The organism is Streptomyces azureus, assembly GCF_001270025.1.
Classification (GTDB): Bacteria; Actinomycetota; Actinomycetes; order Streptomycetales; family Streptomycetaceae; genus Streptomyces; species Streptomyces azureus.
In genome coordinates this window covers 1-57,671 of sequence record NZ_DF968254.1, presented here as the reverse complement: position 1 = coordinate 57,671, position 57,671 = coordinate 1, and the positions used below count along the sequence as shown (strand labels likewise).

General features: G+C 70.9%; 42 protein-coding genes, 5 pseudogenes and 1 riboswitch (1 of these 48 running past the window's edge). Of the genes and pseudogenes, 14 read left to right on the top strand and 33 right to left on the bottom strand.

Translation table 11 applies throughout. The features are described from left to right. A pseudogene (locus tag AOQ53_RS40950) lies at positions 1-66 on the bottom strand (sigma factor-like helix-turn-helix DNA-binding protein) (its annotated part extends 78 nt beyond the left edge of the window); the annotation flags it as partial. On the opposite strand from AOQ53_RS40950, the pseudogene AOQ53_RS40945 reads away from it, so the two are divergent. Beyond that, a pseudogene (locus tag AOQ53_RS40945) lies at positions 62-332 on the top strand (dihydrolipoyl dehydrogenase); the annotation flags it as partial. The pseudogenes AOQ53_RS40950 and AOQ53_RS40945 overlap by 5 nt on opposite strands. Positions 333-361: 29 nt before the next feature. Here the strand turns inward: AOQ53_RS40945 and AOQ53_RS14355 are convergent. The 4 genes from AOQ53_RS14355 to AOQ53_RS14340 all read right to left on the bottom strand — a co-directional run bounded on the left by AOQ53_RS14355 (position 362) and on the right by AOQ53_RS14340 (position 5,754). Next, positions 362-1,012, bottom strand: coding sequence for a thymidine kinase (locus AOQ53_RS14355; RefSeq protein ID WP_059417432.1), 651 nt, complete (start codon positions 1,010-1,012; stop codon positions 362-364). A gap of 57 nt (positions 1,013-1,069) precedes the next feature. Beyond that, complete coding sequence (locus AOQ53_RS14350) at positions 1,070-2,266, bottom strand: alkaline phosphatase family protein (protein ID WP_059417431.1); 1,197 nt, start codon at positions 2,264-2,266, stop codon at positions 1,070-1,072. Further along, positions 2,266-2,853, bottom strand: a complete 588-nt coding sequence (locus tag AOQ53_RS14345; RefSeq protein WP_099054597.1) for a DUF5998 family protein — start codon at positions 2,851-2,853, stop codon at positions 2,266-2,268. Before AOQ53_RS14345 ends, AOQ53_RS14350 begins: the two co-directional genes overlap by 1 nt. A gap of 75 nt (positions 2,854-2,928) precedes the next feature. Continuing rightward, on the bottom strand, positions 2,929-5,754 hold the full coding sequence (locus tag AOQ53_RS14340) for a bifunctional acetate--CoA ligase family protein/GNAT family N-acetyltransferase (RefSeq protein ID WP_059417429.1): 2,826 nt from the start codon (positions 5,752-5,754) through the stop codon (positions 2,929-2,931). A gap of 177 nt (positions 5,755-5,931) precedes the next feature. Here AOQ53_RS14340 and AOQ53_RS14335 point away from each other — a divergent pair, with 177 nt between their 5' ends. After that, on the top strand, positions 5,932-6,213 hold the full coding sequence (locus AOQ53_RS14335) for an HPr family phosphocarrier protein (protein WP_003993478.1): 282 nt from the start codon (positions 5,932-5,934) through the stop codon (positions 6,211-6,213). A 172-nt stretch (positions 6,214-6,385) separates the two neighbouring features. Here AOQ53_RS14335 and AOQ53_RS14330 read toward each other — a convergent pair whose 3' ends face one another. From AOQ53_RS14330 to AOQ53_RS14315, 4 genes are all read right to left on the bottom strand, one after another. Continuing rightward, positions 6,386-7,081 carry a GntR family transcriptional regulator gene (locus AOQ53_RS14330; RefSeq protein ID WP_059417428.1) on the bottom strand — a complete coding sequence of 232 codons (696 nt, stop codon included), beginning with the start codon at positions 7,079-7,081 and terminating at the stop codon, positions 6,386-6,388. A gap of 187 nt (positions 7,082-7,268) precedes the next feature. After that, positions 7,269-8,054: a M23 family metallopeptidase gene (locus tag AOQ53_RS14325; RefSeq protein ID WP_059417427.1), complete on the bottom strand. Its 786-nt coding sequence runs from the start codon at positions 8,052-8,054 to the stop codon at positions 7,269-7,271. A 13-nt stretch (positions 8,055-8,067) separates the two neighbouring features. Beyond that, positions 8,068-8,231: riboswitch (cyclic di-AMP (ydaO/yuaA leader) on the bottom strand. A 190-nt stretch (positions 8,232-8,421) separates the two neighbouring features. Beyond that, positions 8,422-9,810: a M16 family metallopeptidase gene (locus AOQ53_RS14320; RefSeq protein WP_059417426.1), complete on the bottom strand. Its 1,389-nt coding sequence runs from the start codon at positions 9,808-9,810 to the stop codon at positions 8,422-8,424. Continuing rightward, positions 9,807-11,201, bottom strand: a complete 1,395-nt coding sequence (locus AOQ53_RS14315) for a M16 family metallopeptidase (protein WP_059417425.1) — start codon at positions 11,199-11,201, stop codon at positions 9,807-9,809. Before AOQ53_RS14315 ends, AOQ53_RS14320 begins: the two co-directional genes overlap by 4 nt. A 459-nt stretch (positions 11,202-11,660) precedes the next feature. Here AOQ53_RS14315 and AOQ53_RS14310 point away from each other — a divergent pair, with 459 nt between their 5' ends. Next, positions 11,661-14,117 carry a DNA gyrase/topoisomerase IV subunit A gene (locus AOQ53_RS14310; RefSeq protein WP_059417424.1) on the top strand — a complete coding sequence of 819 codons (2,457 nt, stop codon included), beginning with the start codon at positions 11,661-11,663 and terminating at the stop codon, positions 14,115-14,117. 18 nt (positions 14,118-14,135) lie between these two features. On the opposite strand, the gene AOQ53_RS14305 is transcribed toward AOQ53_RS14310, so the two are convergent. Beyond that, complete coding sequence (locus AOQ53_RS14305; protein WP_059417423.1) at positions 14,136-15,194, bottom strand: CobW family GTP-binding protein; 1,059 nt, start codon at positions 15,192-15,194, stop codon at positions 14,136-14,138. A gap of 317 nt (positions 15,195-15,511) precedes the next feature. Between AOQ53_RS14305 and AOQ53_RS14300 the strand changes: the two genes are divergently transcribed. Both AOQ53_RS14300 and AOQ53_RS14295 read left to right on the top strand, forming a co-directional pair. Beyond that, positions 15,512-16,069: a DUF6082 family protein gene (locus AOQ53_RS14300; RefSeq protein ID WP_059417422.1), complete on the top strand. Its 558-nt coding sequence runs from the start codon at positions 15,512-15,514 to the stop codon at positions 16,067-16,069. Between the two features lie 263 nt (positions 16,070-16,332). Then, positions 16,333-16,572, top strand: coding sequence for a hypothetical protein (locus AOQ53_RS14295; RefSeq protein ID WP_174523284.1), 240 nt, complete (start codon positions 16,333-16,335; stop codon positions 16,570-16,572). 183 nt (positions 16,573-16,755) lie between these two features. On the opposite strand, the gene AOQ53_RS14290 is transcribed toward AOQ53_RS14295, so the two are convergent. After that, on the bottom strand, positions 16,756-17,916 hold the full coding sequence (locus AOQ53_RS14290; protein ID WP_059417421.1) for a citrate synthase: 1,161 nt from the start codon (positions 17,914-17,916) through the stop codon (positions 16,756-16,758). A gap of 116 nt (positions 17,917-18,032) precedes the next feature. Here AOQ53_RS14290 and AOQ53_RS14285 point away from each other — a divergent pair, with 116 nt between their 5' ends. The 4 genes from AOQ53_RS14285 to AOQ53_RS14270 all read left to right on the top strand — a co-directional run bounded on the left by AOQ53_RS14285 (position 18,033) and on the right by AOQ53_RS14270 (position 22,744). Then, on the top strand, positions 18,033-19,292 hold the full coding sequence (locus AOQ53_RS14285) for a citrate synthase (RefSeq protein WP_059417420.1): 1,260 nt from the start codon (positions 18,033-18,035) through the stop codon (positions 19,290-19,292). A 52-nt stretch (positions 19,293-19,344) separates the two neighbouring features. Further along, positions 19,345-20,289: a sucrase ferredoxin gene (locus tag AOQ53_RS14280; RefSeq protein WP_059417419.1), complete on the top strand. Its 945-nt coding sequence runs from the start codon at positions 19,345-19,347 to the stop codon at positions 20,287-20,289. A 104-nt stretch (positions 20,290-20,393) separates the two neighbouring features. Beyond that, positions 20,394-22,064: a sensor histidine kinase gene (locus tag AOQ53_RS14275; protein WP_059417418.1), complete on the top strand. Its 1,671-nt coding sequence runs from the start codon at positions 20,394-20,396 to the stop codon at positions 22,062-22,064. Beyond that, positions 22,064-22,744: a response regulator gene (locus AOQ53_RS14270; RefSeq protein ID WP_059417417.1), complete on the top strand. Its 681-nt coding sequence runs from the start codon at positions 22,064-22,066 to the stop codon at positions 22,742-22,744. The genes AOQ53_RS14275 and AOQ53_RS14270 overlap by 1 nt, the downstream gene beginning before the upstream one ends. Positions 22,745-22,895: 151 nt before the next feature. On the opposite strand, the gene AOQ53_RS14265 is transcribed toward AOQ53_RS14270, so the two are convergent. From AOQ53_RS14265 to AOQ53_RS14255, 4 genes and pseudogenes are all read right to left on the bottom strand, one after another. Beyond that, positions 22,896-24,488 (bottom strand): solute symporter family protein, encoded by a 1,593-nt coding sequence (locus AOQ53_RS14265; protein ID WP_059417416.1) that lies wholly within the window; start codon positions 24,486-24,488, stop codon positions 22,896-22,898. Next, complete coding sequence (locus tag AOQ53_RS14260; protein ID WP_059417415.1) at positions 24,485-25,045, bottom strand: DUF485 domain-containing protein; 561 nt, start codon at positions 25,043-25,045, stop codon at positions 24,485-24,487. The genes AOQ53_RS14265 and AOQ53_RS14260 overlap by 4 nt, the downstream gene beginning before the upstream one ends. A gap of 69 nt (positions 25,046-25,114) precedes the next feature. Next, positions 25,115-25,234: pseudogene (locus AOQ53_RS46170) on the bottom strand (DNA-binding response regulator); the annotation flags it as partial. Positions 25,235-25,331: 97 nt separating this feature from the next. Then, positions 25,332-27,455, bottom strand: a complete 2,124-nt coding sequence (locus AOQ53_RS14255) for a DNA gyrase/topoisomerase IV subunit B (RefSeq protein ID WP_059417414.1) — start codon at positions 27,453-27,455, stop codon at positions 25,332-25,334. 441 nt (positions 27,456-27,896) lie between these two features. On the opposite strand from AOQ53_RS14255, the gene AOQ53_RS14250 reads away from it, so the two are divergent. Next, positions 27,897-28,130 (top strand): DUF7455 domain-containing protein, encoded by a 234-nt coding sequence (locus AOQ53_RS14250; protein WP_059417413.1) that lies wholly within the window; start codon positions 27,897-27,899, stop codon positions 28,128-28,130. 167 nt (positions 28,131-28,297) lie between these two features. Here AOQ53_RS14250 and AOQ53_RS14245 read toward each other — a convergent pair whose 3' ends face one another. The 7 genes from AOQ53_RS14245 to AOQ53_RS14215 form a co-directional block, all read right to left on the bottom strand. Continuing rightward, positions 28,298-29,134: a S1 family peptidase gene (locus AOQ53_RS14245; protein ID WP_059417412.1), complete on the bottom strand. Its 837-nt coding sequence runs from the start codon at positions 29,132-29,134 to the stop codon at positions 28,298-28,300. 136 nt (positions 29,135-29,270) lie between these two features. Next, complete coding sequence (locus AOQ53_RS14240) at positions 29,271-30,803, bottom strand: RNA polymerase sigma factor (protein WP_059417488.1); 1,533 nt, start codon at positions 30,801-30,803, stop codon at positions 29,271-29,273. A 426-nt stretch (positions 30,804-31,229) separates the two neighbouring features. Continuing rightward, on the bottom strand, positions 31,230-32,117 hold the full coding sequence (locus AOQ53_RS14235; protein ID WP_078945307.1) for a FadR/GntR family transcriptional regulator: 888 nt from the start codon (positions 32,115-32,117) through the stop codon (positions 31,230-31,232). A 161-nt stretch (positions 32,118-32,278) separates the two neighbouring features. Then, positions 32,279-34,516, bottom strand: coding sequence for an ABC transporter ATP-binding protein (locus AOQ53_RS14230; protein ID WP_059417410.1), 2,238 nt, complete (start codon positions 34,514-34,516; stop codon positions 32,279-32,281). Between the two features lie 111 nt (positions 34,517-34,627). Next, positions 34,628-35,386 carry an NUDIX hydrolase gene (locus AOQ53_RS14225; protein ID WP_010034909.1) on the bottom strand — a complete coding sequence of 253 codons (759 nt, stop codon included), beginning with the start codon at positions 35,384-35,386 and terminating at the stop codon, positions 34,628-34,630. A gap of 130 nt (positions 35,387-35,516) precedes the next feature. Beyond that, on the bottom strand, positions 35,517-37,385 hold the full coding sequence (locus AOQ53_RS14220; protein ID WP_059417409.1) for a glycogen debranching N-terminal domain-containing protein: 1,869 nt from the start codon (positions 37,383-37,385) through the stop codon (positions 35,517-35,519). A gap of 692 nt (positions 37,386-38,077) precedes the next feature. After that, complete coding sequence (locus AOQ53_RS14215; RefSeq protein ID WP_059417408.1) at positions 38,078-40,021, bottom strand: DUF4192 domain-containing protein; 1,944 nt, start codon at positions 40,019-40,021, stop codon at positions 38,078-38,080. A 142-nt stretch (positions 40,022-40,163) separates the two neighbouring features. Here AOQ53_RS14215 and AOQ53_RS14210 point away from each other — a divergent pair, with 142 nt between their 5' ends. After that, entirely contained in the window at positions 40,164-42,329 is a 2,166-nt protein-coding gene (locus AOQ53_RS14210) for a RecQ family ATP-dependent DNA helicase (protein WP_059417407.1), read from the top strand. A 358-nt stretch (positions 42,330-42,687) separates the two neighbouring features. Further along, positions 42,688-43,302 (top strand): hypothetical protein, encoded by a 615-nt coding sequence (locus tag AOQ53_RS14205; protein ID WP_059417406.1) that lies wholly within the window; start codon positions 42,688-42,690, stop codon positions 43,300-43,302. A gap of 239 nt (positions 43,303-43,541) precedes the next feature. Here the strand turns inward: AOQ53_RS14205 and AOQ53_RS40000 are convergent, their stop codons facing one another. The 6 genes and pseudogenes from AOQ53_RS40000 to AOQ53_RS14175 all read right to left on the bottom strand — a co-directional run bounded on the left by AOQ53_RS40000 (position 43,542) and on the right by AOQ53_RS14175 (position 48,252). Next, a complete protein-coding gene (locus AOQ53_RS40000) occupies positions 43,542-44,171 on the bottom strand; it encodes a hypothetical protein (RefSeq protein WP_063888891.1) in 630 nt (209 codons plus the stop codon). Between the two features lie 68 nt (positions 44,172-44,239). After that, on the bottom strand, positions 44,240-44,941 hold the full coding sequence (locus AOQ53_RS14195; protein WP_059417404.1) for a ribonuclease HII: 702 nt from the start codon (positions 44,939-44,941) through the stop codon (positions 44,240-44,242). Positions 44,942-45,023: 82 nt separating this feature from the next. Beyond that, positions 45,024-45,347 (bottom strand): annotated as a pseudogene (locus AOQ53_RS14190) (TetR-like C-terminal domain-containing protein); the annotation flags it as partial. 567 nt (positions 45,348-45,914) lie between these two features. After that, the gene (locus AOQ53_RS14185) at positions 45,915-46,823 is read right to left on the bottom strand and encodes an ADP-ribosylglycohydrolase family protein (protein ID WP_059417403.1); all 909 of its coding nucleotides are present in this window, start codon (positions 46,821-46,823) and stop codon (positions 45,915-45,917) included. 12 nt (positions 46,824-46,835) lie between these two features. After that, complete coding sequence (locus tag AOQ53_RS14180) at positions 46,836-47,495, bottom strand: histidine phosphatase family protein (RefSeq protein ID WP_059417402.1); 660 nt, start codon at positions 47,493-47,495, stop codon at positions 46,836-46,838. A 151-nt stretch (positions 47,496-47,646) separates the two neighbouring features. Then, positions 47,647-48,252, bottom strand: a complete 606-nt coding sequence (locus AOQ53_RS14175; RefSeq protein WP_059417401.1) for a YdbC family protein — start codon at positions 48,250-48,252, stop codon at positions 47,647-47,649. A gap of 154 nt (positions 48,253-48,406) precedes the next feature. Between AOQ53_RS14175 and AOQ53_RS14170 the strand changes: the two genes are divergently transcribed. Continuing rightward, positions 48,407-48,940: a TerD family protein gene (locus AOQ53_RS14170; protein ID WP_059417400.1), complete on the top strand. Its 534-nt coding sequence runs from the start codon at positions 48,407-48,409 to the stop codon at positions 48,938-48,940. A 232-nt stretch (positions 48,941-49,172) separates the two neighbouring features. On the opposite strand, the gene AOQ53_RS14165 is transcribed toward AOQ53_RS14170, so the two are convergent. Together AOQ53_RS14165 and nrdR are read right to left on the bottom strand one after the other, a co-directional pair. Beyond that, positions 49,173-52,052 carry a vitamin B12-dependent ribonucleotide reductase gene (locus AOQ53_RS14165; protein ID WP_059417399.1) on the bottom strand — a complete coding sequence of 960 codons (2,880 nt, stop codon included), beginning with the start codon at positions 52,050-52,052 and terminating at the stop codon, positions 49,173-49,175. A 164-nt stretch (positions 52,053-52,216) separates the two neighbouring features. Further along, on the bottom strand, positions 52,217-52,777 hold the full coding sequence (nrdR, locus tag AOQ53_RS14160; protein WP_059417487.1) for a transcriptional regulator NrdR: 561 nt from the start codon (positions 52,775-52,777) through the stop codon (positions 52,217-52,219). Positions 52,778-53,398: 621 nt separating this feature from the next. Here nrdR and lexA point away from each other — a divergent pair. Next, positions 53,399-54,178, top strand: coding sequence for a transcriptional repressor LexA (lexA, locus tag AOQ53_RS14155; protein ID WP_030845416.1), 780 nt, complete (start codon positions 53,399-53,401; stop codon positions 54,176-54,178). Between the two features lie 152 nt (positions 54,179-54,330). Here the strand turns inward: lexA and AOQ53_RS14150 are convergent, their stop codons facing one another. The 3 genes and pseudogenes from AOQ53_RS14150 to AOQ53_RS14145 form a co-directional block, all read right to left on the bottom strand. Further along, positions 54,331-56,307, bottom strand: a complete 1,977-nt coding sequence (locus AOQ53_RS14150) for an ATP-dependent DNA helicase (protein ID WP_059417398.1) — start codon at positions 56,305-56,307, stop codon at positions 54,331-54,333. Positions 56,308-56,695: 388 nt separating this feature from the next. Next, on the bottom strand, positions 56,696-56,893 hold the full coding sequence (locus AOQ53_RS40935; protein ID WP_408055164.1) for a GNAT family N-acetyltransferase: 198 nt from the start codon (positions 56,891-56,893) through the stop codon (positions 56,696-56,698). 35 nt (positions 56,894-56,928) lie between these two features. Then, a pseudogene (locus AOQ53_RS14145) lies at positions 56,929-57,671 on the bottom strand (IucA/IucC family protein); the annotation flags it as partial.

Genomic DNA, 57,671 nt, shown 5'->3' with positions numbered 1-57,671 from the left:
TATGCCCATCGCCTCGGCTATTTCCGCTTCCTTGAGATTCATCCAGTGTCTGAGAATCAGGGCCTCGAACCCCTTCACGGCCAACGGCAAGGCCCACGGTCTCGGCCACCCCGACGGTTTCGTCAAGGTCATCAGCGACGGCCGGCACGGAAAGCTGCTGGGCGCGCGTCTGATCGCCCGAGGTGACGGAACTGCTTCCCGAGCTGACTCTGGCTCAGCAGTGGGACCTGACCGTGCATGAGGTCGCCCGCAACATCCATGCGCACCCCACGCTGGGGGAAGCGGTGAAGGAGGCGATCCACGGCCTCGCCGGCCACATGATCAACATGTAGAGAACACGTGGCGCTCCGGCCGGCGGCACTCAGGCGGAGACGACGGGCAGGACATCCGGCGAGAGCACGCCTGCCCGGGCGGAGGCGCTCGTCATACGGCGACGATGGTGACGTCGGCACAACACCTCGTAGCCGACCTCCGCGGCGGGACCGCTCACGTCACCGACGACGACCTGCTCCCCTTCCACCACCATCTCGCCACCGACCGTGCGCGCATTGTGCGTGGCACGCGCCCCGCACCAGCACATCGCCTCCACCTGGAGCGTCTCGATCCGGTCCGCCAGCTCGATCAACCTCCGGGAGCCCGGGAAGAGGTTGGTGCGGAAGTCGGTGGTGATACCGAAGGCGAAGACGTCAAGATTCAGATCGTCCACGACCCGAGCCAGCTGGTCGATCTGCTCCGGCGCGAGGAACTGCGCCTCGTCCACGATCAAGTAGTCGACCTTGCCGCCCTGCGACACCTGGTCGACGACATAGCCGTACAGATCCATTTCCGGCGCCGCCTCCACCGAGTCGGTCACCAGGCCGAGTCGGGAAGAGAGTTTCCCCTCCCCCGCGCGGTCGTCCCGGGTGAAGATCAGAGCCCGCAGCCCCCTCGCCGACCGGTTGTGCGCGATCTGGAGCGCCAGCGTCGACTTCCCACAGTCCATGGTTCCGGAGAAGAAGACCAGCTCAGGCATGTCGAGTTGAGCACCTTTCGGCGTGCGAGGTCAGGCGGGGCAGATCGGGTTGGGACGTCAGGAGCGTACTTCGAGCAGCGGGACCAGCTGCTCGGCGGGGGTCATCGAACCGTGGTTGCCGACCATCGCCGACTCCTTCGGCTCCCGCTCGGAGGCGATGAGCAGGACGTCGTCGCGCGCGGCGGCGACCACATCGCCGATGCGGCCGTACACCCGCTCGTCGATCTTCGGGCCGAACCAGCCCGCCGCGATGGCCTCGTCGCGCGAGGCCACCCAGAACTGCTCGCCGAGCACCTCGCGCCAGCAGGTCAGGACGTCGTTCGCGGCGCCGGGCACCGCGTAGACGTGCCGGGCGCGGCCCTCGCCCCCGAGCAGGGCGACTCCGGCGCTCAGCTCCCAGTCCTCGTCGAAGTCGATGCGGTGCTGCTCGTCGAACGGCACGTCGATCATGCCGTGGTCTGCGGTGACGTACAGGGCGGTGCGCGGCGGCAGTTGCTCCGCGAGTCGCTGGACCAGGCGGTCGGCGTACATGAGCTGGCCGCGCCAGGTGTCGGAGTCGACGCCGAAGCGGTGGCCGGCGCCGTCGACCTCGGCGAAGTACGTGTAGACCAGGGAGCGGTCGCCCGCGGCCAGTTGCTCGGCCGCCAGGTCCATACGGTCCTCGCCCGTCAGCCGCCCGAGGAACGTTCCGCCGCTGAGCGCGACCCTGGTCAGCGGGGTGTTCTCGAAGGTCGGGGACGACACCTGCGCGGCGTGCACCCCCGCCTCATGAGCCAGTTGGAAGACCGTCGGGTACGGCTGCCAGGCGCCGGGCGGGGTCCACGGCTGCCAGCGCAGCTGGTTCATCAGCTCGCCGGTGTCCGGGTTGCGCACGGTGTAGCCGGGCAGGCCGTGCACGCCGGGCGGCAGGCCGGTGCCGACGGAGGCCAGGGAGGTGGCCGTGGTCGCCGGGTAGCCGGCGGTGAGCGGACGTCCGGTGCCGCCGCGCGAGGTGGCGAGCAGGGACGTCATGAAGGGGGCGTCCTCGGGGTGTGCCCTGAGCTGCTCCCAGCCCAGGCCGTCGATCAGGAACACGCAGTTCCGGTCGGCGGGGGTCAGCTCGGAGATCCCGGCGGTCATGCCCGGCACGCCCAGGCCGGCGGCCAGCGTGGGCAGCAGGTCGGCGAGGGAGCCGCTGCCGTACTCGGGTGCCGGCGCGGAGGTGACCGTGAGCGGTTCGGGGTGGTGGTCCCAGGCCGTGTTCGGCTGTGCCATCAGCGGGCGCTGTCCGCGGTCGCCTCGGAGAGGGCCTGCGCGAAGGCGAGTGCCTGGCGCACGGTCTCCGGTCCGTCCCCCGCCTCGCTGACGCGCAGGCTGAGGTCGTCCGCCGTCGAGTTTCCGGTGTAGCCGTGGTCCGCCTCGCAGTTGGGGTCGCCGCAGGCGGCGGGCTCCAGGTCGATGCGGGAGACGGCGCCCCAGCCGATGGTGAGGACGACCTCACGGGGCAGGGTGCCCGGCTTGTACGACTCCGGGTTGGCGACCACGCGGCTGACCACGATCGACGAGATGCGGCTCAGCTTCACGGACTCCGTCGACGTCGTGGCGTACGGCGTCGGGGAGGTGCTGTCGGCGGCCTGTTCGTCGGTGTGGCTGACGATGAAGCGGTGGTCGGTGAGGACGAGCACCGTCACGTGCCGCCGCACCTCGTTCTGGTCGAACGTCGTCTCCTGATGGACCAGGTACGACCGGATGGGCTCGCCGCCCACGGCGGCCTCCACCGCCTCGGCCACGAGGGCCGGGTAGTAGCCGCTGCGCTCGATCGCCGCCCGCAGCCCCTGGGTCGTCGTACTGGTCTTGGCCATGACGCCCATCCTACGGGGGCCCACTGACTGCGAGGCACCGCTCGCCCCCTGTCAGTACGCGGGGAGGGCCCCCTGTCAGTAAGCGGGGAGGGTCCGCGGGCCGAGGTCGTCGCGGGCGGGCGGGGGCGCGAGGCGGACGGAGGCGCCCAGGACGCTCAGTCCGTGCGAGGCGACGACGACCGGCTCCAGGGTGACCGCGACGACCTCGGGATGGTCGTCGACCAGCCGGGACACCCGCAGCAGCAGCTCCTCCAGGGCGCCGGTGTCGGCCGGTGCGGAGCCGCGCCAGCCGAACAGCAGGGGCGCGGTGCGGATCGAGCGCACCAGCGAGGTCGCCTCCTTGTCGGTGACCGGGATCAGCCGGTGGGCCGTGTCCCCGAGCAACTGCGAGGCGGCCCCGGCGAGCCCGAAGGAGAGCACGGCTCCGGCCGCCGGGTCGATGACGGCCCGTACGACGACGTCCACGCCACGCGGCGCCATCCGCTGCACGACCGGGCGAAGCTCCTCGGGCGTGCCGAAGAGTTCGGTCAACTCTGTGTACGACCGCCGCAGTTGGTCCTCGTCCGCGAGGTCGAGGCGTACGCCGCCCAGGTCGGCTCGGTGCCGCAGGTGCGGGGCGGTGGCCTTCAGGGCGACGGGGTAGCCGAGGGTGCGGGCGGCCTCGGCGGCGGCGTCGGGGGCCGGGGCGGGCAGGGCACGGTGGACGTGGATGCCGTAGTGGCCGAGCAGGTCGCAGGTCTCCTCCGCGCCGAGCGTGAGTCCCTGCCCGCGCGCGAGGAGCCCGTCGATCAGCGTGGCGGCGCCCTTCTCGTCGATGTCCTCGTACTCGGGCACCCTGCCGGGGTCGGCGGCGTCGCGCCGCCACTGCGCGTAGGCGACGGCCTGCGCGAGGGCACGGACGGCACGTTCGGCGGCGGGGTAGGCGGGGATGAGGTGGGAGTCCTCAGGAGGTTCTCCGGAAGGCGCCGGGCGGGGGGCGACCTGAGGGCTTTCGGGGCGGGTTCGCGGCGGATTGTCCGCGTCGGCCTGCGGAGCCGTGCTCGCCGCCGCCGACAGGGCCTCTGCCAGGCCGCCCAGCTCCACGTGCACCACCAGGACCGGCTTGGCCGGGGCGGCGGCCGCCGCGGAGCGCAGCGCGCCGGCGAGGGCCGCGTCCGCGACCGAGCCCTCCCCCACCGCCGGTATGGCGGTGACGACCACCGCGTCGCACCGGTCGTCGGCCAGCGCCCGCGACAGGGCCGTGTGGAAGTCGGCGGCGGAGGCCGCCGTGGTCAGGTCCTGCGGGGGGTGCGGCCGCAGCCCCTCGGCGAGACACGCGTCGTAGGTGAGCAGGCCGAGCGACTCGGAGTTGCCGAGGATCGCCACCCGGGGCCCGGCCGGCAGCGGCTGGCGGGCGAGGAGCAGCCCGGCGTCCACCAGCTCGGTGATGGTGTCGACCCGGATCACGCCGGCCTGCCTCAGCAGCGCCGAGACGGTCGCGTGCGGCAGCCGGGTCGCCCGTACGGCGTGCCCCTGGGGAGCCGCTCCGTGCCGGGCGCCCTGGACCACGACCAGCGGTTTCGCGGCGGCGGTCCGGCGGGCGAGGCGGGTGAACTTGCGGGGGTTGCCGATGGACTCCAGGTACATGAGGACGACGTCGGTGTCGGGGTCCTCGTACCAGTACTGAAGGACGTCGTTGCCGGAGACGTCGGCCCGGTTGCCGGATGAGACGAAGGTGGAGACGCCGGTCACGCCCGTGACGCCGCCGCCGCGCCGGTGCAGCCGGGACAGCAGGGCGATGCCGATGGCGCCGGACTGGGCGAACAGGCCGATCCGGCCCGGGCGCGGCGTCTCGGGGGCGAGGGAGGCGTTGAGCCGGACCCGCGGGGAGGTGTTGATGATGCCGAAGGCGTTCGGCCCGATGATCCGCATGCCGTACGTGCGCGCCTGCCGCACGAGGGCGCGCTGGCGTTCGCGCCCCTCGGTGCCGCTCTCGGCGTATCCGGCGGAGACCACGACCAGCCCCTGCACACCGTGTTCGCCGCACTCGGTGACGACCTCGGGGACGTGCTCGGCCGACACGGCGACCACCGCGAGGTCGACCGGGCCGTCGATGTCGCGCACCGAGCGGTGGGCGGGCACCCCGTCGAGATCCTTCTGCTCCTCGGGGAGGGCCTTGTTCACGGCGTACAGGCGGCCGGTGAACCCGGCGTCGCGGATGTTCGCCAGGACGCTCCGGCCGACGCCGCCCGGCGTGCGCCCGGCGCCGATGACGGCGACCGAGCCGGGCGCGAGCAGCCGCTGCACGGACCGCGCCTCGGCGCGGTGCTCGCGCGCGTACTGCACGGCGAGGGAGCGGTCGGTGGGTTCGAGGTCGAACTCCAGGCGGACGACGCCGTCCTCGAAGCTGCGCTTCTGGGTGTACCCGGCGTCCGTGAACACCTTGATCATCTTGGTGTTGGCGGGCAGAACCTCGGCGGCGAAGCGGCGGATGCCGCGCTCGCGGGCGACGGCGCCGATGTGTTCCAGCAGGGCGGAGGCGACCCCGCGGCCCTGGTGGGCGTCCTGCACCAGGAAGGCGACCTCGGCCTCGTCGGCGGGTGCGGACGCGGGCGTTCCGTCCGCGCCGATCCGGTCGTAGCGTACGGTGGCGATGAACTCGCCGCCCACCGTGGCCGCGAGTCCCACCCGGTCCACAAAGTCGTGGTGCGTGAAGCGGTGGACGTCCTTGGCGGACAGGCGAGGGTACGGCGCGAAGAAGCGGTAGTACTTCGACTCGTCGGAGACCTGCTCGTAGAAGCTGACCAGGCGCTCGGCGTCATCAACGGTGATGGGCCGGATGCGCGCGGTGCCACCGTCGCGCAGCACCACGTCGGCTTCCCAGTGGGCGGGATACTCGTGCCGGTCCGGCGAGGTCTGCATGGGCCCCAGAGTACGGCTAGCGTCCGACAGCGGCGCGAGGCAGTCTGTGGAGGGCGTCAGTCGGGTCGAGGCCGCGATCCGACGGCACCCCGGGGCGGTCGTCACGACCGCTCCGGCGCAGCTTCACGATATGGGAAACTGGTCTAGACAACCCTGAAAACCGAAGGGCAGCAACACATGGCTGAGCGCCGCGTCAACGTCGGCTGGGCCGAGGGCCTTCACGCCCGCCCCGCCTCCATCTTCGTCCGAGCCGCCACGGCCGCAGGCGTCCCGGTGACGATCGCCAAGGCAGACGGCAACCCCGTCAACGCGGCCTCCATGCTGGCCGTCCTCGGCCTCGGCGCCCAGGGGGGCGAGGAGATCGTCCTCGCCTCCGACGCCGAGGGCGCGGACGCCGCCCTGGACCGGCTGGCGAAGCTGGTCTCCGAGGGTCTCGAGGAACTGCCCGAGACCGTCTGAGTGTTCTTTCCCGCCTGATCGGGTGCACCCCGATCAGGGCACCCCGAAGGGCTCGTCCGAATTCACCGGGCGGGCCCTTCGCCATTTCCGGACGCGAGTCGTCGAATTCCCGTTCTCGGGCAGCAGAAATAATCCCCCGTGAATTACCTGCTCTTTGTATACGGCTCTCGTGTTAATGCCGCAGGCTCGCCGTGTTTACGGGATGTTGCGAGTTCCTCACACGCTCGGCCCGCTCCCCGGCGGAGCCGAAACGCAGCCGGTGTGCGCCCGTCGCGCGCTCGGCGTGCAGCGCCGTGACCGCCCGCGCGCGCTCGCTGTCACCGCGCGCCACCGCGTCCACGATCGCGCCGTGCTCGGTCCAGGACTCCACGGGACCGGCCGGCGCCTCGACGGTGTACATCCAGGCGATCTTGTGGCGGAGCTGGGTGAGCATCGAGGTCAGCGCGGGGCTGCCGGAGGCCTGCGCGAGCGTCTCGTGGAACCAGCCGCCCAGAGAGCGCAGGTCGTCGCTGTTGCCCCGGCGGGCGCGCTCCTGGCCGAGCCTGACCAGGCCGCGCAGGACCTTCAGATGGGCCTCGGTGCGGCGCTGGGCGGCGCGGGCGGCGCCCAGCGGCTCCAGCAGCGTCCGCATCTCCAGCAGGTCGGCGGCCTCCTGCTCGGTGGGTTCGGCGACGCACGCGCCCGCGTGCCGCCGAGTCACGACGAAGCCCTCGGCCTCCAGGGTGCGCAGGGCCTCCCGGACGGGGACGCGCGAGACACCGTAGCGGCGGGCGAGGAGTTCCTCGGTCAGCCGGCCGCCGCGCTCGTAGACACCCGCGACGATGTCGTCCCGGATGGCCGTGCACACCGAGTGCGCGGGAATACGCATGACCGACCTCCGTTTAATCCCCGTGAAACGTCGACGAGTGACGCGTGTTCCGTGACTCTATTGCAATGAGCCGGAATTTCCGACGGCGGACCGGAATCCATGGATATTTTTTGGACAGCCGCGCGTCACAAACGCCGAAAGCCCCGGCTCGGGGAGCCGGGGCCTCGGGATGCGGAGTGGTGCGCCGTCAGAGGTTCACGCCGTGCGAGCGGAGGTAGGCGACGGGATCGATGTCGGAGCCGTACTCGGGGCTCGTGCGGGCCTCGAAGTGCAGGTGCGGACCGGTGACGTTGCCGGTCGCGCCGGACAGGCCGATCTGCTGGCCGGGGGTGACCTTCTGGCCCACCGAGACGCTGATGGACGACAGGTGGCCGTACTGGGTGTACGTGCCGTCGTTCATCTTGATCACGATCTGGTTGCCGTAGGACCCGCCCCAGCCCGCCTCGACGACCTCTCCCATGCCGACCGCGTGGACGGCGGTGCCGCTGGCGGCGTGGAAGTCGACACCGGTGTGGCTGCCGGAGGACCACAGGCCGCTGCTGGTCTGGTAGCCGGTGGAGACGTACGAGCCGGAGATCGGGGACACGAAGGCATTGAGGCGCTTGCGCTCGGCCTCGCGGGCGGCGCGCTCCTTGGCCTCACGGGCCTTCTCGGCTGCCGCCTTGGCCTCCTTGGCCGCCTCGGCGGCCCGCTCGCGGGCGGCCTCCTCGGCCTTCTTCTTGGCGGCGGCCGCCTCGGCGGCCTGCCTCTGGGCGGCGGCCTGGGCGTCGATCTGCTCGGCCACGGTGTCGCCCATGGTGACGACGGGGGTGAGACCGGTCTGCTCGACGGCGGGCTCGGTGGCGAAGGCCGGGGCGGCCACGGTGCCGATGACGCCGGTGGTGGCGAGGGCCGCGACGCCCGCCGCGCGGGCCGTGCCGCGCTGCATACGGCTGGGACGACGATGCTTCCCGGTGGCGCGGGTGAACGCCATGGAGTGGCTGGTCCTTTCCTTCCTTCTCGCCTACCGGGTTAGCTGACGGGTTCGGAGCAGGAAGGTCTCCTACGGACCCCCTCGCGGCTCGCGCGGGCGTCCGATTCACCCCAGGGACTGAGTTGGGTCCCCGGCTCCCCTGGCTCGCGCCGTACGGGGACTCGGCGATGACTGTCCGGTGCCGCGGGTGCGGCGCACTGCCTGACGAACAGCCCGGACGAACCTAAGCGGGGCCACTTTCAATTCCCAAACGGATCCCGGTTTTTGTAGCGCATCCCACAGGGCAGACAGGCAACCTCCGCACCAATTCGGGCATAAAGGAGCCCTGGTGCCTTAGAAGACAACCAGGGCCCCTGCGCGAGTGCTCCTACTCGGTGGCGACGACCGAGACTTCGCCGATGCCCAGGGCCTCGACGGGGCCCTTGATCTGCGCCGCGTCGCCGACGAGGACGGTCACCAGACGGTCCACCGGGAAGGCGCTGACGGCCGCCGCGGTGGCCTCCACGGTGCCGGTCGCGGCGAGCTGCCGGTACAGCGTGGCCTGGTAGTCGTCGGGCAGGTGCTGCTCGACCTGGTCGGCCAGCGTGCTCGCGACGGCAGCCGCCGTCTCGTACTTCAGCGGCGCCACGCCGACCAGGTTCTGCACGGCGACGTCCCGCTCGGCGTCGGTCAGCCCCTCGGCGGCGAGGGTGCGCAGCACCGTCCAGAGGTCCTGGAGGGCGGGGCCGGTGTTGGGCGTGTCCACGGAGCCGCTGATGGCGAGCATCGCGGCACCGGTCCCGTCCGGGGCGGACCTGAGGACCTGGCCGAAGGCCCGCACCCCGTAGGTGTAGCCCTTCTCCTCGCGCAGCACGCGGTCCAGGCGGGAGGTGAGGGTGCCGCCCAGGCAGTACGTGCCGAGCACCTGCGCGGGCCACACGCGGTCGTGCCGGTCCGGGCCGATCCGGCCGATCAGCAGCTGTGTCTGGACGGCGCCGGGGCGGTCCACGATGACGACCCGGCCCGTGTCGTCGGCGGTCACCGGCGGTACCGGGCGCGGCTCGGCCCCGGAGCCGGTCCAGGCGCCCAGCGTGTCGCCGAGCAGGGCGTCGAGGTCGATGCCGGTGAGGTCGCCGACGACCACGGCGGTGGCCGTGGCGGGCCTGACGTGCCTCTCGTAGAAGGCGCGTACGGCCCCGGAGTCGATCGCGGCGACCGTCTCCTCGGTGCCCTGGCGGGGCCGCGACATGCGCGAGCCCGCCGGGAACAGCTCCTTGGAGAGCTCCTTGGCGGCACGGCGGCCGGGGTTGGCCAGCTCGTGCGGGATCTCGTCGAGGCGGTTGCGGACCAGCCGCTCGACCTCGCTGTCGGCGAACGCGGGCGCCCGGAGGGCGTCGGCGATCAGGCCGAGCCCCTTGGCGAGCCGGGAGGCCGGCACCTCCAGGCTGAGCCGGACGCCGGGGTGGTCGGCGTGTGCGTCGAGGGTGGCGCCGGCGCGCTCCAGCTCGGCGGCGAACTCCTCGGCGGAGTGCTTGTCGGTGCCCTCGGAGAAGGCCCGGGCCATGATCGTGGCCACGCCGTCGAGGCCGGCCTGCTCGGCGTCCAGGGGTGCGTCCAGCAGCACCTCCACGGCGACGACCTGCTGGCCGGGGCGGTGGCAGCGCAGGACCGTCAGGCCGTTGCCGAGCGTGCCGCGCTCAGGAGCCGGGAACGCCCAGGGCTTCGGCTCGCCCCCCTGCGGCTGGGGGTGGAAATCCATCGTGGCGAGCTCGGTCACTTCGCCGCCTCCTCGTTCTTGTCGGTGGCTTCCACGGTCGCCGCGGACTCCGGGTCTTCGGTGCCGTCCGCGCTCTCGGCCTCCGGGTCGGCCGGGGCGATCGGCTCGTAGACGAGCACCGCGCGGTTGTCGGGCCGCAGACGGGCCTTTGCGACCTCCTGGACCTCCTCGGCCGTCACCTCCAGCACGCGCCGCACGGCGGTCAGGGCGAGCTGCGGGTCGCCGAACAGGACGGCGTACCGGCACAGCTCGTCGGCGCGGCCGGCGACCGTGCCGAGCCGGTCCAGCCACTCGCGCTCCAACTGGGCCTGGGCGCGCTCCATCTCCTCGGCCGTGGGACCCTCCTCGGCGAACCGGGCGAGCTCCTCGTCGATGGCGGACTCGATGACCGGGACCTCCACGTCACCCGACGTCTTCACGTCCAGCCACCCCAGGGAGGGTGCCCCGGCGAGCCGCAGCAGGCCGAAGCCGGCCGCCACGGCCGTACGGTCCCGCCGTACGAGGCGGTTGTACAGGCGGGAGGACTCGCCGCCGCCGAGGACGGTGAGGGCCAGGTCGGCCGCGTCGCACGCGCGCGTGCCGTCGTGCGGCAGCCGGTAGGCGGCCATCAGGGCGCGCGCCGGGACCTCCTCCTCGACGACCTCGCGCAGCTGCTCGCCGATGATCTCCGGCAGCGTGCCGTCCCGGGGCGCGGGCTTGCCGTCGTGGCCGGGGATGGAGCCGAAGTACTTCTCGATCCAGGCCAGGGTCTGCTCCGGGTCGATGTCGCCGACCACGGAGAGCACGGCGTTGTTCGGCGCGTAGTAGGTGCGGAAGAACGCGCGCGCGTCCTCCAGGGTGGCCGCGTCCAGGTCGGCCATCGAGCCGATCGGGGTGTGGTGGTAGGGGTGGCCCTCCGGGTAGGCGAGGGCGGTCAGCTTCTCGAAGGCAGTGCCGTAGGGGACGTTGTCGTAGCGCTGCCGACGCTCGTTCTTGACGACGTCCCGCTGGTTCTCCATCGACTCGTCGTCGAGCGCGGCCAGCAGGGAGCCCATGCGGTCGGCCTCCAGCCAGAGGGCGAGCTCCAGCTGGTGGGCGGGCATGGTCTCGAAGTAGTTGGTCCGCTCGAAGCTGGTGGTGCCGTTCAGCGAGCCGCCCGCGCCCTGGACGAGCTCGAAGTGGCCGTTGCCCTTCACCTGGGCGGAACCCTGGAACATCAGGTGCTCGAAAAGGTGAGCCAGGCCTGTGCGCCCCTTGACTTCGTGGCGCGAGCCGACGTCGTACCAGAGGCACACCGCCGCGACCGGGGTCAGGTGGTCCTCGGAGAGCACCACGCGCAGGCCGTTGGCCAGGCGGTGCTCGGTCGCTGTCAGGCCCCCGGAGCCTGCCTGGGCTGTGGCCGTGTGACCCATGGGCATGTACGTCCCTTCGATCGCGGCGCGGTCGTTCGAACCGCGGTTTTCCTGGCGAGTCCTGCCACTGTATGCAAGCGTGCGGGGCCCTGGTGAAGTTCCCGGGGGGCGTACGCGGAGAGCGAGAGAGGGAAGCGGCCGGGGGCGGTGTGCGGTGGTGACAGCGTGCCTCGCCCGGGGCCCGGGGACCGCGGTGTCCGCGCACGGTGACCCCGGCACACGGCAGGCCGCCCGGAGCCGGGAGGGCGCCGGACGAAAGACCGCGGACGGGCCGGGCCCACGGCAGTCCTCCGACGGGGTCCCGGCGGCCGCCGCGGCCCGGCGAGCGGCACCCTCGGCCGGTGTGCGAACCCCTGTCGGTGAGGCCGTAGACAGGGTCCTGGTCCCGGTTGTCAGTGCGGCGGTCCACAATGGTCGGCGTCAGATCTCGTTCCACGCTTCAGCAAGGAGCCGGCAGCGATGGCCCGCCGCAGCACGAAGACCCCGCCGCCCGACGACTCGTACGAGGAGAGAATCCTCGACATCGACGTCGTCGACGAGATGCAGGGCTCCTTCCTCGAGTACGCGTACTCGGTCATCTACTCCCGCGCCCTGCCCGACGCGCGCGACGGCCTCAAGCCGGTGCACCGCCGCATCGTCTACCAGATGAACGAGATGGGCCTGCGCCCCGAGCGCGGGTACGTCAAGTGCGCCCGCGTCGTCGGCGAGGTGATGGGCAAGCTGCACCCGCACGGCGACACGTCGATCTACGACGCCCTCGTGCGCATGGCCCAGCCCTTCTCGATGCGCGTCCCCCTGGTCGACGGCCACGGCAACTTCGGCTCGCTGGGCAACGACGACCCGCCGGCCGCCATGCGGTACACCGAGTGCCGGATGGCCGAGGCGACGAGCCTGATGACGGAGTCCATCGAAGAGGACACCGTCGACTTCAACCCCAACTACGACGGCCAGGAGCAGGAACCGGTGGCGCTGCCGGCCGCCTTCCCGAACCTCCTGGTCAACGGCGCCTCGGGCATCGCGGTCGGTATGGCCACGAACATGCCGCCGCACAACCTGCGCGAGGTGATCGCCGCCGCCCGCCACCTGATCAGGCACCCGAACGCCGATCTCGACGCCCTGATGAAGCACGTCCCGGGCCCGGACCTGCCCACCGGTGGCCGCATCGTCGGCCTGTCCGGCATCCGGGACGCGTACGAGACGGGCCGCGGCACCTTCAAGATGCGCGCGACGGTGTCCGTGGACAACGTGACGGCGCGCCGCAAGGGCCTCGTCGTCACGGAGCTGCCCTTCACGGTCGGCCCGGAGAAGGTGATCGCCAAGATCAAGGACCTGGTCGGTTCGAAGAAGCTCCAGGGCATCGCCGATGTCAAGGACCTCACGGACCGCGCCCACGGCCTGCGCCTGGTCATCGAGATCAAGAACGGCTTCGTGCCGGAGGCGGTTCTGGAGCAGCTGTACAAGCTGACGCCGATGGAGGAGTCCTTCGGCATCAACAACGTCGCCCTGGTCGACGGCCAGCCGCTCACGCTGGGTCTGAAGGAGCTGCTGGAGGTCTATCTCGACCACCGCTTCAACGTCGTGCGGCGGCGTTCGGAGTTCCGCCGCGGCAAGAAGCGCGACCGGCTGCACCTGGTCGAGGGTCTGCTGACGGCCCTGCTGGACATCGACGAGGTCATCCGCCTCATCCGCTCCAGCGAGAACTCCGCGCAGGCCAAGCAGCGCCTGATGGAGCAGTTCTCGCTGAGCGAGGTGCAGACGCAGTACATCCTCGACACTCCCCTGCGCCGCCTGACCAAGTACGACCGCATCGAGCTGGAAGCGGAGAAGGACCGGCTCAACGCGGAGATCGAGGAACTGACCCGGATCCTCGACTCGGACACGGAGCTGCGCAAGCTGGTCTCCACCGAACTGGCCAACGTCGCCAAGAAGTTCGGCACCGACCGGCGTACGGACCTGCTGGAGTCGGGTGGTGCCCCGGTCGCCGCCGTGCCGCTCCAGGTGGCCGACGACCCGTGCCGGGTGCTGCTGTCCTCGACTGGTCTGCTGGCCCGTACGGCGAACGGCGAGCCGTTCGCGGAGGACGCCGGCACCAAGCGCGTGAAGCACGACGTGATCGTCTCGGCGGTGCCTGCCACCGCCCGCGGCGAGGTGGGCGCGGTCACCTCGGCGGGCCGGCTGCTGCGGCTGAACGTGATCGACCTGCCCCAGCTCCCGGAGTCGATGCCGACGCCGAACCTCGCGGGAGGCGCCCCCCTGGCGGAGTTCGTCTCCCTGGAGGACGACGAGACGGTGGTGTGCCTGACGACGTTCGACGAGTCGTCGCCGGGTCTGGCGCTCGGCACGGCACAGGGCGTCGTCAAGCGCGTGGTACCGGACTACCCGGCCAACAAGGAAGAGCTCGAGGTGATCACCCTCAAGGAGGGCGACCGGATCGTCGGCGCGGTCGAGCTGCGCACCGGCGAGGAGGATCTGGTCTTCATCACCGACGACTCCCAGCTGCTGCGTTTCCAGGCGTCCCAGGTCCGCCCGCAGGGCCGCCCGGCCGGCGGTGTGGCCGGCATCAAGCTCTCCGAGGGTGCGAAGGTCATCTCGTTCACGGCGGTGGACCCGGCGGTGGACGCCGTCGTCTTCACCGTCGCCGGCTCGCGGGGCACGCTGGACGACTCCGTGCAGACGACGGCCAAGATGACCCCGTTCGACCAGTACCCGCGCAAGGGCCGCGCCACCGGCGGCGTCCGCTGCCAGCGGTTCCTGAAGGGCGAGGACTGCCTGTCCCTGGCCTGGGCGGGCCCGGCCCCGGCCCTCGCCGCGCAGAAGAACGGCACACCGGCCGACCTCCCGGAGATGGACCCGCGGCGCGACGGCTCGGGTGTGTCCCTGGCGAAGACGGTGGCCGTGGTGGCCGGGCCGGTATAGAGCCCTCCGGCGGAGGGCTCAGGCAGGCTCTGCCGGGTCCTCCTCCGGGTTCTGTACGTACCGCAGGACACCCCACATGCCGCGCTCGTCGGCGTGTGGGGCGTCGCTGCTGCACGCGCCGAGTTCCTTGTCGAGGGCGGAGGCGTCGATGCCGGAGCCGATGAGCACCAGCTGGGTGAGGCGTTCGCCGCCGGCCGGCCAGGGCTCCGGGTAGAAGCGCAGGAACCGCCCGACGGCATGGACGGCGTAGCGGTTCAGCACGTCGCACGGCCCGAAGTCGACGTAGCCCTTGATCCGGTACAGCCCTTCGGGCCGGCTGTCGAGGAACTCCATCAGCCGGCGCGGGTCGAGGGGCTCCCGCGAGACGAACGACAGGCTGTCGTAGGCACTGTGCAGGTGTTCGGCGTGGTCGTCCGCGCCGTGCTCGTGCAGGTCGTCGAAGGACAGCTGCCCGATGCGTTCCTCGCTCGGCCGGCAGTCGAAGAGGAACTCGGGGGCGATCCGGCCGTAGGAGGCCGGGACGACGGCGGCGCGGTCGACGAGGGACCGGACCAGTCCGAGGACGCCTTCGCCGTCCGCCGCCCGGTCGACCTTGTTGACCACGACGAGATCGGCCAGCGCGAGATGCCGGTCGATCTCGGGATGCCTGGACCGGGTGTCGTCGAACTCTGCGGCGTCGACGACCTCGACGAGCCCGCCGTACACGATCCCCGGGTGCTCACTGGCGAGCACCATCCGCACGAGTTCCTGCGGCTCGGCCAGCCCGCTCGCCTCGATGACGATGACGTCGATGCCGAGGGAGGGCTCCGCGAGCCGTTCCAGGTACTGGTCCAGCTCGCTCGCGTCGACGGCACAGCACAGACATCCGTTGCCCAGCGAGACCGTCGAGTCGCCGAGCGCTCCCGCCACGGCCATCGCGTCGATCTCGATGGCCCCGAAGTCGTTGACGATGGCGCCGATACGACTGCCGCCGCTGCGGTGGAGGAGGTGGTTGAGGAGTGTGGTCTTTCCCGAGCCGAGGAATCCGGCCAGGACGACGACCGGGATCTGCTGCGGTTCCGGGCTCGGCAGGCTCACCGTGCGACCTCTCTCACGCTGACGCGTGCACCGGCTCGCTTTCCCGGCACACGTACGAGGATGGGCCGCCCAGGATACGAGCCGTGGGAATCGCGACGAAGTGAACGATTGTTAGCAGCACTCGCGGGGCAGACGTTGGGCATGGCGCCGGTTTGTGCGACCCTCGCTTCCCTCCGTGCGCCTCCTCTCCGCCTCCCCGCCGATCAGAGCCGCTCGGCACTCTGGGAGACGGCAAGCGCCGCCCACCGCTCGCCGGTCCCCTCCAGTCGACCCGCGTACCGACGACCGGCGGACGGCCGCCTGAACCGGGGGTTGACATGGACACACGGAATTTGAGCTTTCGAGGGCTGGGCGCCACCGCCTCGGCGGGGATCGCCCTGGCGGCGGGCGCCGCCGTCGCCATGGCCGTGCGGTGGCCCACGTACCACGCGTTGCGCGCACGGATCGAGCATCTGGAGGAGGCCGCACAGTCACAGCGCCGGAGCAGCTTCGCCCACCAGCAACGCCTGCACTGGGAGTTGCTGAGCAAGGCGATGGACGACCCGGAGCTGGCCGAGGTGCTGGACGCGTACGACGGGACCGTCTCGCCCAGGAAGCTCCGCCAGTTCCTCTTCGCCAACGCCCTCTACACGAACGCCCTGTGCTACTACCGCATGGGCAACATGAACCGGGAGGAGTTCTTCGGTTTCGCCCGGAGCATGCTGCAGAACCCCGTCTTCAGGGAGTACTGGTACGCCTCCCGCCCGCATCGGGCGACTCTCGCCGACTCCTCCGAGGAGGCAAGGCTCGGCCGTATGGTCGACGATCTTCTCGCGCAGCTCGAGGAGGCGGACACCGACGAGTGGTGGGTGGTCGGGGAGCTGCCCAGCGAGTAGTGCCGGACGTCGGCCGTAAGCGCCGTACCTTCCGTTCACTCTCCTGAACGCATCACACGGCTGGGCGATAACGAACCCATAAACCGGCGCGTTTCCCCAGTTGCCAACAAGGTTGACTACTGCGCATCCCGCGATCCGGGGCGACCACCGCCGAACCGCCGCTCCACGCCGCCCGGTTGTCGAGGCCGCGGCCCCACAGGGCCGCATCGCACCGCAGGCTACAGTGCGCACCAAGCCTCGAGATCAAAAGGAACGTCAGAACAGTGAGCCACATCATCCGTCGGATTGGCACCCCTCCCAGCGCGCGGGGAAGTGCGACTGGCGCCAATTGCCCCGATATCTTCGAGCTGTCCGACGGCAGGTTCGCTGTGATCGGCACCGACGTCACCGATGAACTCGACGGAAAGCTCCCCGGCGACGCGTCCCGGGCCGACTACGAGCGCATCGTCGTGGTCACACGCAGGACGCTCATCGATGCCAAGGCGGACATTCCTGACGCCTGATCTCGTCGGATGCCCGTCGGGCCGAAGGGTCAGGTGCCTGTCGAGCCGGGGTTATCGGGCACTCGTCGAGGCGGCGGATCGGGCACTCGTCGAGCCGGCGCTGGGCCTCGGGCCCGGCACCTCTTGGTGCCGGGCCGTTCGCGTCTTGGTGCCGGGCCCTTCGCACTCCCGCGGCGCCGCCCCTCAGGCAGGCACGGGCGCCGGCGCTTCCGGTCCCACATAGCGCGCCACCGGTCTGATGATCTTCGTGTCCTGCGCTTGTTCCAGGACGTTGGCGCTCCAGCCCACCACGCGCGCGGCGGCAAATGTCGGTGTGAACATCTCCCGGGGCAGGCCGCAGAGTTCCATGACCACACCCGCGTAGTACTCGACATTGGTGTGGAGTTCACGGCCAGGCTTCAGCTCCGCCAGGATCGCCTCGACGTGCCGTTCGACCTCCACGGCGAAGTCCACCCGCGGACCGCCGAACCCCTGGGCGACCTCGCGCAGCATCCGCGACCGCGGGTCCTCCGTGCGGTAGATCGCGTGCCCGAAGCCCATGATGCGCTCACCGGCGAGCACCCGCTGCCGTACCCAGGAGTCGATACGGTCCGGGGTGCCGATCGCGTCCAGGGTGTCCAGCGCGCGGCTGGGCGCACCCCCGTGCAACGGCCCCGACAGCGCCGCCACCGCACCGGCGAGGCACGCCGCCACGTCCGCACCCGTCGACGCGATGACCCGAGCCGTGAAAGTTGATGCATTGAATCCGTGATCAATGGTTGAGATCAGATATTGCTCGATCGCCCGTGCGTGCCGCTCGGTCGGCACCGAGCCGGTCAGCATGTACAGGTAGTTGGCCGCGTACGACAGGTCCTCGCGCGGCTCCACCGGCTCGAGCCCTTTCCCCAGCCGGTGCAGCGCGGTGAGCAGCGTGGGTACGGCCGCGGCCGCCTCGATGGTGTCCTGCCTGCGCCGCTCGGGATCGATGTCGTAGACAGGCCGGAAGCCCTTGGCGGCACCCAGCAGCGACAGTGCCGTGCGCATCCCGGCGAGCGGACCGGAGTGCCCGCCTGCCGCCGCGACGGCCGGAAGGGCCGCTCGCACCTCGTCGGGAAGCCGCCGCAGCGCCGCGGTCTCCGCCGCGAAGGCCGCACTTTGCCGGGCGTCCGGCAGTTCTCCGTGTACGAGCAGGTGCCAGACATCCTCGAAGGCGCGGGTCCGCGCGAGGTCGACGGCGGAGTACTGCCGGTAGTGGTAGAAGCCCTCGACACCACGGACGTCACCGATCCGAGTGTCGGTGACGACGACACCGGCGAGTCCCCGTGGCGCGTCGATGAGAGCGGCTGCGGACCTGTTGGCGGACATGTCTTCCTCCCTGGACCCGTGGGCTTGATTCGACTGTCCATGGTTGACTCGAATGCTGTCAATATTGATTGAATCAATACTCCAGTCAATGGGCCCCTGGCGGATACGGTGACCCCATGCGCGATCAAGAACCCGCCCCCCGCGACGCGGAACGGCGGCTGAGCACCAAGGAGGCCGCCGAGCTGCTCGGTGTGAAGCCGGAGACCGTGTACGCGTACGTGAGCCGCGGTCAGCTCAGCAGCCGACGGGAGACCGGCGGACGGGGCAGCACCTTCGACGCCAGGGAGGTCGAGGCGCTCGCCCGGCGCAACAGGCGGGACAGCGCGGGGAGTTCCCCCTCCGGCGGCGAGTTGTCCGTACGGACCCGCATCACACTCATCGAGAGCGACCGCTACTACTACCGTGGTGTCGACGCCGTCGACCTGGCCACCCGGCACAGCTACGAGGAGGTCGCCGAGTGGCTGTGGACCGGCCGGATGCGGCCGGGCACCACGTTCACCGCGCCGACCGCCTCGGTCGCCGTCGCCCGCCGCGCCGTCGACACACTGCCCGAACACGCCGCGCCCACCGACCTGCTGCGCGTCGCGACGATCGCCGCCGCGACCGCCGACCCGGTGCGCTACGACCTGTCCGAGGACTCCGTGCTCGGCACGGCGCGCACCCTCATTCCCACGCTCGTCGCCGCTCTGCCACCGGCGGGGCGCGACCGCCGCGACGAGGGGCCCCTGGCCCACCGCCTGTGGACCCGGCTGTCGCCGCGCAAGGACCCCGACGAGGCGTCCCTGCGCGCCCTGGACACCGCCCTCGCCCTCCTCGTCGACCACGACCTGGCCGCCTCCACGCTCGCGGTGCGCGTCGCCGCGTCGGCCCGTGCCCACGCCTACGCGGCGGTCTCCGCCGGGCTCGGTGTGATCGAGGGCCCGCTGCACGGCGCGGCCAGCGGGCTCGCACACCGGCTGCTCGTCGACGTGCTCGACCAGGGCGACGCCGCGCCCGTGATCGCGGACGAACTGCGCGCCGGCCGCCGTATCCCGGGACTCGGTCACCGGCTCTACCCGGGCGAGGACCCACGCGCGCGTGCCCTGTTCGCCCTTCTGGAGCAGATCCCGCGCGCGGAACCCGCCCTCCTCGCGGCCCGGGACATCGTCGAGACCACCGCCCGCCACGCCCCGCTGCACGCCAACGTCGACCTGGCGCTCGCCGTGCTCACCACGTCCTGCGGCATGCCCCCGACCGCAGGCGAGACGATCTTCGCGGTGGCCCGTACGGCGGGCTGGATCGCCCACGCCCTGGAGGAGTACGGCGAGCGGCCGTTGCGCATGCGCCCGAGCGGGCTCTACGCCGGTCCGAAGCCGCCTCAGCCACTACCGGAGTAGCGCGGGCGGGGCCGAGAGTCGCCGCGAGTCAACTCAGGTTAGGCTCACCTCTGTGAGTACGTGTTCAAGCGTCTCCCGGAACTCCGACGAGCCCGTTTCGGGAACCGCCGCCACCGCGAGGACCTGGCTGTTGCTGGAACAGCCCGGTCCGTGGGGTGCCAAGGCGCTCACTTCGAGCCACCTGGACCCCGCCCTGGGCCGCGCCCTGGAGGCAGCGGCGAAGGACACGGGCGTACGGATCGTGCTCATCCGCCGCCCCGGGCGCCACGCGGACCGCCGGATGCCCGCCGCACGCCGGGTGTACGCGGCCCACACCGTTCCGGGAAACGTCTGGCTGCGCGGCGCGACGATCTCGGACCCCGGGCAGCTCCTCGATCTCGATTTCGCCGCACTCGGCCGGGGCGAGCACCGCTCCTTCGACGCGGTGCTCGACGGACGGCCCCACGACGGTGATCCGCTCGCCCTCGTCTGCACCAACGGCAAGCGCGACCGCTGCTGCGCCCTCCTCGGCCGGCCACTCGCGGCCGAACTCGCCACGTCCGGGGTCGAGGGCGTCTGGGAGGTCACCCATCTGGGTGGTCACCGCTTCTCCCCGACGGTGCTCGTGCTGCCGTACGGATACGCGTACGGCCGCGCCGAGGCGCACACCCTCAAGGAGGTTCTGCACGGCGCGCGGGAGGGGCGGATCGTCGTGGAGGGGTGCCGGGGCAGCTCGGCCTGGGAGCGGCCCGGTCAGGCGGCCGAGCTCGCCGTACGCACCAGGACCGGCGAATACGCCGCGGAGGCGCTGAGCGTCGTACGGGCGGCCGGCGCGGCCCCGCGCTGGGAGGTGACCGTCGCCCACGCCGACGGGCGCCGCTGGCAGGTCGAGGTGGCCCAGGGCGCGGTCCTGCCGCCCCGGCCGGAGAGCTGTGGAGCGGCAGTTCTCGGTTCGCCCGCGCGGATGGATGTCGTGGCGGTGCGCGAGGTGAGGGTGACGACGGCGCTCGCGAGCTGACCGGTCCGCCGACCGCGGGTCCGGATCGTCTCCTCAAGCATTGATCAAGAGATCCACGCCACACCCATTACGGCAGGTAGCCGGCCCCACGTACCTTCTTGGGTATGAGCCCCACTCCCCCCGCACGCCGCCTGCGCCTCGGCCTGCCCCGGCGGGTGTTCTCGCAGGTGCTGCTGATGCAAGTGGCGATCGCCGCGGGAGTCGCGGTCCTCGCGACCGGGCTGTTCCTCGCGCCCCTGAGCAACCAGCTGGACGACCAGGCGATGCGCCGAGCGCTCGCCATCGCGCAGACCACCGCGCAGCAGCCGGGCCTGGCGGAGGAGGTGAGGGACACGCCTCCCTCACCGAACGGTCCGGTGCAGAAGGAGGCCGAGCGGATCCGGAAGGCCACCAAGGCCGAGTACATCGTGGTGATGGACTGGCGGGGCGTGCGGTGGTCGCACACCGATCCGAATCAGATCGGCGGCATCGTCTCGACCGACCCCGGCCAGGCCCTGGCCGGCAAGGATGTCATGGAGATCGACAGCGGCACCCTGGGCCGCTCCGCCCGCGGCAAGGTGCCGCTGCGTGACAGCGACGGCACGGTCGTCGGCGCCGTCTCGGTCGGCATCGCCTACGACAGCGTCCGGGCCCGGCTGATCCATGCGATCCCGGGGCTGCTCGCGTACGCCGGAGGTGCCCTGGCCGTAGGCGCGCTGGCCGCGTGGCTCATCTCCCGCCGGGTCCATCGCCAGACCAGGGACTTGGCCTTCTCGGACATCGCGTCGCTCCTGTCGGAACGCGAGGCGATGCTGCACGGCATCCGGGAGGGCGTCGTCGCCCTGGACCGCACCGGCCGCATCCGGCTCGTCAACGACGAGGCTCAGCGTCTGCTGGGCATCGGGGACGCGGTGGTGGGCCGTTCCCCCGACGAGGCGCTCGGCGCGGGCCGTACGGCCGACGTGCTGGCCGGGCGCGTGGCCGGCACGGACCTGCTCACCGTCCGCGGCCAGCGGGTACTGGTCGCCAACCGCATGCCCACCGACGACGGCGGCGCCGTGGCCACCCTGCGCGACCGCACCGAGCTGGAGCAGCTGGGCCGCGAACTCGACTCCACCCGCGGCCTGATCGACGCCCTGCGCGCCCAGGACCACGAGCACGCCAACCGTATGCACACGCTCCTGGGGTTGCTCGAACTGGAGATGTACGACGACGCCGTGGAGTTCGTCGGCGAAGTGGTCGGCGATCACCGGGCGACCGCGGAGCAGGTCACCGAGCGGATCGAGGACCCGTTGCTCGCCGCCCTGCTGGTCGGCAAGGCGACCGTCGCGGCCGAGCGTGGCGTCGCGCTGTGGGTGTCGGACCGGACCCGGCTGCCCGACCGGCTGATCGACCCCCAGGGGCTCGTCACCGTCGTCGGCAACCTGGTGGACAACGCCCTCGACGCCGTCGCGGGCAAGCCGCACTCGCGCGTGGAGGTCGAACTGCGCGCCGAGGGTCGTACGGCGATCCTCCGGGTGCGCGACACGGGGCCGGGAATCCCGCCGGAGCACCGGGAGTTGATCTTCACCGAGGGATGGTCCACGAAGAAGCCGCCCGCTCACCGCGAGCGGGGTATCGGGCTCTCCCTGGTGCGCAGGCTCGCCGAGCGGCAGGGGGGCAGCGCGACCGTCGGCGAGGCTCATGGCGGGGGTGCGGAGTTCACCGTCGTCCTGCCCGAGGCGCTGGCCGAGCCGGGCCCGGAACCGGCCCTGACCGTACCGTCAGCTCCGCAGACCACCAAGGAGGAGTCCTGATGATCGAGGTGCTGGTCGTGGACGACGACACCAGGGTCGCGCGGGTCAACGCCGCCTACGTCGAGAAAGTGCCGGGCTTCCATGTCGCCGGCGAGGCCCACAGCGCCGCGGACGCGCTGCGCCAGCTGGAGACGCTGCCCCGGCTCGACCTGGTGCTCATGGACCACTACCTGCCCGACGAGACGGGGCTCGCGGTCGTCCAGGAGATGCGCCGGCGCGGCCACCAGACCGACGTGATCATGGTGACGGCGGCCCGGGATGTTTCCACCGTGCAGGCGGCGATGCGGCACGGCGCGTTGCAGTACCTGGTCAAGCCGTTCGCATTCGCCGGCCTGCGCTCCAAGCTGGAGGCGTACGCGGAACTGCGCCGCACCCTCGACGGCGGCGGGGAGGCGGAACAGGCCGAGGTCGACCGCATCTTCGGGGCACTGTCGGCTCCCTCCGAGCCGGACCTGCCCAAGGGACACTCCCCCACCACCGCGGAGCTGGTCCGTCAGTCCCTGATGAACGCGGACGGGCCTTTGTCCGCCCAGGAGATCGCCGAGCGGACCGGGGTGAGCCGCCAGACCGCCCAGCGCTACCTGAAGCTCCTGGAGCGCACGGGACGGGCCAGGCTGACCCTCAAGTACGGCGACGCGGGCCGCCCGGAACACCGTTACGTGTGGGCGACCCGCGCCTAGGCGGTCAGTCTGAGGCCGTTTCGGCTGTCAGCCCGTGGCCTTCTTCGCGAACTCCGTCGTGTAGGTCCGGGTGAGTACGGCGCCACGGGTCGGCCCGAACACCGTTACGCGTGGGTGGCGCCGTAACCGTACGCCGGTGAAGGCACCGCCTCTACGCCGCTCCCGCCCCGGTCAGCGACCGCACCTCGGCCTCCGCGTGCCTGGCCTCGTCCGGGGCCTCCGCCGAGGTGACCGTGCCCAGCCAGCCCGCGAGGAAGCCCAACGGGATCGAGAGCAGGCCCGGGTTCTGCAACGGGAAGTACTGGAGGTCCACGTTCGGGAACAACGAGTCGGGGCTTCCGGAGACCACCGGGGACAGCACCACGAGCACCAGGGCCGGGACCAGACCGCCGTAGACGGCCCACACGGCGCCGCGTGTGGTGAAGTTGCGCCAGAACAGGGAGTAGAGCAGCACGGGAAGGTTCGCCGACGCGGCGACGGCGAAGGCGAGGCCCACCAGGAACGCGACGTTGAGGTCCCGCGCCAGCAGACCGAGAGCGATCGCCACCACGCCGACACCGCCAGCCGCGACACGGGCCACGGCCACCTCGCTACGGGGCTTGCCGCCCCGGCGCCGCAGGGACGCGTACAGGTCGTGGGCCACCGACGCCGAGGACGCGAGCGTGATCCCGGCGACCACGGCGAGGATCGTGGCGAAGGCGACCGCGGCGACGATCGCGAAGAGAACCGTTCCACCCGTGGATCCGGCACCACCGCCGAGATCGAGCGCCAGCAGCGGAACGGCCGTGTTCCCGGCCGCGTTCGACCCGCGTACCGCGTCCGGACCCACAATGGCGGCCGCGCCGAATCCCAGCACGATCGTCATCAGGTAGAAACCGCCGATGAGCCCGACGGCCCAGACGACCGATCGGCGTGCGGCACGCGCGGTCGGCACGGTGTAGAAGCGGGACAGGATGTGCGGGAGCCCGGCCGTGCCCAGCACCAGGGCAAGCCCCAGACTGATGAAGTCGAAACGGGCGGTCCAGTCCCCGCCGTACTTCAGCCCGGGCGCCAGAAACGCCTGCCCGTGACCGCTGCGCTCGGCCGCCGTGAGCAGCAGCCGGTCCAGGTCGCCGTGGAAGCGCACCAGGACGAGCACCGTCAGCGCGATCGTGCCGCCGAGCAACAGGACGGCCTTGACGATCTGGATCCACGTCGTCGCCCGCATCCCTCCCAACGACACATAGATCACCATGAGCGCGCCGACCCCGATGACGGTCCAAGCCCGCGCCGCCTCACTCGTGCCCCCGAGCAGCAGCGCCACCAGGCTGCCCGCGCCGACCATCTGCGCCACCAGATACAGAACGGACACGGTGACCGAGGACGTCCCCGCCGCGATCCGTACCGGCCGCTCCCTCATCCGCGCCGCCACGACGTCCGCGAGCGTGAACCGGCCGCAGTTGCGGACCAGTTCGGCCACGAGGAACAGCACCACCAGCCAGGCCACGAGGAAACCGACGACATACAGCAGCCCGTCGTAGCCAAACAGCGCGATGAGCCCGGTCACCCCCAGGAAGGAGGCGGCCGACATGTAGTCACCGGCGATGGCAAAACCATTCTCCATGGGTGAGAAGAGCCGCCCGCCCGCGTAGAACTCCTCCGCCGAACCGCGCCGGTTGCGGCTCACCCAGGTCGTGATCGCCAGCGTGACCGCGACGAACCCGCTGAACAGCAGCAGCGCCAGCGTCTGGTGTTCATCCGTCACGAGACACCGCCGTTGACACCGCGCGTCAGCTCCTGTGTGTCCCAGCGCAGTTCGAGCGCCGCCCGGTCTCTGCGCAGCCGCGCATGGCGCGCGTACGCCCAGGTGAACAGGAATGTGGTCAGGAACTGCCCGAGCCCCGCCACCAGCGCCACGTTCACCGCTCCCGCCACGGGCCGGGCCATCAGCTCCGGCGCGGTCGTGGCAGCCACGACGTAGCCCACGTACCAGGCGAAGAAGGCGACGAAGGCCGGCACCACGAACCTCCGGTACCGCCGCCGCACCTCCTGGAAAGCCTCGCTGCGCTGCACCTCCAGATACACATCGGCCGCAGCGACCCCGGTCTCGCTTTCCCTGCGTGCCGACGGAACCACGGCCGGATCCGGCACCCCGGCACCCGCCGACTCGCCCCAGCCAGAGGCGAGGGCGTCGTACCAGGGATCGTCGTACCTGAGGTGTCCGGCCTCCTCGGCCGGGACCGGGCCGACACCGTCGAGTCGCTCGACCGGACTTTCCTGACCAGCCCCGTCTTTACGGGGACGGCCCTTGCTTGGCTGCATGCCCAAGGATGGACAGAACGGGAAGATCCCCGACTCTTCTTCCTCTCCCTCTTCACCCCATCAGGTGACTCAACCCGCTGGTGGCCGCACCAGTCCCTTTCCGTACGCGTAACCCACCGCCTGCGCACGGTCCTTGAGCCCCGCCTTGGCGAAAAGGTTGTTGATGTGGGTCTTCACGGTCGCGGTGGAGGCCGGCACCGTCCCCGACCAGCACCCACCCCGCTCAGATCACCAGCAGCCAGCCCCGCCCTGCCCAGCCCTGCCCGACCGGAGCCCAGCGCAACGGCTACGCATCGATCCGCGACCGATCCAGCGTCGCCGCCGAGTTGGAGATGAACTCCTTGCGCGGCGCGACGTCGTTGCCCATCAGCAGATCGAAGACCTGCTCGGCCGCCTCGAGGTCGGAGAGGTTGATCCGGCGCAGAGTGCGGTGGCGCGGGTCCATGGTCGTCTCGGCCAGCTGGTCGGCGTCCATCTCGCCGAGCCCCTTGTAGCGCTGGATCGAGTCCTTGTAGCGGACGCCCTTGCTCTGGAGCTCCATGAGCTTGTCGCGCAGTTCCCGGTCCGAGTATGTGTAGATGTACTTGTCCTGGCCCTTCTTCGGCTGGACGATCTCGATGCGGTGCAGCGGCGGCACCGCCGCGAAGACCCGGCCGGCCTCGACCATGGGCCGCATGTAGCGGTGGAAGAGGGTCAGGAGCAGTGTGCGGATGTGCGAGCCGTCGACGTCGGCGTCGGTCATCATGATGATCTTGCCGTAACGGGCCGTGTCGATGTCGAAGGTGCGGCCCGACCCGGCTCCTATGACCTGGATGATCGCGCCGCACTCGGCGTTCTTGAGCATGTCCGTCACGGAGGACTTCTGGACGTTGAGGATCTTGCCCCGGATCGGCAGCAGCGCCTGGAACTCGGAGTTCCGGGCGAGCTTGGCCGTACCGAGCGCGGAGTCGCCCTCGACGATGAACAGCTCGCTGCGGTCGACGTCGTCGCTACGGCAGTCGGCGAGCTTGGCCGGCAGCGAGGAGGACTCCAGGGCCGTCTTGCGGCGCTGTGCGTCCTTGTGCTGCCGGGCGGCGATGCGCGTACGGGCCGCGGCGACGGCCTTCTCCATGACCACGCGGGCCTGCTGGGCGGCGTCCCGCTTCGTGGACGTCAGGAACGCCTTGAGTTCCTTGGTGACCACGTTGTTCACGATACGGCGGGCCGCCGAGGTCCCGAGGACCTCCTTGGTCTGGCCCTCGAACTGCGGCTCGGCGAGACGGACGGTGACGACCGCGGTCAGGCCCTCCAGGGCGTCGTCCTTGACGATGTCGTCCTCGGCGACGCGCAGGAGCTTCTTGGCGCGCAGCACCTCGTTCATCGTCTTGGCGACGGCCTGCTCGAAGCCGGCGACGTGCGTACCGCCCTTGGGGGTCGCGATGATGTTGACGAAGGAGCGCAGGGTGGTGTCGTAGCCGGTCCCCCAGCGCAGCGCGACGTCCACGCCGAGTTCGCGGGTGACCTCGGTGGGCGTCATCTGGCCGTGGTCGTCCAGGACCGGGACGGTCTCCTTGAAGGAGCCTGATCCGGAGAAGCGGAGGACGTCGCAGATCGGCTTGTCGTTCGCCAGGTACTCGCAGAACTCGCTGATTCCGCCGTCGAAACGGAAGGACTCCTCGCCCTTGCTGCCGCCTTCGCCAAGCCCGTACTCGTCGCGCACGACGATGGTCAGGCCGGGCACCAGGAACGCGGTCTGGCGGGCGCGCTGGTGCAGGTTCTCCAGGGAGAGCTTGGCGTCCTTGAGGAAGATCTGCCGGTCGGCCCAGTACCGCACGCGCGTGCCGGTGCGGGTCTTCGGGATCTTCTTGGCCTTGCGCAGGCCGCTCTTCGCCTCGAACTTGGCGTCCGGGCCGTTCCCCGCGAAAGCGCCGGGGACGCCACGCCGGAAGCTGATCGCGTGGGTGTGTCCACCGCGGTCCACCTCGATGTCCAGACGGGCGGACAGGGCGTTCACCACGGAGGCGCCGACGCCGTGCAGACCGCCGGAGGCGGCGTACGAGCCGCCGCCGAACTTGCCGCCGGCGTGCAGCTTGGTCATGACGACCTCGACACCGGAGAGGCCGGTCTTGGGCTCGACGTCGACCGGGATGCCCCGGCCGTTGTCCCGGACCTCGACCGAGCCGTCGTCCTGGAGGATGACCTCGATGTGGTCGCAGTAGCCGCCGAGGGCCTCGTCGACGGAGTTGTCGATGATCTCCCAGAGGCAGTGCATCAGGCCACGGCTGTCAGTCGACCCGATATACATACCGGGGCGCTTCCGCACGGCCTCGAGCCCCTCGAGGACGAGCAGGTGCCGCGCGGTGTAGTTGGACCCGTCCCGGTCTGCTCCTGCCAGCAGAGCTGTGGACGGCACGGACGTCTCGGCGGTCACGCGGTTCGCTCCTCGCTGAATTTCAGATGGGGCCCTCATGGGTAAGGGCGCGGCTTCAGTCACCGGTGAGAGGGTACCGAGGCCTGGTAGAGCCGTTGTAACGCCACCCTCGCCGGAAGCTCACCCTAGTCCAGACTCGCATGCATGTTCGATCCCCCGTTGGAGTGAAGCACACATCACGTTCCCTTCCAGGCATGAACCATTTAGGCTCCGGGCACGTCCTCATGAACAACCGGCAACCCAGCCGGAGGACCGACCACCGATACAACGCGAAGCTCCGTAAGACACATAGACACGCAATACGGCACATTCGCCGCCAACCGGCAGCAGACAGCCGCCTCGCAAAGATTCTTTCGAGGAAAAGCCACGAGCGGGAACGTTTTGGGGCTGGTTGGATGTTGACCCTGGTACGACAGCTCGTCGAGCTAGAGAAGAGGCGACGTGACTACTGTTCTGACCCCTGCGAGCCAGTTGACGGCCGCTGATCGCTGCGACCGCTGCGGCGCCCAGGCGTACCTGCGCGTCGTCCTGCTCAGCGGCGGAGAACTGCTCTTCTGTGCCCACCACGGGCGCAAGTTCGAGCCGGAACTCAAGAAGATCGCCGCTGAGATACAGGACGAGACGGAGCGGCTGACGTCCGCTCCCGCGACTGCCGCCTCCGAAGAAGAGCGCTGACACCTCGCGTCCGACGACGAGCCAGCACGGCATAGGCCGGTGAACGGGCGGCTGCCTCCGCTACGGAGGCAGCCGCCCGTCCTCATCCTCGCGAGCCCACTCAGGCTCCCCCGGACGCCCACCACGCGGTTTCTTCACGCCGCGTCGGCCGAGCTTTCGCATGATCCTCACGTGTGTGCCCAGCCGAGCGTGCGCATGATGTCGGACACACGCATGTACACGCCGGGGCTGTCGGCCCTACCGCAGCCGATCCCCCAGGACACGAGGCCGATCAACCGCCCCTGGGCCACCAGCGGCCCCCCGCTGTCGCCCTGACAGGCGTCCCGGCCCCCTTTCGCTTCTCCGGCGCACAGCATGCTCCTGGCGTCGTAGACGCCGCCCTCGCCTCCCGGATACGCCTCCTCACAGAGAGCGTCGGGGAGCACACGCACGCGTGCCGCCCGAAGACCGTTCGGGTACTCCCCGGCACCCGAGACATCGCCCCATCCGTACACCGTCGCGGCTTCGCCCACGGCGTACGCGGGGTCACCGTCGGCCGCCATGCCGATGACAGAGTCGGCGGGGAGAGGCTCGGCCAGGGTGAGCACGGCGAAATCTCCGACGTTGCTGACGCCGTCGTAGGCCGGGTTCACCCAGGTCTGTCGGACCGCGACCTCCCGGCCACCGCGGTCCGAGAGCAGGTCCGTGCGCCCCGCTATGACCCTGAGATCGGGTACGCGCTCCGGCGGCCCGCCCAGGACCTCCTTGTCCAAGCAGTGGGCCGCGGTGAGCACAGTGCTGCGGCCGACCGCCACACCACCGCAGAATTGCCCCGCGCGCGTACCCCCGAACCGGTCACGACTGGACAGGGCCACCGTCCACGGGCTCTCCGACGCGTCGACGGGGAATCCCCCTATGACGACCCGGTCGGCGGCCACAGGGCCACCGAGACCCACTGACAGGGCGAATACCGCGACCGCCAGGACCAGCGGTCGGGCCAGGGCTCGGGCACAGCGACGACGCATACAAACTCCTCACTCCGTGATGCCGACGAGACACCCAGAGTGATTCACCCGGTGGCGGCCCGCACCCGCGGAGGGGAATGCCGAAGGCCCGGTCCCCCTGAGGGACCGGGCCTTCGGCGTCGTACGACCGTGACGACTAGTCGAGGTAGTCGCGCAGCACCTGCGAACGGGACGGGTGGCGCAGCTTCGACATGGTCTTGGACTCGATCTGGCGGATCCGCTCACGCGTGACGCCGTAGACCTTGCCGATCTCGTCGAGGGTCTTCGGCTGACCGTCGGTGAGACCGAAGCGCATCGAGACGACGCCCGCCTCGCGCTCGGACAGGGTGTCCAGGACGGAGTGCAGCTGCTCCTGGAGGAGCGTGAAGCTGACCGCGTCGGCCGGGACCACCGCCTCGGAGTCCTCGATGAGGTCACCGAACTCGCTGTCGCCGTCTTCACCCAGCGGGGTGTGCAGCGAAATGGGCTCACGGCCGTACTTCTGGACCTCGATGACCTTCTCAGGGGTCATGTCGAGTTCCTTGGCCAGCTCCTCCGGGGTGGGCTCGCGGCCCAGGTCCTGGAGCATCTGGCGCTGCACGCGCGCGAGCTTGTTGATGACCTCGACCATGTGCACCGGGATACGGATGGTGCGGGCCTGGTCGGCCATGGCTCGCGTGATCGCCTGACGGATCCACCAAGTGGCGTACGTGGAGAACTTGTAGCCCTTGGTGTAGTCGAACTTCTCGACCGCGCGGATCAGACCGAGGTTGCCTTCCTGGATGAGGTCCAGGAAGAGCATGCCGCGGCCGGTGTAGCGCTTGGCCAGGGAGACCACCAGACGGAGGTTGGCCTCCAGGAGGTGGTTCTTGGCGCGGCGGCCGTCCTCGGCGATGATCTCCAGCTCACGCTTGAGCTTCGGCGCGAGCTTGTCGGCGTTGGCCAGCTTGTCCTCGGCGAACAGACCGGCCTCGATGCGCTTGGCGAGCTCGACCTCCTGCTCGGCGTTGAGCAGCGGGACCTTGCCGATCTGCTTGAGGTAGTCCTTGACCGGGTCGGCGGTGGCACCGGCGGCGGCGACCTGCTGGGCGGGCGCGTCGTCCTCGTCGTCGTCGGACAGCACGAAGCCGGCGTTCTCCGTAGCCTCGGGCTCCTCGCCGGCCTTGCCGGGAGCGGCCTCCTCGAGCACCTCCTCTTCGAGAAGCTCGACGTCGTCCTTCTTGGCGCTGGTCTTCTTCGCCGCGGCCTTCTTGGCAGGCGCCTTCTTCGCGGCCGCCTTCTTCGCGGTCGTCTTCTTGGCAGCTGCCTTCTTGGCGGGTGCCTCTTCCTCGGCGGCGGGCTCGGCTGTGGGCGCCGCCGGCGTGGCGGTGGTCTTCCTGGTGGTCACCGCCTTGGCCGCGACCGCCTTGGTGGCGGTGCGCTTGGCGGGACTCTTCGCTGCGACGCTCTTGCGGGTGCGCTTGGGCTCTGCGGCACTGACCATCAGCGTCACACCCTCTTCCTCGAGGATCTGGTTGAGGCTGCGCAGTACGTTCTTCCACTGAGTGGCCGGAATCTGGTCAGCTTCGAAGGCCCGACGCACGTCATCGCCGGCGATCTGCCCCTCAGCCTTTCCCCGCTCAATGAGAGCCATGACAGAGACGGACTCGGCGATCTCCGGCGGGAGCGTACGGGATGTGCTGGCCGACACGAACAACCTCTCGGAACGTTGGAAAACGGCTTCCGGCCCCGTCCACAGTGGACAGGAGCCGACCGCCGGCTTGGGGTGGGCCGACGGCGCGGGCGGGGGCCGGGAAGATGCACAGCGCCATGAACGGCGTCCGTATTCCCTCCGCGGCTGTCACCTCTTAGGTCATCGCGTTCTTCCCGCGAGCGTTACGCCCAATTCGCGTGGCCCGAGTCACACCCCGTAAGCGAACAAAAGCGGTCAGACCAAAACAAAGGAGGTCACACCTGGCCGTTAACCGGCCGCTCCGACGGATCTGCGGCCCCTTCGCGCCGTCGGACCCCGCGGGATCACGAGGATCCCGCGGGGTCCGACGGGAGGCGGTTCACCGAACGGACACTGCCACAGGAGGGGGGTGGCAGACCCGGCCGCGCCGCCCGCGGAACGCGGTCAGTGCTCGCGCGGAGCGGGCACCACGCGTTCCACCTCGGGGTGGACCGTGAGAAGTTGCCGCATCGCCGCCTCGGCCGCGGCCCCGTCGCCGGCGGCGAGGGCGTCACAGATGCGGCCGTGGTGCGCCAGCGACGCCTCGGTCGGCCGGTCACAGCCCGCGATCGGACCGCCGGAGACCTGGAGGGCCGCGGACACGATCCCGGAGAGGTGCTCCAGCATGCGGTTGCCGGCGACCTGGATGAGCAGCGAGTGGAACTCGGAGTCGGCGCGGGAGAAGGTGAGCGCATCACCTTGGGCCATCGCGTGCCCCATGATCTCGACCATGTCCGCCAGGCGCTGCTGGACGTCCTCGCGCCCGTGCCCGGCGGCGAGGCGGGCGGCGAGCGGCTCGATCGTCCAGCGCAGCTCGCTCAGCTCGCGACGCTGGTCGTCGCGCTGCGGCCCGAAGGCCCGCCACTCGATGATGTCCGGGTCGAGGAGGTTCCAGTCGCTGACGGGGCGCACGCGCGTACCGACGTTCGGGCGGGCGCTCACCAGGCCCTTGGCCTCCAGGACACGGAGCGACTCGCGGACGACGGTGCGGGAGACCTCGAACCGCTGGCCGATTTCCTCGGGCACCAGTGGACGGTCGGCGCCCAGGTCGCCGGAGACGATCATCTGACCCAACTGCTGGACGAGTTGGCCGTGCAGCCCGCGTCCGCGGCTGCCCGCGGCGCGCCTGCCGACCCGGCCCAGCTCGGAGTCCCCGCCGTCCCAGGCAGGGGCACCGACGCGGTCGACGGCGGGCGCCTCTGCGTAGGGGTAGCGGTCGAGTTCGCCCGGGCTCGTGAGGCCGGTGTCAGCGGAGCGGGCGGCGGTCATCATGGTGTGCGCAAGGGTACTCACGCATCCTTTGTCGGCGCCGTCTCCAACTCCCTTGAGGTCTTTGGTGAAAAGCACACGAAAGGGTGATCGCTCACCCCGTCGCAATTGACGCCTTATCGGAAAGAAATGGGCGTTCTGCGGGGAGTTGTGCGCATGGCCGGACTAAGGGTTACGGACAGTCGTCACCGGAACCGGCTCCGCAATGCGGTGAGCAGATACGCGCAGAGCAGTGCGGTCAGCGACAACGTCAGTGCACCGCCGACAGGTTGGGAGATCACGCTGAGTGCGGCTTCCAGGTAGCGCTCTCCCCCGAAGGGCCATCGCGGCAGCAGAGCCTCGCGCAGCCGCGCGGGAAGTCCCGCCGCGGTCCGCACGGACGGCCCTTCCAGAACCTTGTGCACCGCAGGCACGACGAGGAGCGGCACGGCGGCCACGGCGGCCAGACCGGCCGTGGTGGAACGGAAGACGCCTGCGGCCAGAACGCCCGCCCAGGCACAGCCGACCACCAGCCCGATCCAACTCGCACTGAGCGAAAGCCAGTCGGCGGGAACCTGGGCGAGTTCCCGTCCGTAGACGAGATAGAGCACCTCGGCGTCGCAGCCGACGGTGAGGGCGGCCAGCATCAGCGCGGTGGCCGTGGCGACGAGCAGTTTGGCGGCCAGCAGCCCCAGCCGGCGGGGCACGGTGCCGCGGTCCGCGGCCAGGGCGGGGTGGCGGAACTCGTCGCCGAAGGCCAGCGCGCCGAGCAGCCCCGCGCCGAGCGCCGCGGGCGGCAGGGGCAGCTCCTGTGGCCATGCGGCCAGCAGGCGCGGCTGGGGGGTGTGCCCGATACGGGCGAGCACAACGGCGGTCACGGCGGACACGACGAGTACTGCGGCCCCGGTGATGAACCCGGTGCCGATTCCGGCGGCACGGCGGATCTCGTAGCGGAGGGGGCGGAGGGGGCTGGGGGCGGGGCGGACGGAGATGGGAGGCGGCAGCGGGGGCAGCGCGTCGAGTGTGCGGGCCGTGCGTGCGGTGCGGGCGCCGACGGGGTGGAACGTGTGGCGTGTCGTCGTTTCCTGAGGATGGGACTCGGCCTTGGACGGGTGGCCGGCCGAGGGGGTGTCCGGGCGCTCGTGCGGCTCCGCGGCGGGCTGCGCGTGCCCGGCGGGGAGCATGGGTTCGTCGGCGACTGGTTTCGCCGCATCGACGGTGGGCCGCGGCTCAGCCGGGGGTGACGGCTCGACGACGACGGCCACGGGGTCGGCGGTGACCGGATCAGCGGTAACCGCGTCGGTGGTGACCGCGGCCGGCTTCGACGCGTCGAGGGTGGGTCGCGGCTCACCGTTGGCGGCCTGGGGCGCAACCGTCGCCCGGTGCGTGTCGGCGACGTGCCCCGGCTCGGCACTCGTGCAATCCGCCTCCACGCCGACGAGCTCGAGCGTGTCGGCGGACGATCGCGTTGCGTCGGTCCTGTGCAACCCGCCCGCCGTCTGTCCCGCCTTGCCCACGCCCGGGGCGCTGCCGCCATGCGGCTCATCTGCCCGCACTGCTCCCGCCCCGGGACCCATGTCGCCGATCTCGTCGGCCAGTTGATGTACGACGATGCCGTGGCGGAACGCCGTCTCGCCGATCTCCGCACAGGTACTGCCGTACACGGAGAGGCGGTTGCCGCCTTCTCGTACGACCTCGACGGAGCGCTGCGCGGTGCGGGCCTGCTTGGCCAGGAGGGCCGCCAGACGGGCCGCGTGCGGGCTGCGTACGGCGACCCGGGGACGCAGGCGGGTACGCGAGAACTCGGCAGCTTCCTGGTCGGCCACGAGCCTGCCCTGTTCCAGCGTGACGACGCGGTCGGCGGTGCGCGCGGCCTCCTTGGGGTCGGCCGTGGTGAACAGGACCGTGCCGCCCTGGGCGGCGTGGGCGCGCAGCATGCCGTGCAGCCAATGGCCCTCGCGGACGGACAGCCCGTCGGCTGGGCCGTCGAGGACGAGCGTGTGCGGGTCGGCCAGGAGGGCGCAGGCAAGGCCCAGGCGGCGGTCCATGCCGCGCGAGAGGGTGCCGAGGCGTTCGTCGCGCAGGCTCACGAGCCCGACCGCCTCGAGCACTTCGTCGGCGCGCCGGACCGGGACCCCTGCGGCGGCACACAGCATGCGCAGATGACCGCGGACCGTGCGGGCCGGGTGTCCCGGCACGTCGCCCAGCAGCACACCGACCTCGCGCGAGGGATGGGCGATGCGGTGCAGGGGGCGGCCCCGGAAGTAGGTGACGCCACGGCCCTGTTGGAGTTCCAGCATGAGTCTGAGGACTGTCGTCTTACCGGCGCCCGGTGCCCCGAGCAGCACGGTGACGCGGCCCGCTCGCGCCTCGAAGGAGACGTCGTCGGCTGCGGGCGGAAGCTCTTTGCGGGGGCTGCTGGTCAGTCCGAAGGCCTGGATCACCCGCAGCAAGATAGCGCGCTATGTCCGGTTTTCCGGGCAGCCCGGGGCCTGCCTCGGGCACCACCATCACCCTTGCCCGGGCAGCGGGCGCGTGGCGCTCCGGACCTGGCGTCACACCTCGGGGCGCAGCATCGGGGGGTTGAGCAGAGTCGCGCCACCGGCACGGAACAGCTGAGCCGGGCGGCCGCCCTGGCGGGTGGTCGTCCCTCCGGTGGGGACGAGGAAGCCCGGTGTGCCCGTGACCTTGCGGTGGAAGTTGCGCGGGTCGAGCGCCACGCCCCACACCGCCTCGTAGACACGGCGCAGCTCTCCGACGGTGAACTCGGGCGGACAGAAGGCCGTGGCCAGCGACGAGTACTCGATCTTGGAGCGAGCACGCTCCACACCGTCCGACAGGATCTGCGCGTGGTCGAAGGCGAGCGGCGCGACCGGCTCGGCGTCCCGCCCGTAGCCGCCCTGTCGCAACAGTTCCTCCACCGGAGCCCAGCGCGCGTTGCTGGCGTCGCCGCCTGCCCTGGGCGCGGGCAGGTCGGGGGCGAGTGCCAGGTGGGCGACACTGACGACCCGCATCCTGGGGTCACGCTTTGGGTCGCCGTAGGTGGCGAGCTGTTCCAGGTGCGCCCCGTTGTCCTGGGCGGGGACGGACGGGTCGTGGACGCGCAGCCCGGTCTCTTCGGCCAGCTCGCGTGCCGCGGCCTGTGCCAGGTCCTCGTCGGCCCGTACGAAACCGCCCGGGAGCGCCCAACGCCCCTGGAAGGGCGGTTCGCCCCTGCGTACCGCCAGCGCGCACAAGGCATGGCGGCGCACGGTCAGCACGACCAGGTCCACGGTGACGGCAAAGGGCGGAAACGCTGACGGGTCGTAGGGCATGCGGCGATCATAGTCGTCTGCCTGACGATAAGCACTCCTTTCGCCGGTCACATCGGCGACTGATCCACTTCCGTCGGATATGGACTCCGCTGGCCGGCCGGGTTGCCCGACGGTTGAACGTCGTACCAGGTCACACGCCCAGTTGGAGTCCGTCGGCCGCTTCCTCGACCATGGCGAGGCCGAGCCGGCTGACCCGCACGGAGAACAGGGCGCCCGCGATCCGCAGTCCCGTGAAACCGATCTCGCCCAGGGGCGCGCTGCGCATGGGGCGCAGGGTGACCGTCCCGGCCGGGGCGTCGGGGAGGATGCCGACGAGCGTGGTCAGCAGCAGCACTCCGGCAGCCGCTGACGTGGCTGCCGGGCGGCAAGCCGCCGGGTGCGGGAGGGGAGCGCTCCCCTCGGTGCGCCGTTCCCCCGCGTACATGTCAGGCAGCCGGTGGGCGAAGGTCTCGGCGGCCGCGAGTACGCCGCGCAGCAGCGAGGTCGCCTCCTTCTCGTAGCCGGCGGCGGCCAGGCCCGCGACTGCGAGTGCGGTCTCCTGGACCCGTACGGCCCCGGCGCGGTGGCCGAACGGATTGAATCCCGGTTCCTTCGCGCCAAGTCCGCGCAGGCCCCAGCCCGAGTCCATGACAGGGCTGCCGAGCAGCCGGGCGAGGTTCTCGGTCTGAACCTTGTCGAGCAGGCCGGGTGCCGAGGCGCCTTCGCCCAGCAGGCCGGTGTCGAGGAGGTGGACGGCGGCCGCGCCCAGATGAGGCACGGGCCTGCCGTCCGGTGCACGGGCTGCCGCGGGCCTGCCGCCCCCGAGGTCGTCGACCCAGAAGTCTCTGCGGAAGGCGGTCCTCAAGGCCTGCGCCCACTGCCGGAGTGCCGCTCCGCCCGTGCGGCCGCAGGCGTCGAGCAGATCGGCGCCGAGGAGCGCGGCACGGTGGGCGTGCGCCTGTGTCTCGCAGCGGACGGGATCGCCGGCGTGGAGGTCGCGCAGGTACGTGTCGTCGCCCGCGGTGGTTCGCAGCCAGGTCAGACAGCGCTCGGCGGCGGGCAGCAGTTCCTCCGTCTCCTGCTCGCCGAGGCCCCAGCGGCGGGCCTCGGCGAGCAGCGCGGGGAAGAGCAGCGTGGCCTCCGTGCCGGTGCACTGCGGCGGAAGGTGCGGCCCTGCGTCCCGTCTCGGGCCGGGGATCATCCCGGACTGTGCTCCCGGGCCGGTGAGTTGGGTACGGGCGAGGATCCGCAGCGTCCCCGCTGCCAGGCCCGTACCGAGGGGCAGGGCCATCCGGGCGGCCACGAGCGCGTCGGCGGGGGCCAGACCGCAGCGCCAGGGTGCGCCGGCCGCGAGGTGGGTGTCGGCGGGGTTCGCGGAATCACGCAGCAGGAGGGCCTGGAGGTCTTCGATGCTCGTTCTCAGGAGTGCGGGGACTCTGGGGTCGTCGCCTTCGGCTCGTGCGGCGGCAAGGGGGCTGGTCGCCGCGCGGCCCACGGCTCGGAGGGGACCGGCACCGTCCGGCCGCACCCGCAGTTCCACGCTTGTGCTGCCGCCCGGCGGCAGGTCGAGCTCCCACCGCAGCAGCCCGGCCGAGGCCAGGGCGTCCGAGGGAGGGGGTGCGGCCGTGACGGACGCATTGCCTGTGGCGCAGGACCAGCGCAGGCCGGAGTCGTGGACGCTGGCGGGGAGTTCGGGTCCGGCGCGGCCCGAGGCGATCGACCCGAGGTCGGCCAGGTCCGTGCCCAGGGACACCTCGACCGGCAGACGCAGCGGACGGGGTGCCGCGCTGTGGAAGGTGATCCGCTCCGTGCCGTCCGCGAGACGGTTGCGTTCCACGACCACGTCCGGGTCCGGGCCTGCCTGCGGTGACGTGCGGAGAGTGCCCACGAACCTGGCGCGGTCGGCGGCAGCCATGCGGGCCTGCACGGCGAGCGGTTCCCGCCCGGCCACGCGGATCTCGCACCGGGAGAGCACGCGCCGGCCGGCGCGATAGAAGCCTTCCAGTCCCCGGCCGGTCATCTGCCCTCCCTCCGTCGAGATGGCCAGACCGGGAAGCGCGACGCAGATCATCATGGTGTGGGCGGGCGGCAGGTCGGCAGACCAGCGCAGTCCGGGGATCGTGGCGCCCCGGGGAGGCCCGGCGGGCTGCCCCGGGGAGGACGGGCCCCGGCTCTGGGGCAAGGGCGGCGGGGGCGAGCCGTACCCCGACGCGGCACCAGGAGGACGACTCCGGCCCGCCCCATGGGGGGACGAACGGCCCCGGTCCGGTGTCGAGGTCGGACAGGAGCCCTGACCGGTGGGCAGCGAGGCGGGCGAGGCACCTCCGGGGAACCTGGGCCCGAGTCCGTCGACACGTGCCGCCGGCCGCGGAGCGGCGTCTTGGTCCCCCAACCGTGGAGCTCCGGCCCCGGCCCCGGGCAGGCCGGCGCCAGGGCCGGGGCCCGACCCTCGGGGCGGCGGGGGCCCGCCCGGGGCGTGGCGGTCGTCGGCGGTGGAGGAGGGCGGAGTCGGCTGATGCATGGAGAGGCTTCCTCTGCGCTCTGTGCGCCTCGATCGAGTTCGGCGCCGGTGCCGGAGGGCTCCGACGGAGCAGGGGCAGTGCGGCGTCACGCCCCGTCCAGGCGTTCCGCCACTCAGGTGAACGGCGTGAACCTCCTCCGGGTCACGTTCGCGTCCCCGACCCGGGCGCGTTGAGGCCGCCAGGAGGACACTCACTCCTCCCCCTCCGTCTCCGTGCCCTGGCCGGGCTGTACGCCTTCCTGGCTCGTGTCCCGGCACGGCATGGCCGCCTTCCGCGACGTACGCGCACGCGTGCCGCCCAGGTGTGCGCTGCCGGACCGCGCAGCACCCGCGGTCGCTCGGCCGGTGCGCGTGCCGGTTTCCACGGCACCGGTAGGGCGCGTGGTGCCCGTCGGAGTACGCCGACGGGGCGCCCGCGCGCTCGGGACGCGTGCTCCTGCACGGGCACCGCTCGGGGCCGCGCCGGCGGCACCGGCGGACCGAGCGGAACGGGTACGGCGTCGACGGCGTGAAGGCACCGCTGTGGAAGCCGGTGCTGACTCCGGCCCGAACTCGGGTGCGGCTGCCTCACCCGTGGCGACCTCGTCGATGTCCGGCCGAGCCGGAGAGCTGGCCTTCTGCGCGACGGAGCTGTCCACCCGCCCGGCGGAGTCGTCCGGCCTGGCCGGGGAGCTGCCCACCCGCTCGACAGAGTCCTCCGCCCCAGCCAGGAAACCGCGCGCCCGCCCGACACACTCGTCCGCCTGGGCCGAGGAGCCGCCCGCCCGCTCGACATGTTCGTCCGCCTGGGCCGAGAAGCCGCCCGCCCGGGCATCCAAGCCGTCGGCCCGAGCGTCCGAGCCGACGGCCGGAGCATCCGAACCGGCAGCTCCCGGGTGCCCCCGGTCTTCGCGCTCCGCGCGCAGGCAGCTACGGATCGACTCCGGGTCAAGGCCCTCGTTGCAGGCCTGGTGCAGGAGACGGGCGAAGAGATAGTCGGGATCCGCGCTCAGGGCCATGGCGAGGGCTTCCCGGGCCTCCAGTTCGTCGCCGGTGGACCATGCGACCCAGCCGGCGAGGGTGAGGGGAGCAGCGGCGTGCTCGCCGTAGGGTCCGACGCAGCGGCGGGCCAGCGACCGCCACAGGCGCAGGGCGCGTCCGGCCTCTTCGCCCTCCATCCACTCGGCCGCGCGGTCACGGGTCGCGCGGTCCTGGAGGCCGAGGATCAGCCGGGCTGCCTCATCGTGCCGGAGAAGTTCGTCGTCGCGGAGATCCGCCAGGAGCATGCCGGAGACGGGCTGCGCCTCGGCGAAGCGGTCCAGGATCCGCCCGGCCAGTTCCAGTGTCTCGTCGGCCACCTCGGCACGGCCGGCGTCGTCCAGGATCTTCGGGACCAGCGCGAGGCTGGCGGCGTCCAGGGCGGTCTCCTGCTCGAGAGCGGCGGCGTTCTCCCAGGGCAGCAGCCGGGCCCGCAGCTCCCGCAGCGTGCCGCGTACCTGGATCCCCGCGTAGGTGGCAGCGGCGGCCAGCACCGATGTGCCCGGCAGGCCCATGAGGGCTCCCTCGGGCGAGCAGCATGTCGCGTTGTCACAGCAGTACGACCAGTAACGGCCGTCGGAGATGCACAGCGCCTCGACCACCGTCACGTCCAGGGAACCGCACTCCACACGCAGCTTGTGGGCCAGCGGCCTCAGCCGCTCCATGACCTGTCGGCCGGACTCGCCCTTCTCCGGTTCCTGGCAGAGGAAGGCGACCATCGACTCGGGACGGGCCCCTCGGCGCTCGCTGCCCGTCACCAGGCCGTGGGCCAGTTGCCGGGCCGCTGACGGCCAGTCGTCCGCGTTCGCGGGGATGCCGAGCCGGGCCCGGCCCCCGAACCGCCCGCGTCCGTCCCTGTCGTGCAGGGCCACCAGGACGATGCTGTCCTCGGGGCGGTATCCGAGCAGATACGGCAGGGCGTCGGCCAGTTCGGCCGGGGTACGCAGGGTGACCTGGTGCTCGCTGCCGTGGCTGTCATACGCGGGGCTGGGGACGCGCGGCCCGGTCCCGTCGCTTTCCCGCTTCTCCTGCCCACCGTCCTTGTGCCTGCCGTGCGCGTCGGGCCCGGTGATGTCGCCGTTTTCGGAGGATCCAGTCGTTTCGCTGTGGTTCGTCATGCGAAGACGATCTCGCGGAATCCGAAGCTCCGCTTGACCCTGTGGATAACTCCGATCAGGGACACGTCACTCGAAGCAGCGAGGCGGCTGATTACCCCGCGCACCGCTCGCGCTGTCAGTGCCGTCCTGTTGTATGGAACGCATGGAGCACACGAGCAACGCGGATCTCCGGGCGGCGGCCGACGCGGTCCTCGCCCGTCTCGTCGGGGACCTCTCGGGAACGGCCCGGCTGCGCGAGGACCAGTGGCGGGCGATCGAGGCACTGGTCGCCGACAGACGCCGCGCCCTGGTCGTCCAGCGCACGGGCTGGGGCAAGTCCGCCGTCTACTTCGTGGCGACCTCGCTGTTGCGGGCCCAGGGCAGCGGTCCGACGGTGATCGTGTCCCCGCTGCTCGCGCTCATGCGGAACCAGGTCGAGGCGGCGGCCCGGGCGGGCATCCACGCCCGGACCATCAACTCCTCCAACCCCGAGGAGTGGGAGGCCGTTCAGAACGAGATCGCCGCGGGTGAGGTCGACGTCCTGCTGGTGAGTCCCGAGCGGCTGAACAACCCGGACTTCCGGGACCAGGTGCTGCCCCGGCTCGCGGCCGCCACGGGGCTGCTGGTGGTGGACGAGGCGCACTGCATCTCCGACTGGGGCCACGACTTCCGGCCCGACTACCGCCGGTTGCGGACCATGCTCGCCGACCTCCCGTCCGGTGTGCCGGTGCTCGCGACCACCGCCACCGCCAACGCGCGCGTGACGGCCGACGTCGCGGAACAGCTCGGCACCGGCGGCAGCTCGGACGCCCTCGTGTTGCGGGGCCCGCTGGACCGGGACAGCCTGAGTCTGAGCGTGCTGCGGCTGTCGGACGCCGCACACCGCATGGCATGGCTCGCCGAACACCTCGACGAACTGCCGGGTTCGGGGATCATCTACACGCTCACCGTGGCCGCCGCCGAGGAGGTCACCGCCTTCCTCGGGCAGCGCGGGCACACGGTCGCCTCGTACACCGGCAGGACGGAGAACGCCGACCGTCAGCAGGCCGAGGAGGATCTGCTCGCCAACAAGGTGAAGGCGCTGGTCGCCACCTCCGCGCTCGGTATGGGCTTCGACAAGCCCGATCTGGGTTTCGTGGTGCACCTCGGTTCGCCCTCCTCCCCCATCGCCTACTACCAGCAGGTGGGCCGCGCGGGACGCGGTGTGGAGCACGCCGAGGTGCTCCTGCTCCCCGGGAAGGAGGACGAGGCGATCTGGGAGTACTTCGCGTCGCTCGCCTTCCCCTCGGAAGAGCTGGTGCGCCGCACGCTCGACATCCTCGCGCACGCGGAGAAACCTCTGTCGCTGCCCGCCCTGGAGCCCCTGGTGGAGCTGCGCCGCTCCCGCCTGGAGTCGATGCTCAAGGTCCTCGACGTGGACGGGGCGGTCAAGCGGGTCAAGGGTGGCTGGATCGCGACCGGGCAGCCCTGGACGTACGACGTCGAGCGGTACGCGTGGGTGGCGCGTCAGCGCAAGGCCGAGCAGGAGGCGATGCGCGAGTACGCCTCGACGACCGACTGCCGGATGGAGTTCTTGCAGCGCCAGCTGGACGACGAGGCCGCCAAGCCGTGCGGTCGCTGCGACAACTGCGCGGGCCCGCGCTTCACCGCGGACATGTCCGAGGAAGCGCTCGACGCGGCGCGCGTGGACCTGGGGCGGGCGGGTGTCGAGGTGGAGCCCCGCCGGATGTGGCCGACCGGGTTGCCGGCGATCGGAGTGGACCTCAAGGGACGTATCCCTGCCAGCGAACAGGCCGCGCCTGGACGTGCGTTGGGGCGCCTGTCGGACATCGGCTGGGGCAACCGGCTGCGGCCCATGCTCGCGTCCCAGGCGCCCGACGGGCCCGTGCCGGACGACGTGGCGAAGGCCGTGGTGGGTGTGCTGGCCGACTGGGCCAAGGGACCCGGCGGCTGGGCCCCGGGTGTGTCGGACCCACAGCCCCGCCCGGTGGGCGTCGTCACCGTCGCCTCGCGCACCCGGCCCCGGTTGATCCACTCCCTTGGAGCGCGCATCGCGGAGGTCGGCCGGCTGCCACTGCTGGGCACCGTCGAATACACGGGCGACGTGTACCCGGGGCCCCGGAGCAACAGCGCCCAGCGGCTGAAGGCACTCGACGGGGCACTGACCGTGCCGCCCGCTCTCGCGTCCACCCTCGCCGAGGCCCAGGGCCCGGTCCTCCTCGTGGACGACTACACGGAGACCGGCTGGACCCTCGCGGTCGCGGCCCGCATGCTCCGGCGCTCCGGTGCGCAGGGGGTATTGCCGCTGGTGCTGGCCGTGCAGGGCTGACCGTGCGTCGAGAGCCACCGCCGCCACAACCTGGCCGGGCATCGGCCCTCTGACCGGGCACCGCCACCTGCCCGGTCGCGCACACCTCTGGACGTCGCGCACACCCGTGACGTACGAACGTGTCGTGCTCGAACGCCCCATGGGTGGTCCGGCGACACACAGGGTGGGGATATTAGCCGCGCATCATCTGATAACGGTCGGCTGCCCCAATTGCTCGTTGCCGCATTCAAGTTCGACAGGAAGAATTGAGGTCCGCTCCCGCACGGTACGACCGCCGATCCGGTAGGGCTTCGCTGCGGTGCGCGCTCCCAGAATCCGACCCCGCCCGCAGTGTGGGCGCGTAGCCGAAGGGAGGACCGTGACCTTCGGATTCGCTCCGGCCTCGGCAGCGGCGTCGACGTCCGCCGCTTCCGCCAACCGCTTGCTCGAACCCGCGGAATGGGCCGCCGCCGGGATCCCGCTGCTCCGCAACCCCCGTGAAGTCGTCAGCGGCCTGCACGCCCGGCACCACCCGCAGCCGGCGACCGCAGTCATCGCCGTGCTCGACCCGGACGAACGGCTGCGGGCGAGCGCCTCGTTCGTCCGCCGTCCGGCCCCGGCCGACGGCTGGATGTTCCGCAACGTGCTGCTGGCGCAGCTGCGCCTGATCATCCCGCACGATCTGCGGCGCCGCACACCGGTGCGCACCGCCGTGCTGCTCTACTGCCGTGAGGGCGACGCCCGTTGGACGGAGGAGGACGGCGCGTGGATGTGGGGGCTGCGCGACGCCTGCACCCTGCACGGGCTGCGCTGCGGGGCGTACATCACGCTGACCCGTGACGGCTGGCAGGTGCTCGGCGAGGGCCGCGGCGGACGCCGCCCTCACTCGGCCTCGGCACCGGAGCCGTTCGCCACGTCGGAGGCACCGCCGCCGCTGCCACGCACCGGTGGCGCCGCCTCCGAGGTGCTGCGCCGCGCTGCGGCGGCACGCTGAGGGCCTGGCAGACCGTTCCGCACGGGCCCGGGGCCGAACGCCGTCGCACCGCACGCCACGGTGGCCTCGACGGACACTCGGAACGAACACCCCGGACAAGGCTGAGGCCACCCGGGCAAGCCCCGTACGCAGCCCCGCCCTTCAGCCTTTCGGGCACGCCGAACCAGCCGCCGTACGGAGCCGCCGCAGCGGCGCCCGAAGTCAGCCACCGGCGCCCGACCGGACGCCACGGCACCGACTCAGACGCTAGTGCCCAGCACCGAGTTGATCCGCTGCGGATCACCACAGACGATCAGCAGGGCGGCGGCCCGGGAGTGGGCCAGGGACAGGGCGCTCGCGGCTGCGGCCTCGGCACCGCCGTTGACGGCGACCACGACCACCGGACGAGACGCGGCGCGGTCGGCGACGGTGGCGTCCGTGTAGAAGACGTCGTCACCGGCGTCGTGCTGGGCCCAGTAGGAGTTCTCGCCGAAGGACAGCTCGTGGGCGGCCCACGGGTGCTGTTCGCCGGTCGTGATCACCAGGACGTCGCCGGGGGCGCGACCGGACTCCAGGAGCAGGTCCACGGCCTCCTCGGCGGCGTCGAGCGCGCCTTCGGCGGAAGCCGGGATCAGCTGGATCTGCGGGCCGGCCGGAGCGGCGGCACCGGCTGGAGGGCCCGACGGACCGGGCTGGGCAGCCGCGTCACGCGGCGCGCGCTGCGCCGGCGGCGCGGGCCGGAGAGGACCGGGACGACCGGGACGCGACGGAGCCGCGGGACGGGGGCCGGGTACGGGGCGAGGGGTCGGCGCGGTACGGCCGCTGGCCGGAGTGGCGCGGGGACCCTGGGCACTCTCGTAAATCTGAGGCTCCTCGGGAATGAGAGGCATGGGTTGATATTTATCAAACGTTGGTACGGCCCGCTTCGGCGGGTGGCGCATGCGTGCGAACGGAACCGTCAGAAATCGAAGCCGAGCTGACCCTCGATTTCCGGAACGCTTCCGTCCGTACAGCTGCGGACCTTCTTGAGGTGCCGCCACTGGGGCAGCGCATCAAGATACGCCCACGACAACCGGTGGTAGGGGGTGGGGCCCCGCTCCGCCAGTGCCGTCTTGTGCACGGGTGAGGGATACCCGGCGTTGTCCGCAAAACCGAAGTCTGCATGGTCGATACCCAGTTCGGCCATCATTTTGTCGCGCTGGACCTTGGCGATCACCGAGGCCGCCGCGACCGCCACGCACGACTGGTCGCCCTTGATCACCGTACGGACCCGCCAGGGTGCGCCGAGGTAGTCGTGCTTCCCGTCGAGGATGACCGCGTCGGGGCGGACCGGCAGAGCGTCCAGGGCACGGCCCGCCGCGAGTCGCAGCGCGGCCGTCATCCCGAGGTCGTCTATCTCCTCCGGGGAGGCGTGCCCCAAGGCGTACGACGTCACCCACTTCCGCAGTTCCTCGGCGAGTTCGGTGCGTCGCTTGATGGTGAGCAGCTTCGAGTCGGTGAGACCCTCGGGCGGCCGGCGTAGTCCGGTGATCGCCGCGCAGACGGTGACGGGACCGGCCCACGCGCCGCGCCCCACCTCGTCGACACCTGCAACGATCTTCGCTCCGGTCGTGGCTCGAAGGGAGCGCTCGACGGTGTGAGTAGGCGGTTCGTACGGCATGGCGCCCCTAGGTTACGCCGCCCGGAACCGCCCGCGACACCCCGGTCGGACCCAGCGGTGTCTCGGTTCCCACCAGCCCCTGTCAGTCGCCGCTCGACCGCAGCAGCGAAACCATCAACTGGTCGATCATCTCCTCGATTTCCTGGTCCCGCCATTCGCAGCCGCACATCTTGGAGCGGTGCACCATCATCGCCGGGATGGCGTCGAAGACGTATCCGTTCGCAGCGTCGGAACGCACCTCGCCTCGCGTGATCCCGCGCTCGATGACCTCCCGCAGCATCTTGATCGTGGGGCCCACGACCCCGTCGAAGATCACGGCATGAAAGCGCACGGCCTGCGTCGTGTCACATTCGTGAATCACTGAGCGAAGCGCGAAACCCGGACGGGAGAACATCGCGTCACGGGCTGGTTGGTGATCCGGGTCCGCAAGAGCGACCTGGAGGCGCTCTCCGGCTGGGCCGGGCCGGGCCGGGGCTGGGCTGCGCTGACGCAAAGGCATCGCGAGACGGCTCAGACGGCTCGCCTGTGGACTTGAAGCAGGCCTGCCGGCGGCTGTCGGGCCGATCCGCGACCGGCCGCGGAGGGCCGGACCGTGTCCGGGGGACGGACGGTGAGGGCAGCGGGCATGCCTTCCGCGCATGTCCCACGCGGCGTGCGAAGGCGCCCCACCAGTGGACAAGCACAGCGAACAGTACCCCCATGGCCACCCCCCTTTCGCTCTCAATGCACGTACCTCCAGCGTGTGCGGCCTCATGGCTCGCACAGCGGATGTCACGACAACGGGCAGTCGGTCACCGAGAGTTCCCGAGGCGCACGGAGAGTTCTGACCCCTGGGCCGATGCCGGAGAGGCCTGGTCCCTGGGTCCATGCCGGAGAGTTCTGATCGCGCAGACCGACGCGGAAGAGTTCTGATCGCTCAAACCCGACACGGGAGAGGTCCGACCGCCAGACCGACGCGGGAGACTTCTGACCGCTAGACCGACGCGGGCACCCACTCCGGCAGCGGCTCCGTCCGCTCCACCCACTCGGCGGGCGGCGCCCCCGCCTTCCCGGAAGCGATCACGCCGCCCACGATGGCACAGGTGGTGTCGACGTCCCCACCGGCCTGGGCAGCCGTCCAGAACGCCTGCTGGTAATCACCGAGGCTTCGTGCGGCCGACCAGAGAGCGAAAGGCACGGTGTCGTGGGCGGTCGTCCGCCGTCCGCACCCCAGGACCGCCGCGACCGTGGCCGGGTCGCCGTAGTCGAGCATGTCCCGGGCCCGGCGCAGTCCCGCACCGACCGCGCTCTTCTTCGGCACCAGGTCGATGACCCCGTCCATGAGGGCCTCGGCACCGGGCGGCCCTTCTGGGGCGGCGGCGAACGCGGCGGCCGCGGAGACGGCCATGGCGCCGACGACGGCCTCGCGATGCTGGTGGGTCGTGTAGGCCGAGATCTCCGCCTGGTGGGTCGCCTGTTCCGGGTCGTCCGCGTACCAGGCGCCCAGCGGGGCGATCCGCATCGCGGCGCCGTTGCCCCAGGACCCCTGTCCGTTGAAGAGCGCCGCGGCGAGTTCACGCCAGTCGCCGCCCTCCCGGACGAGCCGCAGCAGGCGGTTGACCGCGGGACCATAGCCCCGGTCGAAATCGTGGTGCTCGGCGAAGGATCGCGCCAGGGCGTCCTGGTCGATGCGGCGGTGAGCGACCAGGACTGCGACGACAGAGGCGGCCATCTCCGTGTCGTCGGTCCACTGCCACGGCCCGGACGGCACTTCGCGGCGCTTCAGCAGCGGGTAGTTCACCGGCACGAAGTACTGGGAGCCCAGGGCGTCCCCGACGGACAGTCCGCGCAGGCTGGCCAGGGCGCGGTCCAGGCGCCCGTCGGGGGAGGAATCAGCGGTCATCGCCCTGCCACTCTATCCGGTGATCCCGTAGGGCTCGGGATCTCGCCAGCGGTCGAACGGCCGGTCAAGCGTGTACTTGCCGTCGTCTCCGAGAACGAGCATCCGTACCTCGCCGTTCCCCGGGTTCGACAGCGACTCGAACTCGGCGACCGTCCAGTGGAACCACCGCATGCAGAACAGCCGCATGGCCAGACCGTGGGTGACGATCAGGACATTCGGCGGGTGGTCGGGGTCCTCGAAGCTGCGGAACAGGCTCTCCAGGAAGCCGCCGACCCGGTCGTAGACGTCGGCGCCGGACTCGCCCTGGGCGAAACGGTAGAAGAAGTGGCCGTACGCGTCACGGTAGGTCTTCTGGAGGCGGACCTCGTCCCGGTCCTGCCAGTTGCCCCAGTCCTGCTCGCGCAGCCGGGGTTCCTCGCGCACCCGTATGAGCCCGGGGTCGAGGCGGAAGGCCCGCAGCGTCTCGTGGGTGCGGCGGTACGGGGAGACGTACACGCTGACGCGCTCGCCACCGAACAGCTCGCGCAGCTGCTCGCCCGTCGCCTCCGCCTGCCGGCGGCCCCGCTCGGTCAACGCCAGGGCGTGGTCGGGTTCACGCTCGTAAACGGAGTCATCAACATTGCCCGTTGACTCGCCGTGCCGGACAAGGACGATGCGCCGTGGTCGTGCCATGCCAAAACCCTAGATCGGGTGAGGACCCATCGAGCACACGTACCGCGCCCATACAGCGTAGGTCACACACATCCTGCACCACAGAGCACACAGATCGCACCTCTGTCCGACCGGAATCAATCGGTTCAGGCCCCTCAGACCCGCCCGAAAGTCAGACCGTCCAGCTCGGCTCCATGTCCACGATGTCCCCGGTGAGCGCTGCCACATCCGCCTCCGTCTGGGCCCGCAGGGCGAGCCGCTCCACGCGCTCGGCGCGGTACTTGCCGTGCTCGGCGGCCGACCGCCACATCGACAGCACCATGAACTCGTTCCCCGGCGCCTCGCCGAACAGTCCGCGCACCATGCCGGGCGAGCCGGCCATTGCCGGGTTCCAGACCTTCTCCTGCATCAGCACGAAGTGCTCGACCCGCTCCTCGTGCACACGGCAGAGCGCCACGCGCAGCAGGTCGGCGTCCGTGAAGCGCGGTTCGAAGCCGGTCTTCACATCGAAGCGGTAGTCGAAGAGTCTGACCTGGGCGTCCTTGAACGTGCCCGACTGGGCCGAGGCGAGCCGGTCGTGGGATCGCGCCATGAAGGAGTCGTAGAAGGCGCGGCTCTCCCAGAACGCGAAGATGTGCGCCACGTCCGGCCGCCCCCGGCTCCAGCCACCCCCCTGCCCCCGAAACCCCGGCTCCCCCAGAAGCCCCGCCCACTTCCGCTGCCCCCGCTCGAAACCGCGGCGGTCCACCACGGTGCAGCGAATCCACTTGACCAGCACCGCGCCATGGTAAGGCCAGGGAGCGTGGCGCCGGTCACTCTCGACTGGACCGCTCTCCGGCGCGCGCACCCGCACGCGTGGCAGGATGGACAAACAGTCGTGACGGCCCGGCAGTTGAGGTAACGGGCAAGTCGGTACGGGGAAGGGGACGCCGGTGGACGGGCTCAACAAGGGGCTTCGCAAGGTCGAGATCGCGGTGCGGTGGGATCCCAGTCCGGCGGGGCAGCCGTCCACCGACCTGGACCTCGTCGCGGCGACCTATCTGGCGGACGATCCGCACGGCGATCCCGCCTACGTGGTGCACTTCGACAGCCGCTCCCCCGACGGCACCATCTATCTCAACCGGGACAGCAAGGACGGCCAGGGCTTCGGCTACGACGAGGTCATGACGCTGGAACTCGACCGGCTCGACGGCCGGTACACGCGCGTGGTGGTCGGTGTCGTCATCCAGCAGCGCCCGGCGGAGCGCACTTTCGTCAGTGTGGTGAACCCCGGGCTGCGTATCCGCGAGGGGTACACGGTCCTGGCCGAGGACGACTTCGGGGGTGTCCTGGGGGCCGCTGCGGCGACGGTCGCGGAGTTCGTCCGGGACGGTTCCGGCCCCTGGGACTTCCGCCCCGGCGTCCGCGGTTTCGAGGGTGAGCCTTCGGACTTCGCCAGGACGATGGGTGCCGCGCGCCGGCCGTGAGCTTTCCCCCGGGTAGCCCGCGGGGCCAGAGGTGAGCGCGGTGTTCCCGGACGGCCGGGACTGCGAGGCTCGGCTGGCCGACGGCCGCCGGGTCGAACGCCGTCCCCGCCGCCCGGACTCGGGTGAACCCCTGTGTACTGGACAGGCGCCCCGGCTTCCGTAACCCGTGACGACAAGAGGGGCACCGGCCCGAAGGCGGTGCCCCTCTGTCATCTACTCAAGGCGCTCGGCGTCAGCTGCAACCGCTGGTCGAGCCGCAGCCTTCGCAGATGTAGCAGGAACCGGCGCGCTGCATCTTCGTGCCGCAGGAGAAGCACAGCGGGGCGTCGGCCTGGATGCCCATCTGCATCTCCACCAGTTCGGCACTGGTGTGGGCCTGCTGCGGGGCGGGCTTGGCCACCTCTTCGTTCCTCGGCGCGGAGACGGCCTTCAGCTCCTGGGCCCGCGGCGCCGACTGGGCCAGGCCCTCGACGTCGACCTCGTCCTCGTTCGGCTCGTACGAACCGGTCTCCAGGTGACGCTGGCGCTCCTCGGCCGAGTGGATCCCGAGCGCGGAGCGCGTCTCGAACGGCAGGAAGTCCAGCGCCAGGCGGCGGAAGATGTAGTCGACGATCGACTGCGCCATCCGCACGTCCGGGTCGTCCGTCATGCCGGCCGGCTCGAAGCGCATGTTGGTGAACTTCGAGACGTACGTCTCCAGGGGCACGCCGTACTGGAGGCCGACGGAGACCGCGATGGAGAAGGCGTCCATCATGCCCGCGAGGGTCGAGCCCTGCTTGGACATCTTCAGGAAGACCTCGCCGAGACCGTCGTCGGGGTAGGAGTTGGCGGTCATGTAGCCCTCGGCGCCGCCGACGGTGAAGGACGTGGTGATGCCGGGACGTCCCTTCGGAAGGCGCTTGCGGACCGGGCGATACTCGACGACCTTCTCGACCTTGGCCTCGACGGCGGCGGGCTCCTCGGTGGTCTTCTCCTCCCACTTCTTGGTGGAGAGCGGCTGGCCGACCTTGCAGTTGTCGCGGTAGATCGCGAGCGCCTTGACGCCCAGCTTCCAGGCCTCGAAGTAGATCTCCTCGACCTCCTCGACGGTCGCCGACTCCGGCATGTTGACCGTCTTGGAGATGGCGCCGGAGATCCACGGCTGGATCGCGGCCATCATGCGGACGTGGCCCATCGGGGAGATGGCCCGCTCGCCCATGGCGCAGTCGAACACCTCGTAGTGCTCGGGCTTGAGACCGGGCGCGTCGATCACGTTGCCGTGCTCGGCGATGTGGGCGACGATCGCCTCGATCTGCTCTTCCAGGTAGCCCAGGCGGCGCAGAGCCTGCGGGACGGTGCCGTTGACGATCTGCATCGAGCCGCCGCCGACCAGCTTCTTGAACTTGACCAGCGCGAGGTCGGGCTCGACACCGGTGGTGTCGCAGGACATCGCGAGGCCGATGGTGCCGGTCGGGGCGAGCACGGACGCCTGGGAGTTACGGAAGCCGTTCTTCTCACCGAGGCGCAGCACGTCCTGCCACGACTCACTGGCGGCGGCCCACACCGGGGTGTCCAGGTCGTCCATGCGGACGGCCTTGTCGTTGGCGTCGGAGTGCTGCTTCATGACGCGCTTGTGGGCGTCGGCGTTGCGGGCGTAGCCGTCGTACGGGCCGACGACCGCGGCGAGCTCAGCGGAGCGGCGGTACGCCGTGCCGGTCATCAGGGAGGTGATGGCACCGGCGAGGGAGCGGCCGCCGTCGGAGTCGTAGGCGTGGCCGGTGGCCATCAGCAGGGCGCCGAGGTTGGCGTAGCCGATGCCGAGCTGGCGGAACGCACGCGTGTTCTCGCCGATCTTCTGGGTCGGGAAGTCCGCGAAGCAGATCGAGATGTCCATCGCGGTGATGACCAGCTCGACGACCTTCTGGAAGCGGTCGGCCTCGAAGGACTGGTTGCCCTTGCCGTCGTCCTTGAGGAACTTCATCAGGTTCAGCGAGGCCAGGTTGCAGGACGTGTTGTCCAGGTGCATGTACTCGCTGCACGGGTTCGACGCGGTGATCCGGCCGGACTCGGGGCAGGTGTGCCAGTTGTTGATGGTGTCGTCGTACTGGATGCCGGGGTCGGCGCAGGCCCAGGCGGCCTCGGCAATCTTGCGGAAGAGCGACTTGGCGTCGACCTCCTCGATGACCTCACCGGTCATCCGGCCCCGGAGCCCGAACTGGCCGCCCTGCTCGACGGCCGTCATGAACTCGTCGTTCACGCGGACCGAGTTGTTGGCGTTCTGGTACTGGACGGACGCGATGTCGTCGCCGCCCAGGTCCATGTCGAAGCCCGCGTCGCGCAGGACGCGGATCTTCTCCTCTTCCTTGACCTTGGTCTCGATGAAGTCCTCGATGTCCGGGTGGTCCACATCGAGGACGACCATCTTGGCGGCACGGCGGGTGGCGCCACCGGACTTGATCGTTCCTGCGGAGGCGTCGGCACCGCGCATGAAGGAGACCGGACCGGAGGCGTTGCCGCCGGAGGACAGCAGTTCCTTGGAGGAACGGATCCGGGAGAGGTTCAGGCCGGCGCCGGAGCCGCCCTTGAAGATCATGCCCTCTTCCTTGTACCAGTCGAGGATCGACTCCATGGAGTCGTCGACGGACAGGATGAAGCAGGCGGACACCTGCTGGGGCTGCTTCGTGCCGACGTTGAACCAGACAGGGCTGTTGAAGCTGAAGATCTGGTGCAGGAGGGCGTACGCGAGCTCGTGCTCGAAGATCTCGGCGTCGGCGGGCGAGGCGAAGTACTTGTGGTCCTCTCCGGCCTTCCGGTACGTCTTCACGATGCGGTCGATCAGCTGCTTGAGGCTGGTCTCGCGCTGCGGGGTGCCGACGGCACCGCGGAAGTACTTGCTGGTGACGATGTTGACCGCGTTCACCGACCAGAAGTCGGGGAACTCGACGCCGCGCTGCTCGAAGTTGACCGAGCCGTCGCGCCAGTTGGTCATGACGACGTCACGGCGCTCCCAGGCCACCTCGTCGTACGGGTGGACCCCAGGGGTGGTGTGGATGCGCTCGATACGCAGGCCCTTGCTCGCCTTGGTGCTCTTGGCGCGGGAACTCCGTGCCGGACCACTCGCCGTCTCTGTCATGCCGCCTCCCTGTACGGGCGAAAACGCCCTGAAGTGCCCCGTTGTTCCCGTGGCACGGTGTTCTGTCTGGTGTTGCGGGCACCCACTCACCTCGCCCGCAACAGGTCTTCACATCGCCGCCGCCCGGCCGGGCCCGGAGCTGCCGTCCGGGTCCGGCCCGCCGGTCAGTCGGCGGCGCCTGCGGGCTCGGGGACGTGCGTCGTCCCTCCGGGCCCGCGGTCGTCTTCCTGGCTCCCCGCCCCCGCGCCCTCGCGGACTCCGTCGTCCGTGTCGGGGGGTCCCGTCTCTTCCCGGAGCTCCGCGATGGCCGCCTCGAAGTCCTCGAGCGAGTCGAACGCCCGGTAGACGGAGGCGAATCGCAGATACGCGACGAGATCGAGCTCCTGCAACGGGCCGAGTATGGCCAGACCCACGTCGTGGGTGGTCAGCTCGGCGCTTCCGGTGGCCCGCACCGCCTCCTCGACCCGCTGGCCGAGCTGGGCGAGCGCGTCCTCGGTGACGGGCCGTCCCTGACACGCCTTGCGCACACCATTGATGATCTTGGTACGGCTGAAGGGTTCGGTGACTCCGGACCGCTTGACCACCATGAGCGAGCACGTCTCCACGGTCGTGAAACGACGGGAGCAGTCGGGACACTGGCGGCGCCTGCGGATCGACGTGCCGTCGTCGGTCGTACGACTGTCGACGACACGGCTGTCGGGGTGCCTGCAGAAGGGGCAGTGCATGAACTCCAACCCTCCTCACAGCAGACTCAATAGCCTCGCTGGGTCTCTTGCGCCCCACGAAGCAGCCCCAAGCATAGGCGATGACCATGGGCACGGAGACCCGGGGGACCACAACTTGTGGGCTGCTACTGCAATCCAACCACTAGATGTGGGGATTGGCTCATACATCCACGCCATACGCGCGTGTCGCGCGGGTGGGCACAGGTGACGCGCGACCGACCACGCCGCGTCGACCTCGTGCGCCCGCAGCCGCACCATCAGGGACGGCCCACCACACCCGTCGGCCGCATCCGTACACGCACAGCCGTATCGCTGCGGCACATGCGGAGATACCGTGGGCGCCGCGAGGAGGGGAGGTGGGACTCCCGCACAGATGAGGGCTGGTCCTGGGGCAGGAGAATGCCGGATGGCAGACTGGGACAACAGCCCCCGAGGCGATCACCCCGGCGGTGAAGAGTACAGCAATGGGCGCTTTTGCCCGCCAGGTGGAGCGGTAGCCAATACACCCGGACACATGATCGCGTCAGCCGATTCGCGATTTTTCACTCGAACGTGTGTTTGGCGCAACCTTTCGAAAGCAACTACCGTTGTCCAGCAGGGAGACCATCGAGAGGGGCCGACGTGACCACCACCGCAGACAGTGCCGCCATCACTGCCCAGGACCGCTCCCAGGGCCGACTGGAGCCGGTGCACGCGATGAACGAAGCCACGAACCCGGAGGGGCACAAGCGCTCTCTGCCGGGACGACCTCCCGGCATCCGGGCGGACAGTTCCGGACTCACCGACCGCCAGCGTCGCGTGATCGAGGTCATCAGGGATTCGGTGCAGCGGCGCGGCTACCCGCCGTCGATGCGCGAGATCGGCCAGGCGGTCGGCCTGTCCAGCACCTCTTCCGTCGCACACCAGCTGATGGCACTGGAGCGCAAGGGCTTCCTGCGCCGTGACCCGCACCGCCCGCGCGCCTACGAGGTGCGCGGTTCCGATCAGGCCGCCTCCGTGCAGCCCACGGACACGGCGGGCAAGCCGGCCGCGTCGTACGTCCCGCTGGTCGGCCGCATCGCCGCCGGTGGACCGATCCTCGCCGAGGAGTCCGTCGAGGACGTCTTTCCCCTCCCCCGCCAGCTCGTCGGCGACGGTGAGCTGTTCGTCCTGAAGGTCGTCGGCGACTCGATGATCGAGGCCGCCATCTGCGACGGCGACTGGGTCACGGTCCGCCGCCAGCCTGTCGCCGAGAACGGCGACATCGTGGCCGCCATGCTCGACGGAGAAGCCACCGTCAAGCGGTTCAAGCGCGAGGACGGCCACGTCTGGCTCCTGCCGCACAACGCGGCCTACGAGCCGATCCCCGGTGACGACGCGACCATCCTCGGCAAGGTGGTGGCCGTACTGCGCCGCGTCTGACACCGCGCACCGCGTCAGGTGGGCCCAGTCGGCCCGCCCTCTGACCGGGCCCCGGGACCCCTGCGCCGGTTCCGGGGCCCCGCGCTGTCCGGGCCCGGTGCGCGGGGTGCGGGTCGGCCCGCGGCTCCGCCACCGCAGACCGACCCCGAGGCTCAATCGGCTTCCGCCTGCTGCGCCAGCGCGTCGATCGCCGCCAGCGACTTCCGCACCTGGTTACGGTCCGTCGTGTACCAGAAGTCGGGTAGTGACGCCTTCAGATAGCCCCCGTACCGGGCCGTCGCCAGACGCTGGTCCAGCACGGCGACCACACCACGGTCGCCCGACGCCCGTACCAGGCGACCTGCGCCCTGGGCCATGAGGAGCGCGGCGTGGGTGGCGGCGACCGCCATGAAGCCGTTGCCGCCCGCGTCCTCCACGGCCTTCTGGCGGGCGCTCATCAGCGGGTCGTCGGGGCGCGGGAACGGGATCTTGTCCATGACGACCAGCTGACAGCTGGGGCCGGGGACGTCCACGCCCTGCCACAGCGACAGGGTGCCGAACAGGCAGGTCCTCGGATCGGCCGCGAAGTTCTTGATGAGCTCGCCGAGCGTCTCCTCCCCTTGGAGGAGGATCGGGAACTCCGGGATGCGGGAACGCAGTTCCTCGGCGGCCAGCTGGGCTCCCCGCATGGAGGAGAACAGGCCCAGGGTGCGGCCTCCCGCCGCCTGGATGAGCTCCGTGAGCTCGTCGAGCATGTCCCCGCGGTCGCCGTCCCGCGCCGGTCGCGCCAGGTGCTTCGCGACGTACAGGATGCCCTGCTTGCGGTAGTCGAAGGGCGAGCCGACGTCGATGCCCTTCCACTGCGGGAGGTCATCGCCCTCGGCCCCCTCGGGAGCGAGTCCGAGGGAAGCGCCCACCCCGTTGAAGTCCCCGCCCAGCTTCAGCGTCGCGGACGTCAGGACCACGGAGCGGTCCGCGAAGAGCTTCTCCCGCAGCAGCCCCGAGACGGACATGGGGGCGACACGCAGGGAGGCGCCGAAACGGTCGTGGCGCTCGTACCAGACCACGTCCCACTCGGAACCGTTCGTGATCCGTTCCGCCACGTCGTGCACGTTCTCCACGGCCGCCAAGGCCTGCTTGCGTACCGCGTCCTCGTCCTGGCCGGATTTGTCGCGGGTCGTGCCGATGGCGGAGATGACCGTGCGGCACGCGTCGCGCAGTGCCATGAGGGCGTAGCCGAGGTCCTCGGGGATCTCCTCGAGGCGGCCCGGCAGCGCGAGCTCCATCAGCCGTTCAAAACCCTCGGCGGCGGTCTGGAGCTGGTCTGCGGCCTTCTCGTTGACGAGTTTCGCGGCCCGGCGCACCGCGCGGTTGACCTGGCCCGGGGTTAGCTCGCCGGTAGCGACTCCGGTGACCCGCGAGACCAGCTCATGGGCCTCGTCGACGATCAGCACCTCGTGCTGCGGAAGGACCGGGGCGCCCTCGATGGCGTCGATCGCGAGCAGTGCGTGGTTCGTGACGACGACGTCGGAGAGCTTGGCGCGCTCGCGGGCCATCTCGGCGAAGCACTCCGCGCCGTAGGCGCACTTCGAGGCGCCCAGGCACTCCCGCGACGACACCGACACCTGGGCCCAGGCCCGGTCCGAGATGCCGGGCGTGAGGTCGTCACGGTCGCCGTTCTCGGTCTCGTCGGCCCAGTCGCGGACCCGCAGCAGGTCCTGGCCCAGCTTGCTGGTGGGCGCGGCCGCCTCGAACTGGTCGAAGAGGCCCTCCTCCTCGTCCTGCGGGACACCCTCGTGCAGGCGGTGCAGGCACAGGTAGTTCGACCGGCCCTTGAGCATCGCGAACTCCGGGCGGCGGCGCAGTAGGGGGTGCAGCGACTCGACCGTTCTCGGCAGGTCGCGCTCCACCAGCTGGCGCTGAAGCGCCAGGGTGGCGGTCGCGACAACCACACGCTCCCCGTGCGCGAGCGCGGGCACCAGGTAGCCCAGCGACTTGCCGGTGCCGGTGCCTGCCTGGACCAGCAGGTGGGAGCCGTCGTCGATCGCTTCCGCGACGGCTTCGGCCATGGCCACCTGACCGGGGCGCTCCGTACCGCCGACGGCAGTGACGGCAGCATGCAGGAGTTCGGGGAGTGAGGGCTTCGTCATAGCGCGACCACCCTACGACCCAGCACTGACAAACGGGTGATCAAGGCGGGGGCGGGGGACGGGATCAAGACCTTGGCTCCTCGGTGGGTGGATGGGTCGGATGAGCGGACGGGTGGCGGGGGCCCGGGGGACATGACCGGTCCGGAAAGGGGGCGGCGCGGACTGTGGGCAGGACGGGCCGGCATGGCGGGGTGGCCCGAGCTGTAGGCAGGACAGGCCGGCATGGCGGGGTGGCCCGAGCTGTCGGCGGGGCGGGCCGGAGCGGTTCCCGGCCTTCCGCTGCGGCCGCGGGGTGGGCCGGCGAGCGGCTCGAGGAATCTCTGCGGCACGAGTGGGAACCGCGGCGGCACGCGCCGCGTTCAATGAGTGATGGCGCGGTGACACAGCGCTACAGCAGATGCCGAAGGGACCGGTCCCGGACCATGAGGGCGGCTCGCTTGTCGAGCAGGTCGATCTCGGCGGAGAACCGGAAGCCGGCGGTCAGGAAGGCGGCGATGGAGGGGGTGTTGCGAATGTCGGGTTCCGCGATGACACGTGCGCAGGAGGGCCGCCGCATGAGAACGAGATCGGCCACGGCTCGAAGCAGCAGACCACCGAGACCGCGTCCTCGGTCGGCGACTGAGCCTCCAGGGCGATGCCGGCCTCACCGTCCAGCCACAGGACGGGGCGCACCACGTGCTCGAGGTACCGGAGAAACCACTCGGCGGCGACGGCTCCGCAGGGCCGGCCGGTCCGGCGGGCGAGACGCGTGACGACCTCGGCGAGCCGGGACCGAAGGACCGGGCCATGGGTCTCCGGGCGGTCGGGCGCGGTTCCCGGCCGGGCAGGTGGGCAGGGGCGCGGCGAGACGAGTCCGGCGACGCAGGAGACATCGTCCGAGGGGCTGAACGGGTTGTGGCGGATCACCACGTCCCATCCGGGCAACGGGACGCCGTCGGAACCTCCGTAGCCATCGCATCCGTCGAGCGCGATCCAGGCCGGGTCGCGAACGATGTCGAAGCTCGGATGCACGGCCCGCCACTGCTGCGCGAGTCCGCTGCGGAGCAGGCGGTGGACCTCGATGCCGCGGTGGAGTTCCTTTCGGAGGTTCTCGCGACGGGAGTTGGTGATGCGCAGGCCCAGCGACAGCTTGAGCATCGCGGGGGCACCGGTTTGGTAGACGGTGCGTACGGAGGAGGTGGGTTGCCAGGGAGTGCCGTGGGTGCCGAGGTCGCGGAGCAGTCCGCTGTCGAGCAGGGCAGCGGCCTCCGGGCGGTGCCGGATCTCGCGTGCCTGCCAGGGGTGCAGGGGCAGCAGGGCGTAACCGTCCGGCAGCGGCAGGTGGGGCCCGGCCAGGCGCGCGGTGAGTCGGGCCGCGGAGACAG

Coding starts and splice junctions, on each gene's coding strand:
- AOQ53_RS14355 (WP_059417432.1), bottom strand. CDS start 1,012: ATGCCTGAGCTGGTCTTCTTCTCCGGAACCATGGACTGTGGGAAGTCG.
- AOQ53_RS14350 (WP_059417431.1), bottom strand. CDS start 2,266: ATGGCACAGCCGAACACGGCCTGGGACCACCACCCCGAACCGCTCACG.
- AOQ53_RS14345 (WP_099054597.1), bottom strand. CDS start 2,853: ATGGCCAAGACCAGTACGACGACCCAGGGGCTGCGGGCGGCGATCGAG.
- AOQ53_RS14340 (WP_059417429.1), bottom strand. CDS start 5,754: ATGCAGACCTCGCCGGACCGGCACGAGTATCCCGCCCACTGGGAAGCC.
- AOQ53_RS14335 (WP_003993478.1), top strand. CDS start 5,932: ATGGCTGAGCGCCGCGTCAACGTCGGCTGGGCCGAGGGCCTTCACGCC.
- AOQ53_RS14330 (WP_059417428.1), bottom strand. CDS start 7,081: ATGCGTATTCCCGCGCACTCGGTGTGCACGGCCATCCGGGACGACATC.
- AOQ53_RS14325 (WP_059417427.1), bottom strand. CDS start 8,054: ATGGCGTTCACCCGCGCCACCGGGAAGCATCGTCGTCCCAGCCGTATG.
- AOQ53_RS14315 (WP_059417425.1), bottom strand. CDS start 11,201: ATGGGTCACACGGCCACAGCCCAGGCAGGCTCCGGGGGCCTGACAGCG.
- AOQ53_RS14310 (WP_059417424.1), top strand. CDS start 11,661: ATGGCCCGCCGCAGCACGAAGACCCCGCCGCCCGACGACTCGTACGAG.
- AOQ53_RS14300 (WP_059417422.1), top strand. CDS start 15,512: ATGGACACACGGAATTTGAGCTTTCGAGGGCTGGGCGCCACCGCCTCG.
- AOQ53_RS14290 (WP_059417421.1), bottom strand. CDS start 17,916: ATGTCCGCCAACAGGTCCGCAGCCGCTCTCATCGACGCGCCACGGGGA.
- AOQ53_RS14285 (WP_059417420.1), top strand. CDS start 18,033: ATGCGCGATCAAGAACCCGCCCCCCGCGACGCGGAACGGCGGCTGAGC.
- AOQ53_RS14275 (WP_059417418.1), top strand. CDS start 20,394: ATGAGCCCCACTCCCCCCGCACGCCGCCTGCGCCTCGGCCTGCCCCGG.
- AOQ53_RS14270 (WP_059417417.1), top strand. CDS start 22,064: ATGATCGAGGTGCTGGTCGTGGACGACGACACCAGGGTCGCGCGGGTC.
- AOQ53_RS14260 (WP_059417415.1), bottom strand. CDS start 25,045: ATGCAGCCAAGCAAGGGCCGTCCCCGTAAAGACGGGGCTGGTCAGGAA.
- AOQ53_RS14245 (WP_059417412.1), bottom strand. CDS start 29,134: ATGCGTCGTCGCTGTGCCCGAGCCCTGGCCCGACCGCTGGTCCTGGCG.
- AOQ53_RS14225 (WP_010034909.1), bottom strand. CDS start 35,386: ATGCCCTACGACCCGTCAGCGTTTCCGCCCTTTGCCGTCACCGTGGAC.
- AOQ53_RS14220 (WP_059417409.1), bottom strand. CDS start 37,385: ATGACCGGCCGGGGACTGGAAGGCTTCTATCGCGCCGGCCGGCGCGTG.
- AOQ53_RS14215 (WP_059417408.1), bottom strand. CDS start 40,021: ATGACGAACCACAGCGAAACGACTGGATCCTCCGAAAACGGCGACATC.
- AOQ53_RS14210 (WP_059417407.1), top strand. CDS start 40,164: ATGGAGCACACGAGCAACGCGGATCTCCGGGCGGCGGCCGACGCGGTC.
- AOQ53_RS40000 (WP_063888891.1), bottom strand. CDS start 44,171: ATGCCTCTCATTCCCGAGGAGCCTCAGATTTACGAGAGTGCCCAGGGT.
- AOQ53_RS14195 (WP_059417404.1), bottom strand. CDS start 44,941: ATGCCGTACGAACCGCCTACTCACACCGTCGAGCGCTCCCTTCGAGCC.
- AOQ53_RS14185 (WP_059417403.1), bottom strand. CDS start 46,823: ATGACCGCTGATTCCTCCCCCGACGGGCGCCTGGACCGCGCCCTGGCC.
- AOQ53_RS14180 (WP_059417402.1), bottom strand. CDS start 47,495: ATGGCACGACCACGGCGCATCGTCCTTGTCCGGCACGGCGAGTCAACG.
- AOQ53_RS14165 (WP_059417399.1), bottom strand. CDS start 52,052: ATGACAGAGACGGCGAGTGGTCCGGCACGGAGTTCCCGCGCCAAGAGC.
- nrdR (WP_059417487.1), bottom strand. CDS start 52,777: ATGCACTGCCCCTTCTGCAGGCACCCCGACAGCCGTGTCGTCGACAGT.
- AOQ53_RS14150 (WP_059417398.1), bottom strand. CDS start 56,307: ATGACGAAGCCCTCACTCCCCGAACTCCTGCATGCTGCCGTCACTGCC.